General features: G+C 53.2%; 50 protein-coding genes and 1 other RNA gene (2 of these 51 running past the window's edge). 28 read left to right on the top strand and 23 right to left on the bottom strand.

Annotated elements, in window-relative coordinates:
* From U740_RS08280 to U740_RS08290, 3 genes are all read left to right on the top strand, one after another.
* Positions 1–247 carry the 3' end of a DNA polymerase III subunit delta' gene (locus U740_RS08280; protein ID WP_036860153.1) on the top strand. It extends 704 nt beyond the left edge of the window, so 247 of the gene's 951 nt are visible here — the last part of the coding sequence; the start codon falls outside the window, past its left edge; it ends in the stop codon at positions 245–247.
* Between the two features lie 102 nt (positions 248–349).
* Positions 350–703 (top strand): PilZ domain-containing protein, encoded by a 354-nt coding sequence (locus tag U740_RS08285; RefSeq protein ID WP_152556866.1) that lies wholly within the window; start codon positions 350–352, stop codon positions 701–703.
* A 31-nt stretch (positions 704–734) separates the two neighbouring features.
* The gene (locus U740_RS08290) at positions 735–1544 is read left to right on the top strand and encodes a TatD family hydrolase (RefSeq protein ID WP_327078591.1); all 810 of its coding nucleotides are present in this window, start codon (positions 735–737) and stop codon (positions 1542–1544) included.
* Positions 1545–1670: 126 nt separating this feature from the next.
* Here the strand turns inward: U740_RS08290 and U740_RS08295 are convergent, their stop codons facing one another.
* From U740_RS08295 to U740_RS08315, 4 genes are all read right to left on the bottom strand, one after another.
* A complete protein-coding gene (locus tag U740_RS08295) occupies positions 1671–2630 on the bottom strand; it encodes a DUF4340 domain-containing protein (RefSeq protein WP_036860155.1) in 960 nt (319 codons plus the stop codon).
* 14 nt (positions 2631–2644) lie between these two features.
* The gene (locus U740_RS08300; RefSeq protein WP_036860156.1) at positions 2645–5527 is read right to left on the bottom strand and encodes a Gldg family protein; all 2883 of its coding nucleotides are present in this window, start codon (positions 5525–5527) and stop codon (positions 2645–2647) included.
* On the bottom strand, positions 5517–6497 hold the full coding sequence (locus U740_RS08305; protein WP_036860157.1) for an ABC transporter ATP-binding protein: 981 nt from the start codon (positions 6495–6497) through the stop codon (positions 5517–5519). Before U740_RS08305 ends, U740_RS08300 begins: the two co-directional genes overlap by 11 nt.
* 288 nt (positions 6498–6785) lie before the next feature.
* On the bottom strand, positions 6786–7763 hold the full coding sequence (locus tag U740_RS08315) for an ATP adenylyltransferase family protein (protein WP_051921320.1): 978 nt from the start codon (positions 7761–7763) through the stop codon (positions 6786–6788).
* 75 nt (positions 7764–7838) lie between these two features.
* Between U740_RS08315 and trmH the strand changes: the two genes are divergently transcribed.
* Together trmH and U740_RS08325 are read left to right on the top strand one after the other, a co-directional pair.
* Positions 7839–8519, top strand: a complete 681-nt coding sequence (gene trmH / locus U740_RS08320) for a tRNA (guanosine(18)-2'-O)-methyltransferase TrmH (protein ID WP_036860159.1) — start codon at positions 7839–7841, stop codon at positions 8517–8519.
* A gap of 134 nt (positions 8520–8653) precedes the next feature.
* On the top strand, positions 8654–10432 hold the full coding sequence (locus tag U740_RS08325) for an acyl-CoA dehydrogenase (RefSeq protein WP_036860160.1): 1779 nt from the start codon (positions 8654–8656) through the stop codon (positions 10430–10432).
* Between the two features lie 31 nt (positions 10433–10463).
* Here U740_RS08325 and U740_RS08330 read toward each other — a convergent pair whose 3' ends face one another.
* Positions 10464–11333, bottom strand: coding sequence for a LysR family transcriptional regulator (locus U740_RS08330; protein ID WP_036860161.1), 870 nt, complete (start codon positions 11331–11333; stop codon positions 10464–10466).
* 114 nt (positions 11334–11447) lie between these two features.
* Here U740_RS08330 and leuC point away from each other — a divergent pair, with 114 nt between their 5' ends.
* The 18 genes from leuC (at position 11448) to U740_RS08420 (ending at position 32279) form a co-directional block, all read left to right on the top strand.
* Positions 11448–12884, top strand: a complete 1437-nt coding sequence (gene leuC / locus U740_RS08335) for a 3-isopropylmalate dehydratase large subunit (protein WP_036860162.1) — start codon at positions 11448–11450, stop codon at positions 12882–12884.
* On the top strand, positions 12881–13528 hold the full coding sequence (gene leuD / locus U740_RS08340) for a 3-isopropylmalate dehydratase small subunit (RefSeq protein ID WP_036860163.1): 648 nt from the start codon (positions 12881–12883) through the stop codon (positions 13526–13528). Before leuC ends, leuD begins: the two co-directional genes overlap by 4 nt.
* 12 nt (positions 13529–13540) lie before the next feature.
* The gene (gene leuB, locus U740_RS08345) at positions 13541–14614 is read left to right on the top strand and encodes a 3-isopropylmalate dehydrogenase (RefSeq protein WP_036860164.1); all 1074 of its coding nucleotides are present in this window, start codon (positions 13541–13543) and stop codon (positions 14612–14614) included.
* A gap of 55 nt (positions 14615–14669) precedes the next feature.
* Positions 14670–15788 (top strand): aspartate-semialdehyde dehydrogenase, encoded by a 1119-nt coding sequence (gene asd / locus U740_RS08350; RefSeq protein ID WP_036860165.1) that lies wholly within the window; start codon positions 14670–14672, stop codon positions 15786–15788.
* Between the two features lie 254 nt (positions 15789–16042).
* Positions 16043–18571, top strand: a complete 2529-nt coding sequence (locus U740_RS08355; protein ID WP_036860166.1) for a FimV/HubP family polar landmark protein — start codon at positions 16043–16045, stop codon at positions 18569–18571.
* Between the two features lie 5 nt (positions 18572–18576).
* The gene (truA, locus tag U740_RS08360) at positions 18577–19440 is read left to right on the top strand and encodes a tRNA pseudouridine(38-40) synthase TruA (RefSeq protein WP_081890892.1); all 864 of its coding nucleotides are present in this window, start codon (positions 18577–18579) and stop codon (positions 19438–19440) included.
* Positions 19441–19517: 77 nt separating this feature from the next.
* A complete protein-coding gene (locus U740_RS08365) occupies positions 19518–20138 on the top strand; it encodes a phosphoribosylanthranilate isomerase (RefSeq protein ID WP_235189844.1) in 621 nt (206 codons plus the stop codon).
* Positions 20139–20187: 49 nt separating this feature from the next.
* On the top strand, positions 20188–21372 hold the full coding sequence (trpB, locus tag U740_RS08370) for a tryptophan synthase subunit beta (protein ID WP_051921653.1): 1185 nt from the start codon (positions 20188–20190) through the stop codon (positions 21370–21372).
* Positions 21373–21409: 37 nt separating this feature from the next.
* The gene (trpA, locus tag U740_RS08375) at positions 21410–22225 is read left to right on the top strand and encodes a tryptophan synthase subunit alpha (RefSeq protein WP_036861694.1); all 816 of its coding nucleotides are present in this window, start codon (positions 21410–21412) and stop codon (positions 22223–22225) included.
* Positions 22226–22236: 11 nt separating this feature from the next.
* Positions 22237–23130, top strand: coding sequence for an acetyl-CoA carboxylase, carboxyltransferase subunit beta (gene accD / locus U740_RS08380; protein ID WP_036860168.1), 894 nt, complete (start codon positions 22237–22239; stop codon positions 23128–23130).
* Positions 23108–24367, top strand: a complete 1260-nt coding sequence (locus U740_RS08385; protein WP_036860169.1) for a bifunctional folylpolyglutamate synthase/dihydrofolate synthase — start codon at positions 23108–23110, stop codon at positions 24365–24367. Before accD ends, U740_RS08385 begins: the two co-directional genes overlap by 23 nt.
* A complete protein-coding gene (locus U740_RS08390) occupies positions 24357–24893 on the top strand; it encodes an SPOR domain-containing protein (protein WP_036860171.1) in 537 nt (178 codons plus the stop codon). Before U740_RS08385 ends, U740_RS08390 begins: the two co-directional genes overlap by 11 nt.
* A gap of 53 nt (positions 24894–24946) precedes the next feature.
* A complete protein-coding gene (locus U740_RS08395) occupies positions 24947–25441 on the top strand; it encodes a CvpA family protein (protein WP_036860172.1) in 495 nt (164 codons plus the stop codon).
* Positions 25442–25497: 56 nt separating this feature from the next.
* Positions 25498–27039 (top strand): amidophosphoribosyltransferase, encoded by a 1542-nt coding sequence (purF, locus tag U740_RS08400; protein WP_036860174.1) that lies wholly within the window; start codon positions 25498–25500, stop codon positions 27037–27039.
* Positions 27039–28241: an O-succinylhomoserine sulfhydrylase gene (locus U740_RS08405; protein ID WP_036860175.1), complete on the top strand. Its 1203-nt coding sequence runs from the start codon at positions 27039–27041 to the stop codon at positions 28239–28241. Before purF ends, U740_RS08405 begins: the two co-directional genes overlap by 1 nt.
* A gap of 39 nt (positions 28242–28280) precedes the next feature.
* Entirely contained in the window at positions 28281–29198 is a 918-nt protein-coding gene (locus U740_RS08410; protein WP_036860176.1) for an AAA family ATPase, read from the top strand.
* 76 nt (positions 29199–29274) lie between these two features.
* Positions 29275–30264, top strand: coding sequence for a DUF58 domain-containing protein (locus tag U740_RS08415; protein WP_036860177.1), 990 nt, complete (start codon positions 29275–29277; stop codon positions 30262–30264).
* Complete coding sequence (locus U740_RS08420) at positions 30261–32279, top strand: transglutaminase TgpA family protein (protein ID WP_036860178.1); 2019 nt, start codon at positions 30261–30263, stop codon at positions 32277–32279. The genes U740_RS08415 and U740_RS08420 overlap by 4 nt, the downstream gene beginning before the upstream one ends.
* Before the next feature lie 5 nt (positions 32280–32284).
* On the opposite strand, the gene U740_RS08425 is transcribed toward U740_RS08420, so the two are convergent.
* Positions 32285–32959, bottom strand: coding sequence for a glutathione S-transferase family protein (locus U740_RS08425; RefSeq protein WP_036860179.1), 675 nt, complete (start codon positions 32957–32959; stop codon positions 32285–32287).
* Positions 32960–33039: 80 nt separating this feature from the next.
* On the opposite strand from U740_RS08425, the gene msrA reads away from it, so the two are divergent.
* Positions 33040–33687, top strand: a complete 648-nt coding sequence (gene msrA / locus U740_RS08430) for a peptide-methionine (S)-S-oxide reductase MsrA (RefSeq protein WP_036860180.1) — start codon at positions 33040–33042, stop codon at positions 33685–33687.
* Between the two features lie 12 nt (positions 33688–33699).
* Here the strand turns inward: msrA and U740_RS08435 are convergent, their stop codons facing one another.
* From U740_RS08435 to U740_RS08445, 3 genes are all read right to left on the bottom strand, one after another.
* Entirely contained in the window at positions 33700–34149 is a 450-nt protein-coding gene (locus U740_RS08435; protein ID WP_036860181.1) for a ferritin-like domain-containing protein, read from the bottom strand.
* Between the two features lie 106 nt (positions 34150–34255).
* Entirely contained in the window at positions 34256–34984 is a 729-nt protein-coding gene (locus U740_RS08440; RefSeq protein ID WP_036860182.1) for a sulfite exporter TauE/SafE family protein, read from the bottom strand.
* Positions 34981–35823 carry a sulfurtransferase gene (locus U740_RS08445; RefSeq protein ID WP_051921322.1) on the bottom strand — a complete coding sequence of 281 codons (843 nt, stop codon included), beginning with the start codon at positions 35821–35823 and terminating at the stop codon, positions 34981–34983. The genes U740_RS08440 and U740_RS08445 overlap by 4 nt, the downstream gene beginning before the upstream one ends.
* Before the next feature lie 134 nt (positions 35824–35957).
* Between U740_RS08445 and U740_RS08450 the strand changes: the two genes are divergently transcribed.
* The 3 genes from U740_RS08450 (at position 35958) to U740_RS08460 (ending at position 38944) form a co-directional block, all read left to right on the top strand.
* Positions 35958–37217, top strand: a complete 1260-nt coding sequence (locus U740_RS08450) for an MFS transporter (RefSeq protein WP_036860185.1) — start codon at positions 35958–35960, stop codon at positions 37215–37217.
* Between the two features lie 80 nt (positions 37218–37297).
* Complete coding sequence (locus U740_RS08455; protein WP_235189845.1) at positions 37298–38176, top strand: DMT family transporter; 879 nt, start codon at positions 37298–37300, stop codon at positions 38174–38176.
* 39 nt (positions 38177–38215) lie between these two features.
* On the top strand, positions 38216–38944 hold the full coding sequence (locus U740_RS08460) for an SIMPL domain-containing protein (protein ID WP_235189846.1): 729 nt from the start codon (positions 38216–38218) through the stop codon (positions 38942–38944).
* Positions 38945–38990: 46 nt separating this feature from the next.
* On the opposite strand, the gene U740_RS08465 is transcribed toward U740_RS08460, so the two are convergent.
* From U740_RS08465 to U740_RS08480, 4 genes are all read right to left on the bottom strand, one after another.
* Positions 38991–40634, bottom strand: coding sequence for an ABC transporter ATP-binding protein (locus U740_RS08465; protein WP_036860187.1), 1644 nt, complete (start codon positions 40632–40634; stop codon positions 38991–38993).
* Positions 40635–40700: 66 nt separating this feature from the next.
* Complete coding sequence (locus U740_RS08470) at positions 40701–41585, bottom strand: ABC transporter permease (RefSeq protein WP_036860188.1); 885 nt, start codon at positions 41583–41585, stop codon at positions 40701–40703.
* Positions 41585–42520: an ABC transporter permease gene (locus U740_RS08475; protein WP_036860189.1), complete on the bottom strand. Its 936-nt coding sequence runs from the start codon at positions 42518–42520 to the stop codon at positions 41585–41587. The genes U740_RS08470 and U740_RS08475 overlap by 1 nt, the downstream gene beginning before the upstream one ends.
* Positions 42520–44160, bottom strand: coding sequence for a peptide ABC transporter substrate-binding protein (locus tag U740_RS08480; RefSeq protein ID WP_051921324.1), 1641 nt, complete (start codon positions 44158–44160; stop codon positions 42520–42522). Before U740_RS08480 ends, U740_RS08475 begins: the two co-directional genes overlap by 1 nt.
* 155 nt (positions 44161–44315) lie before the next feature.
* On the opposite strand from U740_RS08480, the gene ffs reads away from it, so the two are divergent.
* An RNA gene (gene ffs, locus U740_RS12040) (signal recognition particle sRNA small type) lies at positions 44316–44412 on the top strand.
* Positions 44413–44590: 178 nt separating this feature from the next.
* Here the strand turns inward: ffs and U740_RS08490 are convergent.
* The 10 genes from U740_RS08490 to U740_RS08535 form a co-directional block, all read right to left on the bottom strand.
* Positions 44591–47245 carry a nitrate reductase gene (locus tag U740_RS08490; protein ID WP_036860192.1) on the bottom strand — a complete coding sequence of 885 codons (2655 nt, stop codon included), beginning with the start codon at positions 47243–47245 and terminating at the stop codon, positions 44591–44593.
* A gap of 26 nt (positions 47246–47271) precedes the next feature.
* The gene (gene nirD, locus U740_RS08495) at positions 47272–47625 is read right to left on the bottom strand and encodes a nitrite reductase small subunit NirD (RefSeq protein WP_051921326.1); all 354 of its coding nucleotides are present in this window, start codon (positions 47623–47625) and stop codon (positions 47272–47274) included.
* A gap of 13 nt (positions 47626–47638) precedes the next feature.
* Entirely contained in the window at positions 47639–50164 is a 2526-nt protein-coding gene (gene nirB, locus U740_RS08500; RefSeq protein WP_036860193.1) for a nitrite reductase large subunit NirB, read from the bottom strand.
* 20 nt (positions 50165–50184) lie between these two features.
* The gene (locus U740_RS08505) at positions 50185–51405 is read right to left on the bottom strand and encodes an NAD(P)/FAD-dependent oxidoreductase (protein WP_051921328.1); all 1221 of its coding nucleotides are present in this window, start codon (positions 51403–51405) and stop codon (positions 50185–50187) included.
* Positions 51406–51408: 3 nt separating this feature from the next.
* The gene (locus U740_RS08510) at positions 51409–52329 is read right to left on the bottom strand and encodes an ABC transporter ATP-binding protein (RefSeq protein ID WP_051921330.1); all 921 of its coding nucleotides are present in this window, start codon (positions 52327–52329) and stop codon (positions 51409–51411) included.
* 30 nt (positions 52330–52359) lie between these two features.
* Positions 52360–53361, bottom strand: a complete 1002-nt coding sequence (locus tag U740_RS08515) for an ABC transporter permease (protein ID WP_036860196.1) — start codon at positions 53359–53361, stop codon at positions 52360–52362.
* Positions 53362–53432: 71 nt separating this feature from the next.
* Positions 53433–54740, bottom strand: a complete 1308-nt coding sequence (locus tag U740_RS08520) for a CmpA/NrtA family ABC transporter substrate-binding protein (protein ID WP_235189954.1) — start codon at positions 54738–54740, stop codon at positions 53433–53435.
* A gap of 374 nt (positions 54741–55114) precedes the next feature.
* Positions 55115–56338: a CmpA/NrtA family ABC transporter substrate-binding protein gene (locus tag U740_RS08525; protein ID WP_051921331.1), complete on the bottom strand. Its 1224-nt coding sequence runs from the start codon at positions 56336–56338 to the stop codon at positions 55115–55117.
* A gap of 2 nt (positions 56339–56340) precedes the next feature.
* Positions 56341–56952 (bottom strand): ANTAR domain-containing response regulator, encoded by a 612-nt coding sequence (locus U740_RS08530; RefSeq protein ID WP_036860198.1) that lies wholly within the window; start codon positions 56950–56952, stop codon positions 56341–56343.
* 113 nt (positions 56953–57065) lie between these two features.
* Positions 57066–57671: the 3' portion of an alginate export family protein gene (locus U740_RS08535; protein WP_036860199.1), read on the bottom strand. Its footprint extends 603 nt past the window's final position; only the last 606 of its 1209 coding nucleotides appear in the window; its start codon lies off the right edge, out of view; its stop codon occupies positions 57066–57068.

The raw sequence follows: 57671 nt of genomic DNA on the forward strand, positions 1-57671 counted from the left end.
TGTCTCAGCCCAGAAATGTCAGTCTATAGACACAATGATGGCGATCGACTGGTTATACAGTCGGCTGGCCCTGGAATTGAAGACGAAAGAAATGCACCCTGGTGCCTACCGCTATCTGGATCGACTTATACAGATAAAAAGACGGCTTCAGGCGGGGGGGAACCCCAATAAATCATTATTGTGGGAGGAGCTGATGCTGGATTGGCAACATCTAGTATCACTGGCTCCCTCCAGACGCGCAGGGTAAGCTTGAAGCGAAAAGTATTCTTGTTTAAAGAGGCAGCCAAGTTGGCTGTCCCCAACGTTTGTATAGTAGACTTCTGTTAAATTTTTCGGGTTGATTATGGATATGGAAGCGTTTAGTGGTAGCGTTCGAAATGGTATTTTGAACCTTTCGATCAAAGATGAGCAGGCGTTATATGCTGCTTACATGCCGTTTGTTATCAATGGCGGTTTATTTATTGCTACACGAAAAAACTACAATCTTGGTGATGAGGTATTCATTTTGCTGGATCTCATGGAAGAACCGGACCGTTTGCCTCTGACCGGAAAAGTTATCTGGATTACCCCGAAAGGCATGGGCGGCAACCGTCGCGAGGGTGTCGGCATCCAGTTGAATGAAAAACACGGTGACATTCAGGGTAAATTTGAAACTTATCTGGCAGGTTTGATGGAAGCGGGCAAGCCCACCAATACCATGTAATTTCACAATCAACAGGCTTTAGACGGTGCTGGTGGATTCACACTGTCATCTGGATCATCTCAATCTGGACGACAATCACAGTTCTCTTTCCTCAATACTTGACGATGCTCGTCAGCGGGGTGTTGGTGCTTTTCTGGGCGTCGGTGTAGACTTGGACAGTTCGGCAAGACTGATCGAGCTGGCGGAATCCAACCGGGATGTTCTGGTTTCTGTGGGCGTTCATCCGCTCCAGGAAACATTGCCTGCATTACCTGAACCCGATGACTTGATCCAAATTGCCAGCCATCCGGCCGTCGTGGCAGTGGGAGAAACAGGCCTTGATAACTATTACAGCCCGGACTCAGCGGCTTGGCAGGAAGAAAGTTTCATCCGCCATTTAAAGGTGGCAGATAAACTGAACAAACCCGTGGTCGTTCATACACGACAGGCCCAGCAGCAAACGCTGGCCATTCTGCGAGCGCATGTAAATCAGGACGTCGGCGGGGTTTTGCACTGCTTTACCGAGACCTGGGCGATGGCTGAAGCCGCCATAGCGATGAATTTTTATATTTCCTTTTCCGGAATTATTACCTTTCGCAATGCCGCAGCCTTAAGAGAAGTGGTCAAAAAAGTACCGCTCGATAAGTTGTTGGTGGAAACGGATGCGCCCTGGTTGGCGCCGGTACCCTATCGTGGCAAACAAAACCTGCCCGGCCATGTGGTAGAAGTTGCGCAGATGGTCGCCGATATAAAAGGTATTTCTTATCAGCAGGTTGCCGAAACGACGACTGCTAACTTCGCCGCGCTTTTTCTTGGTGGGCAATCGTTTTCCGCTCGTAGTAGTCCAGTAGTTCCCCTATAGCAAAACTGCCTGACTGGTTGGTTTGCTGTGGTAATCACCTTAATGCACAGCTGACCCACCTTCCTCCCCGAGCATCCATGCTTGGGAGTCTGGCAGGGGGAGTAGGGCTATTCTCGGGATTGCCCGTCATCCTTCTTTGTCTTCAACCTTTTGTTCTTCCTGTGAATTAACCATTAACTGGCTGGATTGGACGATCTCTTCGTAGTCACTTTTTGAAAAAGTAAACAAGATGTCTTTATCACTGCGCTGCACGAAGTGTTGTCCATTATTTTCGTGGAATGTATAGCGCCAGCTGTTATCACCAGATGTGACATCCAGTTTTATATCATGGCCCTCGGCAAGATCAGGCTTGTCCTTTACCAAACCGGTCACACGGAGTTTGTTCAGGCTGCTGAGCAGATTCTCGATTTCCTGTTGATTTTTGGCCACTGGATTATCCTGATTGATCAGAATAGCTGGACCTTTACGGGATAACTGCCAGTTATCGCCGGTTTTCACCAAGACAAAGTTAGCTCCCTCAATACGGTCAAGGTTTTTAGCCGCCAACAGAGACCTGTCCAACCAGTCAGTGGTTTTGGGGGGAATATCGGCCAGTTCCAGTTCTACTGCATAAACCTGGTCATTCCCGCCCTTTCTTATGTGTAGTTGTTTGAGTCCCGGCGATGAGCCGATCAGAATTTCACCGAGCAGGTTTTCTCCGCTGTAGATAGCTATTCGACGTTGAGCATTTTTTTGATCCACCTCGAAACGGGAGTGGCTGGTCTGGTTTGTGGCAATCGGCCACTTCACCTGAAGTTGTTCAAGCTTCTCCAGTAAAGCATTCACTTTGTCGCTCTGGGCGAGCAGCCCATCTCCCAGTAATTGCCACTCGCCATCGTCCTTGCTCTTGCTCTTGCTCTTGCTCTGGCCCAGGGAAACTGTGCCGGTCTCAGAGGTAATCGTGACCTTGTCGACATTCTCCCAGTGGATATCCAGCAGAGCCTGGGGCAGGTCGCTGTTTGATTGATGCTGGGCATACCACCACAGACCTGCGATTATGATCAGCTGGATGGCCAAAAGGCCGCTCAACGCGGTTTTTGTATTCATCTTCTGAAGCTCCTTTATTTGGCTAACACATTGAGATAATGCTGTTGACGGGAGCGCTGCTGTTTCCGCTGAAACAATGCAATAATCGCCAACGCCAAAATGGCCAGCGCATAGTTCAAATACTCCCAGAAAATCTGGGTGTCATGATCCATCGGTGGCAGTGTCCTGTTGAACTGCCCTCTTGCACGAATACTGAGCATGCTGGCATCTTCCAGCGCCCAGTCCACGGTATTTGCCATCAACTGCATCGGATTCAGATATTCGCTGCCCGCTGCAGAATTTGCCATGGTCATAGTCTGATCGCGCAGAAAATCATTTGAGCTGTATAGAATGATTCTTGCCGAGGATGGTGAGTGTTCGGTTACACTGGAAAAGCCCGCAAGGGATGTCCCGGTTTCTGTGTCGCTTGCCACATCATCCTTTGACATTAGCGGTGATTCTTTTCCCGCAAAGTAAGAGGTGAAGCGACCTTCACTGATCACACCGAGTAAATAGGATTTCTCCTCCTTAGGTAGGGGGAACGCTGCGAAACCGTTTTCGTCAATTTCGGGCATGATATCCATGTTGTCGGATATCCAGGAGCGCTCCGAGCTGCGAATCAATTCCGTTATATCCCGATCGGCCTGCTTTTCAGCGTCGATAGTGATCGGTGAGGCCCAGGCTACCGTGACCTGTGGGATGTTGGCTGAAATTGGATTTTCCTCGTTTAGTCCTTCCCCTCGAGCGTCGATAAAATAGGGGTAGTCAATGACCCGGATTTCCTGAACCCTGTGGCCGCGCACATTACGGATCATGGGCATGGGGAAGGAAGCATTTTGAGCATCCAGAACCAGCTTGTTTTCAATGCCGAAACCGTGATGGGTCAGCCAGTCCTGAAATGCACCCTGAAGCTTTGCCACGCCAAGTCCCTGTTGTGTCAGGGTCGTAGTAAACGGCGAGGCTGAAGCGACGACGGTGCCACCTTTCATCAGAAACTGATCGATGGCAAAGAGTTCTTTGTCTTTCAAATTGTTTGGTGCTGCGATCACCAGAATATCTGCATCTGCAGATACGCTGCCGTCGCTCAGGTCTTCCTGGGTGACATTGAGTTCGGCGCCGAGGGTTTCCTCCAACTGGACAAAGCGGGGAGTAGATATCCCGTATTGTTCCGTTTTTTCATCCACCTTTGGTGTTACCAGAGCTACATTTTTAGTAATGCCTGAGGCGAAGCGCTTTATGCTGGCTTTCAGGTTGCGCTCGAAACTTGCCTTGGTTGGCTCATCAAAAGGAATTTGCCTTATCTGGTCGCCCTGTTCCAGAGTCAGATAAAAATAAAAACGCTCATCACTGAAAAGGCTTCTGGACATCGGTTTGAAGCCATATTTTCTGGCCAGTGCCTGTACCTCCTGAGTATTCTCTGCATTGGGGGCCACATGGTTGACGACCATTTGATCGCCAGCCTGCTGCTGTAGCGTATCGATGACATCAGTGACGGCTTTTTTATACTCGACAAGCTCCCCCGGCAGTTGTTGGTCTTCTGAAATATAAGTGTTCAGCACGAGTGTGCCATCCACCATATCGAACAGATTGCCGCCGCTGCGATAACTGTTGAGTACTTTCTTCAAGCTGCGGGTGAGGTCATATTCAGGATTGCGAAGCTGCACCTCTAGGCTGTTATCCCCCTGTGATTTCACTTCAATCAAATCCTGAAAACCCAGTACTTCAAATTCGTCGCCGTACTGCACCAGAATATTAAAATAGGAGTTTACGATGGCAGACTGATAACGGTCGGCCACCTGCAATGGTGTCGCTCGAATGCTGTATTTGGTGTTTGCTTCTTCCTCCAGTTCCGGATTGGTAACCGGATCGAGGAACTCCACTCGGACCTTGCCTTTGCCAGCGATTTCGTATTCCCGAATCAGGTCTTTCATGCGGGGTACCAGAGGTGCCAGTAACGGGTGGGTTTTACTGCTGAAATACCCGCGAATTAACAGCGGTTCCTCAACTTGATTCAGGTACTGCCGGGTGGCATCAGAGATGGAATAAATATCACCCTCGGTAGTATCAATGCGCAGCAGGTTTACTTGCCCAAGCCAGAGGTTGGCAAGTACCGCATTGGCCAACAGTAATCCGGTGATAGCCCGCCAGCTCTGATGTCGTGGTGTGCGTTTGAGGTTTGCCCAGCGCTCTTTTTCGAGAAAAAATGTGTTTAATGTCAGAAATACAATGATGATGCTGAAGTAGTAGTAGAGGTCCCTGATATCGATGACCCCTCGAGTAATCGAGTCAAATCGAGAGCCTGTCCCGAGCATTCTCAGCCACTCGCCAGTCGTATTGCCAAATAAATCCGTAATGGTGGCCGTGCCTACCAGATAAAACGAACCACAGACCCCGACAGAACAGATCAGACTGATAATCTGGTTGTCACTTCGGGCTGATACAAACAAACCAATGGACAGGTAGGCTGCGCCCAGTAACAGGGCGGCGATATAGCCTGCCCAGACTGGCCCCCAGTCAAGCTCGCCCAGCTGTGCAACGGTGAAAGGAAGTGGAAGTGTCATCAGCAGTGCTATGGCCAATAACAGCATGCAACCGAGGAATTTACCCAGTACAAAATGCCACAGGGGGAGTGGTTGGGTCAGCACATGTTCCAGCGTGCCTGTGCGCCGCTCCTCACTCCATAGTCTCATTGTCAGGGTGCTTGTCAGAAAGATCAGTAAAACGGGCATCCATTCAAAAAGTGGACGGACATCCGTAATATTTCTGGAGAAGAACGATTCGCCCCAGAAAAAAATAAACAGACTGATACCCGCGAAAGCGGCTAGGAACAGGTATGCAGTTGGTGAGGCAAAGAAAATGGCTATTTCTTTGGCGGCAATGCGGCGAATCAGGGGCAGATGTCTTTTTTCAGGCTGCATCTTTTGTCTCCTCTGCTGGTGTCTTCACCGGGACGGTATTGACCTCCCTGAAAAGGGTTTCAAGATCGCGTTTTTCCTGGCTGATGCCATAGATATCGATGTCCGCTTGCACCAGCAGCCGGGTTATTTCAGGGATCAGTTTTTGTGGGTTGGTGTCTCCCTCAACACGCAGGCGGTAGTTGAAAGGCGATTGGTTGGCTTGAGCCGTATGGTCGGGCAGTGGCTCAATAGCAAGCTCATCTTCTAATGAAGACAATGCTGAATTCACGGCTGTTATGCCGGAGGATGCTACCAGGAGCAATGTGTTGCTCCTGCGCAATTCCTCTAGCCCTGCATCGACGGCCAGTCGGCCATGTCGAATAATCAATGCCCGATCACAAATGGCGTCCACTTCCTGCATTATGTGCGTAGAGAGAATGACGGTTGCTTTGCTGGCAAGTGTTTTAATGAGTATTCTCATCTGCTCGGTCTGAGTTGGATCAAGCCCGTTCGTCGGCTCGTCCAGAATCAGTATTCTTGGCTTGCCGAGGATTGCCTGCGCGACGCCAACGCGCTGCTTATAACCCCTTGAGAGCGTGGCTATGGGGGAAAGCAGCTTATCTACCAGTGCGGTTTCCCGAATAACGCGTCTTATTTCCTGAACTTTATCTTCCTCTGCAAGGCCTTTCATATCACCCACATAATCCAGGTAATCGGCCACGGTCATTTCGGGATAGATGGGGAGGTTTTCCGGAAGGTAACCGATCTCAAGCTGTGCTTTTTTGGGATCGACCTGCAAATTAATATTATCTATCGTGATGCTACCGTTATTGGGTTCCAGATAACCACTGAGCATTTTCATGATGGTGGTTTTTCCGGCACCGTTGTGGCCGAGCAGGCCGACGATTTCGCCGTGATCGATTTTGAAATTCACCTCATCCACAGCTTTAAAATCGCCATAGAAGCGGGTTAACCGGGTAACTTCCAGCATGTGTCCTCCTACGCTGACGTAATTTTATTGTTTTATAACGGGGGCGATCAGGTGGTTTTCCTCAGGGGAGGGGGGCGAGCCAATATTGAGTGGTGGGATGGTGTTTCATCGCAGAATATAAACATCACTTCCGGATTTCCTGTTCTTTCGGTTGGGCTCTTTTGGCTCCAGTTGGACTGTTCAGGCTTTCAGCTGCTCATGATTGGGGCTTGGATAAAAAATTCAAGCACTCGAAATTTACAGATGGGATAAAGCAGAAAAAGTTCCCGGAAACGATGGTGAAATTGCTCAATCCGGTGTCACATTTTTCAATAATTCGAGACAGCCAATCTGATTCAGCTGTGTGAGTTGCTGGTCATCTTTGACCAGGATGGTGCCGGCAAACCCCAGCGCATTTATCGCCAGGTTGTTAAAGCTGCTTTGGCTTCGTGGAACAACCCAGATGTGTTCTCTGGTCATCAGCAGATTGTGTGCCGGTGCCAGGCTGTCAGCCAGATTGTGCGGCTCAAACTCACTGAGAATCCTATGATAATTGTGGCAGTTGAGCTCGGCGCAGCGTCTGATTTCATCGGACTCGTTGCCAACGGGATATGCTGTTCTTGCAACTCTGTGGGGAAATGGCAGTGTTGACTGCTTGCTGTCTTCTGCAGCCAAGGGCAGGTGTTTGAACAACGGCTCGAAGGGGTAGTTGTTGTCGGTCTCATTTTTGATCTTGGTAAAGGGAATCATCTGCAGGTGTTTGTGGGTAATGCTTGAACCGGCCTCGGGGCCGCCATTAAAAAAAACCAATCCCTGTTGGGCCTGCAGGCAAATCAACGCTGCATGAAAGTCTTCGCTATTGAGTGGTTCACGCTGATGGGCGAATTCCGTTGTTACCATCAGTATGTGATGGTCCATCACGTTAAACTTATTTAACAGGCAGCGGTAATGCTCTGTCAGTTCACCCACATAAAGCGCCGGTTCGTAGGGTAAAAAAGGGTCAAAGTCCTCGGGTTTTTTAATCTGGGAGGCCGCATCTTTGGTCGCCTTCGACTTGCGGGCAAGATTGGCCACAACTCTGATTTGCAGGTGGAGCGTGTGTTGGTCAAGCATGACCTGTTGCTCGATACAGCGGGTGGGAATCGATTTAAGTGCACCGGATGATAGGGCCGACTTTGTAACCGTCTGTACCTGTTGCCAGAGTGCTGTCCCGGAAAGATTGGTCAATGGGTACTCCTGAATTAAACCGTTGTTGATAAATGGCCGTGTGGAAATTATTTTGCGCATGACTCAACCTGCCTGCAAGCATCAGGTTACAATTTGTTGGATTATCAATCCGTCCCCAACCAGGCATGCTAAATAATGACGCCGCAACGCTTTGAGAAAATTCAGCACGTGCTGAACCGTCGCCAACCGGATCTGACGGTTATTACTGATCAGGTTCACAAGGGACAAAACCTTTCTGCCATCCTTCGTACCTGTGATGCCGTTGGTATCCTCCGGGTGCACGCTGTTTATGATACCGGCTATTTTCGTCCACACACGGGGACTGCAATGGGTTCTCAGAAATGGGTTAAAACCGAGGTTCACCGTAAAATTACCGAGCCCATCGAGCGGCTCCAACAGCAGGATTTTCAAGTCCTTGCTGCCCATTGCGATGGGGATGCCATGGATTATCGTGACGTCGATTACACCAGGCCAACCGCGTTGGTTTTAGGCGCAGAAAAGCGCGGTGTCAGTGGGCCGGCACTGGATAAAGTGGACGGTTGTGTGGTGGTACCGATGATGGGCATGTCTGAATCATATAATGTCTCGGTGGCCTGTGCGATCATCCTTGCTGAGGCGCAGCGCCAGAGGGCTATTGCCGGACTTTACCGTCAGTGTCGTCTGCCCGATGAAGAATACCACCGATTATTGTTTGAGTGGTGTCAGCCGGTGATTGCCAGGTTTTGCCAGGCGCGGGATCTTGCCTATCCTGAACTGGACGACACGGGATACCTGGTGAATCCTCAACAATTTTCAGATTTGGCAAGCCGCTCTTAGTGTAATGTATGTTCGCTCTCCGGTTTTTTTACAGTACTAATAAGTCACAAACTTGCCATGGAATATCATTAAAAAGCGATAGAATCGGTCCACTGTATTTATTTTTCGGAAGCATTTTTTAAAAGGTTCAGACCATGACAATTTACAGAGCACCCACAGCCGACATGACCTTTTTGCTCAATCACGTTTTGGCGATGGATGAGATCGCGGCATTGCCGGGTTTTGAAGATGCCACCCCGGATATGGTGGACGCTATTCTGACTGAAGCCGCGCGCTTTTTTGGCGAAGTGGTCGCTCCGACCAATCAGCTGGCTGACAGGCAGGGGACGCAGCTCGATGGCACTACGGTCATCACTGCCCCGGTACTGGACGGCATCTATCAACAGATGCTGGAAGCTGGCTGGATGGGGTTGGCGGCCGATGTGGATTTTGGTGGTCAGGGTATGCCGGGTGTGCTGTCCATCGCCGTTGATGAGATGAGCCAGTCTGCCAATATGGCATTCGGTTTGTGCCCCATGTTGACCAAAGGTGTGGTCACAGCCCTGAGTATTTATGGCAGTGACCAGCAAAAAGCTTTTTACCTGCCGCGACTTATCTCCGGTGAATGGAGTGGCACCATGAACCTGACGGAGTCTCAGGCTGGCTCGGATCTGGCCGCAGTGCGCACCAAAGCCACGCCAAATGGCGACCATTACCTGCTCAGTGGCCAAAAGATTTTCATTACCTGGGGCGATCATGAGTACACGGATAACATTATTCATCTGGTGTTGGCCAGAACTCCGGATGCTCCCGCCGGGGTCAAGGGCATCTCCCTGTTTCTGGTGCCCAAGTATCAGTTCAAGGACGATGGCACGCGCGGTGAACGCAATGATGTCTATTGCGTCGGACTTGAACACAAGATGGGTATTCATGCGAGCCCCACCTGCACGCTTGCGTTCGGTGATAACGGTGGCGCAGTGGGCTATCTGATCGGTGAGGAAAACCAGGGCCTGGTCTACATGTTTGCCATGATGAATGAGGCACGCCTCGCCGTTGGCTTGCAGGGTGTCGCTGTCAGTGAGCGTGCCTACCAGCAAGCGGTCGCTTTTGCCAAAGATCGGATTCAGGGCGCGATTCCAGGTAAAAACGGGGTTGCCATCATTCATCACCCGGATGTCCGCCGTATGCTGATGCAAATGCGTGCTCTGACTGAAGGTGCCCGCGCCATGGCCTACTCTTCGTTAGCGCACGAAGATCGTGCACATAAAATGGAGGATGAGGAGCAGAGTCGCTATCACCAGAGGCGGGTTGACCTTTTGACGCCATTGGTAAAGGGCTGGTGCACGGAAATCAGTCTGGAGGTTACATCCCTTGGCATACAGGTGCACGGCGGTATGGGCTACGTAGAGGAAACCGGCGCTGCCCAACATCTGAGAGATGCTCGCATCCTGCCAATTTACGAGGGTACCAACGGTATCCAGGCCATGGACCTGGTGGGGCGTAAAATTGCCAGGGATCAGGGTTTGGGCGCAATGGAGTTGATCAAGGATCTCCATCCTGTCCTGCGCGAGGCCGGTGACGCAGGTCTGCCGGTAATCGCCGAGTCTTTATCGGCGTCGCTGGCTGATTTAAAAGAGGCGGTCGAGGTGCTTCTTGCCAGTGCGGCTGATGAAAACTGGGCAACCCCGGGTGCCATGGCGCATAACCTGCTCATGTTAATGGGCACATGTGTGGCCGGAGCCATGCTGGCAAAAAGCGCCGTGGCAGCCTCTAAATTACAAAAAGCGGATAGTGGCAACCCGCTATTCAACAGCAGCAAGCTGACCACAGCCAATTTTTTTGCAGAGCATGTTTTGCCGAGAACGGCCTCTTACCTGGCGGCGGTCAAGGCGGGTTCCGATTCGGTCCTGGCGCTGGATATTGATGCATTCTGATCGCTCGTCGACAAGAGCTGACAGCGAAGTTTCAATGATTGGCGTCCAGCAACCTCAAAAAAGCCCTGCCGGCATTGGACAGGCTCTTTTCGCGGTGGTGGATGTAACCGAGCTGTCGTTCTATGGTGATGCCGGGCAGTTCGATGATTCGGATGCCGGGCTCTACCATGCTGATGGGTAGCAGGCTCCAGCCGAGACTGATGCTGACCATCATCTTGATGGTCTCCAGGTAGTTGGTGGTCATGGTGGTTGGCAGAGGTATGCCATGCTGCTCAAACACGTTGCGAAGCATCCGGCCTGTGTAGGTTCCCGGTCCCGGAAGGATTGCCGGGTAACGTCGCAGGGTCTCGAGTGTCACCTGGGGTTCTTTCAGCAGGCTGTGATCATCCGATACCATGAAAGCCAGAATATCAGGCCAGATGATGCGTGATTCAATTTTGGGGTTAGCCTGTGGCGCCAGGGTGATGACAGCCACTTCAAACCTGCCCTGTAAAACCCCCTCATAGGCTTTTTCTGAATCCATAAAATCCACCTCCATGGTTACGGAGGGGTAGTGTTGGGCGAATTGTTTTAGCACCGGTGGCAAGCGGTGCAGTCCGATATGATGGCTGATTGCCAGCCGCAATCGGCCGGCAATGTCCCCGGTGAGGTCGCTGATGGCCTGTTGTGTGTCTGCAACTTCCCGCAGGATACGGGCAGCTCTGGGCAGCAGTGCTTCCCCGGCCTCGGTCAGGGTGACCGATCGGGCAATCCGGTCAAATAGTCGACATTTCAGCTTTTCCTCAAGCAGCGCAATCCGTTTGCTGACGGCGGGCTGCGTCATGTGAATGCGCTCTGCCGCGATAGAAAATGATCCTGTCTCGGCCACAGCTATAAACGATTCCAGTAATTGGGTATCCATGATATTGATTATAACTATTCTATATAGGAATCAAAATTATAAAAAAGATGAATTTGTGTTATTTGATGGCGATCCTTAAAATACTCGCAATGATTAATTTTAGTGGTGCTTAAGATGGCTGGTAAAACCCTTTACGATAAACTTTGGGACGCACACCTGGTGCAACAGCGCGAAAACGGTTCTGCGCTACTGTATATCGACCGTCATATTCTGCATGAAGTAACCTCGCCGCAGGCATTTGAGGGTTTGCGGTTGGCCGGTCGCAAACCCTGGCGGCTGGATACAAATATTGCCACGCCTGACCACAATATATCGACAGACCGCGAAGAGCGGGCAGCGGGTGTGGATGCGATCCCGGATGAAACGTCCCGGATTCAGGTGAAAACGCTGGATGAGAACTGTGAATCTTTCGGTATTCGTGAATTTAAAATGAATGAAATGGGGCAGGGCATTGTGCATGTGATGGGCCCCGAACTCGGTGCTTCGCTGCCCGGTATGAGCGTTGTCTGCGGTGATTCCCACACGGCGACCCATGGCGCATTTGCCTGTCTGGCCCATGGTATTGGAACTTCAGAAGTGGAGCATGTGCTCGCTACTCAGTGCCTTGTGACCCAGAAAATGAAAAACCTGTTGATTAAGGTGGACGGTGAGCTGGGAGTAGGTGTCACTGCGAAGGACGTGATCCTTGCCATCATCGGTGAGATAGGTACTGCCGGTGGAAATGGCTACGCCATTGAATTTGCCGGCCAGGTTTTTCGTGATATGTCCATTGAGGGTCGCATGACCGTCTGTAATATGGCTATCGAGGCGGGTGCCAGGGTGGGCATGGTAGCTGTGGACGATAAAACCATTGCCTATTTCAAAGGCCGACGTTTTGCCCCGACCGGTGAAATGTGGGACAGGGCCGTCAGCTACTGGCGCACGCTACAAAGTGATTCAGATGCTGTTTTTGATAAAACGGTCGTCATCAGTGGCAGTGACATCGTGCCACAGGTCAGTTGGGGTACTTCGCCTGAGATGGTTGTCCCGGTCACAGGCAGCATCCCTCGCATTGAAGATGAGACGGATCCAGTCAAGCGTCAGGCTATCGAACGCGCCTTGAAATATATGGGCCTGCAGGGTGGCAGCTCGGTGACCAGTATTCCCGTAGACCGGGTATTTATCGGCTCTTGTACCAACTCCCGTATTGAGGACTTGCGGGCCGCAGCAGCGATTGCCGAGGGTCGCAAGGTGGCGTCAACAGTGAAACAGGTGCTGGTTGTCCCGGGCTCGCAAATGGTCAAGGCGCAGGCTGAATCGGAAGGGCTTGATCAAATATTTATCGAAGCAGGGATGGAGTGGCGAGAGCCCGGATGTTCCATGTGTCTGGCCATGAATGCCGACAAGCTCGGTGCGGGCGAACACTGTGCTTCAACGTCCAATCGGAATTTTGAAGGACGTCAGGGTAATGGTGGCCGTACCCATCTGCTCAGCCCTGCCATGGCTGCAGCCGCCGCTATTGCTGGGCATATTACAGATGTTCGTTCGTTGAACCAGAGGAGCATGGCATGAAAGTGTTTACCGTACATAAAGGGCTGGTGGCCCCTATGGACAGGGCCAACGTCGATACCGACATGATCATTCCAAAACAGTTTTTGAAGTCGATCAAGCGCACCGGGTTTGGTCCCAATCTATTTGATGAGTTGCGTTACCTTGATGAAGGTCAACCCGGGCAGGAGGGCCGCGAAAGACCTCTCAATCCGGATTTTCCGCTCAATTGGCCCCGCTATCAGGGGGCTTCCATCCTGTTGGCTCGAGAAAACTTTGGTTGTGGTTCCAGTCGTGAACATGCGCCGTGGGCTCTGGAAGACTATGGATTCAGGGTGATTATTGCTCCCAGTTATGCCGATATATTCTTTAATAATTGCTTTAAAAATGGATTGCTACCTATTGTTTTAAATGAAAATATTGTTGCTGATTTGTTCTGTGAGGCTGAGCAGAATCCTGGCTATCAGTTGACTGTGGACCTGCCTCGCCAACGGTTGATCAAGCCGGATGGCGAAGTGCTCTCCTTTGAGATTGACCCGTTTTACAAGCAGTGTTTGCTGGAAGGGCTCGATGAAATTGGTTTGACCCTGAAAGAAGCCGATACCATTCGTGCCTATGAAGCACAGCAAGAGATACGTTGTCCGTGGCTGTTCCATGCCATCAAATAAAGGATTCCGGCAGTGAGTAGAAAAGTACTGATATTGAAGGGGGATCATATTGGTCCCGAAATCGTCAATGAAGCCACTAAGGTGCTGCATCGAATTGATGAAAGGTTCCATCTCGGCCTGCAATTTGAAGAGGGCCTGTTGGGCGGTGCCGCCTACGACGCGGTAGGGGATCCCTGCCCTGAAGCGACCCTGGAAAAAGCCCGGCAGAGTGACGCTGTTTTGATGGGGTCAGTCGGGGGGCCCGAGTGGGATAAGGTTGACAGGCAGCTACGTCCCGAGAAAGGTTTGCTCAAATTGCGCTCGGGCCTGGGGTTGTTCGGTAATTTGCGCCCTGCGATTCTCTACCCTCAGCTGGCAGGGGCCTCGTCCCTGAAACCGGAAATTGTGTCTGGCCTGGACATCCTGATTGTTCGTGAGTTAACGGGTGGGATCTATTTCGGTGAGCCCAGAGGTATCCGGGTGCTGGAAAATGGTGAGCGAGAGGGGTTCAACACCTATAAATATTCGGAATCCGAAATTGTTCGTATCGGCAAGCTGGCATTTGAGGCGGCCAGAGTGCGCAACCGCCGGGTCTGTTCCGTGGATAAGGCCAACGTGCTGGAGGCCACTATTCTCTGGCGAGAAGTGATGCAAGTGTTGGCAAGTGACTATCCGGACGTAGAGCTGAGTCACATGTATGTAGATAATGCTGCCATGCAGCTGATCAAGGCGCCCAAGCAGTTTGATGTGATTGTCACTGGCAACATGTTTGGTGACATTCTGTCAGATGCGGCTGCGATGTTAACCGGTTCGATAGGCATGTTACCCTCTGCTTCGCTCGACAGGAACGGCAAAGGCCTCTACGAACCCTGTCATGGCTCGGCGCCGGATATTACCGGCCGGGGCATTGCCAATCCGCTCGCAACCATACTCTCCGCCGCAATGATGCTGCGTTACTCCCTGCAGGCCCCGGATGCCGCTGTTGCTATCGAACAGGCTGTGAGCGCCGTGCTGGATAATGGACTGCGTACGTCAGACATCTATACTGAAGGGACCCGAAAGGTGAGCACTGCTGAAATGGGCGATGCGGTAGTGGCGGCACTCTGAGGTGTGCTTAAAATTAAAGTATTTTCTCTGATAAATTTATAATAGGTTGAATTAAATGAATAAAGTTGGTTTTGTAGGTTGGCGAGGAATGGTGGGTTCGGTCCTGATGGAGCGCATGCAGCAGGAGAATGACTTCGCTCTGATCGAGCCCATATTCTTTACGACTTCCCAATTGGGTCAGCCTGGCCCGCAGGTGGTCGGCGTCGATGTTCCGCCGCTACAGGATGCCAATGATGTCGAATCACTGGCAAAAATGGATATTATCATCACTTGTCAGGGAGGCGATTACACCAAAGCGGTGTATCCACAGTTGCGAAATGCTGGTTGGCGGGGCTACTGGATTGATGCCGCCTCTGCCTTGCGGATGGCCGATGATGCGCTGATTGTTCTGGACCCGGTTAATCTGTCTGTGATTAAAGATGGCATCGGTCGTGGAGTCAAAAACTTTATCGGTGGCAATTGTACTGTCAGTCTGATGCTGATGGCGATGGGCGGCTTGTTCAATAAAGGACTGGTGGAATGGACCTCTGCCATGACGTATCAAGCGGCATCCGGTGCGGGCGCACAGAATATGCGTGAACTGATTGCCCAAATGGGCGTTATCGAACACTCGGTGGCATCAGAACTTGCCAATCCTGCCTCTGCAATTCTTGAGATTGACCAAAAAGTTGCCGCTGCCATGCGCAGTAGCTCACTGCCGACGGATCACTTCGGCGCACCGTTAGCGGGTAGCCTGTTGCCCTGGATTGATGTGCAGTTGGAGAGTGGGCAAAGCAAGGAGGAGTGGAAAGGCCAGGCTGAAACCAATAAGGTTCTCGGCCGCTCTGGCAATACGGTGATTCCGGTTGACGGCATCTGTGTCCGTATCGGTGCGATGCGTTGTCACAGTCAGGCGTTGACCGTAAAGCTGACTCAGGATGTGCCCCTGGATGAAATAGAGTCCATCATTGCCGAGTCCAATGACTGGGTTAAGGTTGTGCCCAATGAGCGTGAGGCATCGCTGCGAGAATTGACACCAGCGGCGGTTAACGGTCATCTGCATGTGCCGGTAGGACGATTGCGTAAAATGAATATGGGTAGTCAATATCTCTCTGCGTTTACGGTTGGCGACCAGCTTTTATGGGGCGCAGCGGAACCACTGCGTCGGATGTTGCGCATATTACTGGAAGCCTGACGGTTGAAAATGGACCGGTGTATCGTGTTCAGGACAGCATTAACCGCACTGAACAGAGGCCGGTTTTGTGCAATCGGTCATAGTTCAGGTTGATCAGTCCGGTTATTTGTCGATATTTGGTTGCCATGGCAGTTGAACAATTCTTATTAGTCATAAATACTTGCAGACGGAACCTAATAAGGTGTGAACAGTTTTCTGAAAAGTTTCAGATCCGGGCAGGAAACTGTCTCACAAAGTAAAACAGGGAATATCCTATGACGCTGCGTACCTTGATATTGACCACCGGCTTGCTTGGCCTGTTGCTGACTAATACCGTTTTGGCTTTGGGGCTGGGGGAGATCAAGTTGAACTCATCCCTCAACGAACCACTTGATGCCGAAGTTCAATTGACCAGCATTGGTGAGTTGACTGATATCGAAATACTGGTTGGATTGGGCTCCCCGAGGGATTTCAAAAACGCAGGTGTCGAAAGACTGTTTTTGTTGACAGATCTGAATTTTTCAGTAGATCTCGCAAACCGCGCTCAACCTGTGCTTCGGATTACTTCAAAGAAACCTATCCGCGAGCCCTATTTGAATTTTCTGGTAGAGGTTCAGTGGCCAACTGGTCGTCTGGTGCGTGAATATACCCTGTTGCTCGATTTGCCGATTTATGCCTCGGAGAGAACCGCTGCAAAAAAGATTGAGGCTGCGAGTTCCGGCCCGCAGCTCCGCAGTACTCCAGCGTCGCCCAAGCCTGCATCAAATACGCCCTCCAGTCAGACACCTGTAGCAGGTGATGGTCAATACAGTGTCAACGCCGGTGATACAGTCTGGGCCATTGCCCAGCGGATTCGTCCCCGGCAGGCCACCATGAATCAGACTATGGCGGCTATCAAACAGCTTAATCCCGATGCTTTCATCAATGACAATATTAATCTGCTGAAAAAAGGGGCTGTTCTTCGGTTGCCGGAGGGCAGTGATATCCGGGCATTGACCCAAACAGAGGTCAGGACTGAACTCAGTCAGCCTGAATCGATACCGGCTAAAGAGAGCGGGGCATTGGCGCCTGTGCTTGATGCCACTGACCAGGATGTAGTGGCAACGGATTCCGGGTCGGCAGGAGAGGGCCGACTCAAACTCGCTGCGCTGGGCGCCGATGATACCAGCGAGCAATCCACCGGAAACGTGAATGGTGGCGGTGAGGCTGGCAGCTCCTCTGGTTCCGGAGATGAGTTAATAGCCGCACAGGAGGAACTGGACAAGACCCTTCGTGAAAATGATGATCTGAAAACCCGTATCGCCAACCTGGAAGAACAGTTGTCTACCATGAATCGTCTGGTGGAAATTCAGGATGATTCCCTGCGCGGTACCCAGTTGGCAGTTCAGGCAGAAGAGCCCTCAGCCACAGAAGAGCCCTCAGCCACAGAAGAGCCCTCAGCGTCAGATGTTGAAGACAATGCCGAACCTGCACCAGCTCATGAAGGTGGTCAAGGTGATAGGTCATCGGGGCTGGCTGGATGGATGGACTACTTGCTTTATCCCTTGATTGCGCTACTTGCGCTTTTACTGGCGGTGGTCATGTTTTTCCGCAATCGGAAAAACGATGATGACGACCAGGACGAAGTCTCTCTTCAAACTCTGACTACCTCTAAAGAACCTGAATTACCTGAAGAAAATCCTGCCGAAACCTTTACTGAGACAGAAAAGCAGTATGTCCATGAGGTCGCCGCAGAGCTGGATGAGTCAGATTTAAAAGACCTGGAGGAACTCGAGCTCGGTGATGGTGAAGGCGTTGACCCCAAGGGTGAAGCAGATATTTATCTCTCGCTGGGAAATTATCGTCAGGCTGAGAATATTCTTCGCAAGGCCATAGAGGCCGACCCGCAAGACAGCTCGTTGCGTCTAAAATTGCTGGAAGTACATGTCAACGCCAATAACCCGGATGCCTTTGAGGCAGAAAAGGCCTCACTGGCTGAACTCAATGACAGTCAGGCCGACGCCCGGGCGCTTGCTCTTGAAGCAGAATTGTTGCCTGGGAAATATACTTCTCCGGATACCTCGGCCGACTCTGATGCGCATGCTGATATTTCAACCGGGATACCGGATTCTTCAGTGGACTCGGCGGACTTTGAGGCCCCGACACTCGATTACGATCTGGGTGATGTGTCCCCCAATGCCTCCCTTGAGGATGACACTTACCCGCAAGATGAAGAGGGTGTAACGCCTTCGGCAGATCGTGATTTAAATGACATTGACCTTTTCACTACAAGTGAATTTTCTGCCGAAGAGAGCTCTGCCGATAAGGTTTCCGCTGATGAAGGTTTGACCTCAACATCTCCGGATACGCAATCATCCGCCGGGGAGTCCGAGCCGGACTTTGATCTGGATCTTGACCTCGAGGACATGGACCTGGGTGCACTGTCGACTGAGATCGATGAGGGTATGCAGGATATTGATTTCGATGAAGAAGATCCCGCCAAAGCACAAAATAAACAGGCAGGAGCTGACAAAACGGAAGACACAGCCCTGTCTGACGACCAGGATTTTTCAATGGCAGAGTCTGAGAGCTCGACCATTGAACAGGCTGAACCCCGGACAGAAAATGATGGCTTTGATGATCTAGCCAGTGTGGAGGATTCACTGGGTGACGATGACGAGTCCGATACCAAGTTGGTTCTGGCAGAAGCCTATGCGGATATGGGCGACCCTGACAATGCGCGCGATTTGCTCGAGGAGGTACTTCAGAGTGGTACCGAAGAGCAGCGCAAAAAAGCTAACGATCTTCTCGAGACACTTTCCTGACAACAATGATTCCGGGACTAACCCGAGAGACGAGGTCTCTCGGGCACCCGGCTGAGGACTTTGTTCTTCCTGCCGGGGTAAAACGCATCGCTGCTGCCGTCGAATATGACGGCAGCGCTTTTTGTGGTTGGCAACGGCAGCGACATAGCCCCAGTGTGCAGGCCTCAGTGGAAGCAGCCCTGTCCAGGGTCGCCAATGAGTCCATATCGGTCGTCTGTGCCGGGCGCACGGATACCGGCGTACACGGCACCAACCAGATTGTTCATTTTGATACTGCTGCGAAGAGGCATAATCGCAACTGGCTACTGGGCGGTAATGCCAATTTACCTTACGGGATAAGATTGCACTGGGTGGCCGAACAAACAGCAGGCTTTCATGCGCGTTTCAGTGCCACAGCCAGGACCTACCGATACCTGATTAGCAATCAGGCTCAGCGTTCTGCGCTTTTCTACCATGGATTGAGTTGGGAGAAGCGGCCGCTGAATGCGCTTGACATGCATCGGGCCATTCAGCACTTGATCGGAGAACATGATTTCAGTTCCTTTCGAGCTGCAGGCTGTCAGTCCAACTCGCCAAATCGAAATATCCATCGAGCCAGGGTTTGGCGACAGGCAGACCTTGTCATTGTCGAAATAACCGCAAATGCGTTTCTTCACCATATGGTCCGCAATATTGTTGGAGCATTGCTCTGTATCGGCCGTGGCGACAGATCAAAAGACTGGTTGAAAGAGCTGCTATTACTGCGGGATCGTACTAAAGCGCCGCCAACAGCCCCACCTAACGGTTTGTATCTGGTGAGGGTGAACTACCCCGACTGTTTTGACGTACCTCTGTTTGTACCAGGCCCTCAATTTATTGCAGAAGTCTGATCGAAGAAGGGCGGTGTCCAATAGCCGCAATCAGTGCTTTTTTTGCTACAATCCTTCCAGAATCAATGGGGCGCATAGTGAAACGAACTCGTGTCAAAGTCTGCGGTATAACCCGACCGGAAGATGCACGTGTTGCTGCTGCTGCCGGAGTTGATGCAATAGGTCTGGTGTTTTATGCAAAAAGCCCCAGATTTGTGGGCCTATCAGATGCCGCAGTCATCTCAGCCGAAGTGGGTCCCTTTGTCACAACGGTCGGTTTGTTTGTCAATGCTCCGCAGCAACAGGTGGCAGGGACACTTGAGAGAGTGGGGCTGCAACTTCTGCAGTTCCATGGCGATGAGGACGATGAGTATTGCCGGCAGTTTGGCAGGCCGTTTATCAAAGCGATAAGAATGGCGCCGGACCTGAATCTGTCAAAGGAGCTGGCGCGCTTCCCCAGCGCGAGCGGATTTCTGTTTGATGCCTGGCATAAAGACAAGTATGGCGGTACCGGAGAAACGTTTGCCTGGCGGCGTCTGCCATCGGGTTCAGATTTCCCGCTGATTCTGGCGGGCGGTTTGAACCCGGGGAATGTGGCCGATGCCATTTCCCAGACCCGACCCTACGCCGTAGATGTGAGTGGCGGTGTGGAGACGGCTCCGGGTATTAAGTCCGCTCGACTCATTGAACAGTTTATTGCCCGTGCTTCAGCCGGGTAACACGACGGAGAACACAGTGAATAAGAAAGCCTCGATTGACTTTAACCAGATGCCGGATGCGCATGGCCATTTCGGCCCCTACGGTGGACGCTTTGTTTCTGAAACCCTGATTTATGCACTGGATGAGTTGGAGAGTATTTATCGCAGCTTAAAGGATGATCCCGAATTTCAGGCCCAGTTTGATTACGATCTCGCCCATTATGTCGGGCGGCCATCGCCGCTGTATTTTGCCGAACGCTGGACCAGAGAGACCGGTGGTGCGAAGTTGTTTCTCAAGCGTGAGGACTTGAACCATACCGGTGCACACAAAATCAACAATACGATCGGGCAGGCGCTGCTGGCCAAGCATACTGGCAAGCAACGGGTAATTGCTGAAACCGGCGCTGGTCAACACGGTGTGGCTACGGCCACTGTTGCTGCCCGTCTTGGTCTGGAATGCCATGTGTTCATGGGTGAGGAAGACATCCAGCGCCAGTCCCTTAATGTCTACCGTATGAAGCTGCTCGGCGCGACGGTCGTGCCCGTGACCTCCGGTTCCAGAACACTCAAGGATGCCATGAATGAAGCACTGCGCGACTGGGTGACCAATGTGGATGACACGTTTTATATTATTGGTACCTGTGCAGGACCTCACCCCTATCCGGAGTTGGTGAGGAACTTTCAATCTGTGATCGGCCGCGAGGCCCGTCAGCAGTCATTGGCCCAAACCGGTAAATTACCGGATGCGTTGGTCGCCTGTGTTGGTGGAGGATCAAACGCCATCGGTCTGTTTCACCCATTTCTGGCAGACGAATCGGTTGCTATGTACGGTGTTGAAGCTGGAGGGTTTGGCCTCGGTACAGGCAAACATGCCGCGCCACTTAACGACGGCATCCCCGGTGTTCTCCACGGTAACCGTACTTATCTGATGGAAGACGAAAACGGGCAGATTATTGAAACCCACTCTATCTCAGCTGGACTGGATTACCCCGGAGTTGGCCCGGAGCATTCCTGGTTGAAAGATATCGGTCGTGTCAAATACGTGGCCATTGACGACGATGAGGCAATGGATGCATTTCGTCATCTCACCAGAATCGAAGGTATCATGCCGGCTCTGGAGTCCAGTCATGCGATTGCCTATGCTGAAAAACTGGCTCGCCAGATGGATCCAGATCAGACCATCGTAGTGAATCTTTCCGGACGGGGTGACAAAGATATTCTGACAGTTGCAGAAATCGATGGCATCACTTTGTAATCATGCATCAGTAAAAAAAGAAGTTGGAAAATTGTCTGTGAACAGGATTAAACAACGTTTTGAAGTTCTTAAACAACAGGGCCGCAAGGCCTTGATTCCTTATGTAGTATTGGGTGATCCCGCCGCCGATGTGACGCTGCCGGTGATGCATGCCCTGGTTGAACAGGGTGCTGATATTCTCGAGCTCGGTGTCCCTTTTTCAGATCCGACTGCCGAGGGGCCGGTGATTCAGAAGGCCCATGAGCGGGCTCTGGCCCACGGGAGTAGTCTGCGTGACGCATTGACACTGGTAAAACAATTCAGGGAGACCGATTTCACCACTCCGGTCATTCTGATGGGGTATGCCAACCCCATAGAGCGGTTGGGGTATCAGCATTTTATTGAGCTGGCTCTTGATGCCGGGATTGATGGGGTTCTGACAGTCGATCTTCCCCCTGAGGAAGCGGGAGAATTCAATCAACAGCTTGGCGACGCAGGTATTGAAAATATTTTTCTGTTGGCACCCACCAGCAGTGATAAGCGACAGAAAATGGTTGCAGAAATGGCCGGTGGCTTTATTTATTATGTCTCGCTGAAAGGAGTGACCGGTGCTGGTAATCTCGATGTGGTGTCAGTGAAACAGCATGTGGACCATATCCGCACATTGACTGACCTGCCAGTCTGTGTAGGATTCGGGATTAAAGATGGTACCTCAGCGCGCGCTGTTGCCGACCTCTCCGATGGCGTGGTGGTTGGTAGTGTGCTGGTGAGTAAAATGGCTGAGCTGGCTGCGCGCGGTGAAACGTCACCACAAACTTTTTCAAAGGCAGTTTCAAGCCTGGTCGCAGAAATGCGGGATGCACTGGATAACTGACGGAATAAACTATGAGCTGGTTGGAAAAAATCCGCCCCAAGGGTCCGGCGACCCAGAAAAAAGACCGCACCCAGAGTGTTCCCGAAGGGCTGTGGAAAAAATGCCCTAAATGCAGTGCACCACTTTATCGTCCAGAGCTTGAAAAGAATCTCGAAGTCTGCCCGAAGTGCGATCATCACCTCCGTATAGGTGCCCGCCGTCGACTGGACTTCTTTCTTGATCGTGAGGGTCGTGAGGAACTTGCCACAGAGGTCAAGCCTGTTGATCGTCTCAAATTCAAGGATGTGCGGCGATATAAAGACCGGTTGAATGACGCCCAGAAATTGACCGGTGAAGACGATGCACTGGTGGCGATGAAAGGTACATTAAAGGGCATGCCTGTTGTTGCAGTGGCATTTGAGTTTGCCTTTCACGGTGGTTCCATGGGCTATGTGGTCGGTGAACGCTTTACCCGTGCAGCCCAGGTTTCACTGCAGGAAAATATCCCCTTGATCTGCTTCTCCGCCACGGGTGGTGCCCGTATGCAGGAGGCACTGATATCCCTCATGCAGATGGCCAAAACCAGCGCAATTATCGAAAGGCTTAAAAGTCAGGGCACGCCCTATATCTCGGTAATGACAGACCCTGTTTATGGCGGTGTTTCTGCCAGTCTTGCGCTGTTGGGCGATATTAACGCCGCCGAGCCTGCGGCAAGAGCAGGTTTTGCCGGGCCCAATATCATTGAACAAACCATCCGTCAGCGCTTGCCCAAGGGTTTTCAGCGGGCAGAATTTCTGCTGGAGCACGGAGCAATCGATTTAATCATTCCTCGCCCTGAGCTTCGGGATACGCTGGCGTCACTCATATCAAAGTTTACCCATTGTCCAGAACCTGATCATATCGATGCCCCAGCGCTCACTGAGTGAATGGCTGACCCTGTTACAAAACAGGCATCCCAAAGAGATTGAGCTTGGTCTGGGGCGGATTCGCCTGGTTGCGAGGGAGTTGGGGCTGGTGGATGTGCCGGACAGGCGTTCACCCGCTAAAACCGTCGTCACCATTGCCGGCACCAACGGCAAAGGCTCTTGCGTCGCTGCACTTCAAGCACTGTTGTCAGCTGCGGGTTACCGCGTGGCCTGCTATACATCGCCTCATCTGATCAACTACCGCGAACGGATAGTAATTGATGGCCATTGCGTCAGTGACGAGGCAATCTGTGAAGCATTTGAACAAATAGAGCAGTCCAGAGGGCAGACGAGCCTGACGTACTTCGAATTTGGTACGTTGGCTGCCTTGATACTGATGGCCAGGGAGGAGCCGGATGTTGCGCTTCTCGAAGTCGGTTTGGGAGGGCGGCTCGACGCAGTCAATATTCTTGATGCCGATATAGCGATTGTCACAGGTGTAGCGCTGGATCATCAGGAATGGCTCGGTGATGATCTCAACCAAATAGGGGCTGAAAAAGCGGCCATTGCACGTGCGGGTAAACCGCTGATTTGTGGTGACCCGAATCCAGTTGCAGGGTTAATCGGCACCGCAGAGAAAGTTGGTGCAAAGCTGATGGTCAATGGCAGGGATTTTTCGGCCAAGCAATTTGTACCGTTGCCTGAGACTTCACTGCCGTCTGCCAGTATTGCCTGTGCCCTGCAAGCCACCAGTCTGATCACAGGTCTGTCACCTTCTGAAGTAGATACCAGTGCAATCGGTGCTGTTGCGGTACCGGGCCGGTTTCAAAAAGTGACTATCAATGGTGTATCCGTGGTGTTGGATGTGGCCCATAACCCCCAGGCAGCGACGCTGTTGGCAGATCGGCTCAATAGTTTCTCGGGCCACTTGATTGCGGTTGTCGGTCTGATGGCGGATAAAGATATTCCAAATATTCTTGCACCGTTGGGACCGATGGTTAAAAGCTGGTACTTTTGCAATATACCAAACCAGCCTAGAGCCGCAGATGCAGGTATGCTCCCATCGATGTTGTACAATACCAATGGGTCGGTATCCGTCAGAACGAGGGTCTGTTCTTCTCCGCTGAACGCTCTTGAATCGGCCTTGCGTGAAGCTACTTCCGACGATCAAGTGGTCGTTTTCGGCTCTTTCTTCACGGTTGGTCCGATACTGGATTGGTGGCAAAACCTGCCAAAAGGAAAAAAGGATGTTGAGTGAAAATATGAAACAGCGCATTGTTGGTGGCTTTGTATTGCTGGCGCTGGCTCTGATTCTGTTCGCTTTACTGTTTGATTTTTCTGATGTAGCCAAGGTCGATACTCGCTCGCAAATTCCCGACTCACCGGACATTGCTCCGGTGGTCGTTGATGAACCGGATCGCCCGGACAATATTGAAACTGCAATAGACGATGAAAATATCTTCCAGCCCGAGGTTTCCCAAGAGATAGAAGCAGAGGTTGAGACTTCCTCACCGCCGCCGCCGGGGTTGACTGAAGAGGGTGTTGCGGAAGCCTGGGTTTTGCAGGTGGGCAGTTTTCGTGATGCGGAAAAGGCGCAGTCGTTGCTGAAGCAGCTTCTGGCGGATGGTTATAGCGCCTATGTCCGTGATCAGAAAGGCGAGGTCGGAGAGCTGAACCGGGTTTTTGTGGGTCCCAAGGTGCTAAAGAGTAAGCTGATGGAAGACAAAGCGGCCATCGACAAAAAATATGGTGTCAATGCATTGATGTTGCACTTTGATCCCTGACCGTAGAACCTCGCTCTGATACACTCTCGGTCATTCTAAAAAATGATGAAAGCATGAACTGGGCAGACTGGGCGATTATTGCAGTTTTAGGGTTTTCCGTGCTGATTAGCGCGGTGAGAGGCTTCATCAAAGAAGCTCTGTCGTTGGTGATCTGGCTCGCAGCGGCAATCATTGCATCCATTTTCCACGATGAGCTCGCATTATGGCTGGTTGATCTCATTTCAACGCCTTCCCTGCGTATGCTGACTGCCTGGATCACTCTGTTTATTGTTGTTTTGATCATTGGCGGTATCTGCAGTTATCTATTGGGAAAACTGGTGGAAGCGACGGGTCTGACGGGCACCGATCGGCTCCTGGGTGTGTTGTTTGGTCTGACCCGGGGCCTGATCATTATTATGGTGGTACTGCTTGTCCTGACGGAAATACTGCCAGTGGCAGAGGATGTATGGTGGCAGGAATCACGTTTGATTTCTTTTTTTATGCAGTTTGAACATTTCGCCAGGGAGGCAGGAGCTGCGGTGTTAGGTTTTCTAAAAAATCTGCTCTAGTGAACAGGCGTCACAGCGCAGCCAGCAAGTCTTTAAAAAACGAGGTTGTTTAGTCCATGTGTGGCGTTGTCGGAATTGTCGGTAAAAGCGATGTCAAATTGCAGCTCTATGATGCATTGACGATGCTTCAACATCGGGGTCAGGATGCTGCAGGCATCATGACCTGTGTAGGTGGCCGCCTTAACCAGAGGAAAGGGGTCGGTCTGGTTCGGGATGTGTTTCATACCCGCCACATGGCCGAGCTGGAAGGCAACATGGGTATCGGTCACGTGCGTTATCCGACTGCCGGCAGTTCTGGTGCTGCCCTGGCCCAGCCGTTTTATGTGAACTCTCCCTACGGGATCTGCATGGCACATAATGGCAATCTGACCAATACCGATGAGCTGATGGAGCATCTTTTCAAATCGGACCTCCGGCATATCAACACAGATTCAGATTCCGAAGCATTGCTCAACGTTTTTGCCCATGAACTGCACTTGCAGGGTAAGTTGCAACCATTGCCCGCCGATATTTTTGAAGCAGTGAGACGTGTGCATCGCCGATGCCGAGGGGCTTACGCGGTAGTGGGTATGATTGCCAATTATGGCATGGTCGCTTTCCGGGACCCGCTTGGTATTCGTCCTCTGGTATTTGGCCAGCGCGAAACGGCGCAGGGCATGGAATATATTGTGGCATCGGAGAGTGTCGCACTGGATGTGCTCGGCTTTCAGCTGGTCCGGGATATTGAACCGGGCGAGGCACTTTATGTGGATGAGCAGGGGGAACTCCATTTGCAGCAGTGTGCCGATAACCCGCAGTTGATGCCCTGTATATTCGAACACGTATATTTTGCCCGCCCCGACTCCATTATTGACAGTATTTCTGTTTACAAGTGTCGTCTGCGTATGGGTGAGCATCTGGCCGAGAAAATTCTCCGGCAATATCCGGAGCACGATATTGACGTGGTGATTCCTGTGCCTGATACCAGTCGGGTGGCTGCCCAGGCGATTGCTGAACATTTGCAGGTTAAATTCCGCGAAGGATTCATGAAGAACCGCTATATCGGGCGGACATTTATTATGCCGGGACAGAAGGAGCGCAAGAAGTCTGTGCGACAGAAACTGAATCCGGTAAGGCTGGAATTCAAAGGAAAAAATGTTTTGCTGGTGGATGATTCTATTGTTCGGGGCACTACGTCCAGGGAAATCATTCAGATGGCCCGTGAGGCGGGAGCCAGTAAAGTCTATGTGGCTTCGGCTGCGCCGCCGGTTCGCTATCCCAATGTTTATGGTATCGACATGCCATCTGCACGGGAGCTGATTGCCCATGACAGAACCGAGCAGGAGGTCGCCACACTGATCGGTGCAGACTGGTTGATTTATCAGGAGCTGGAAGACCTTATCGCCAGTGCCAAAGAGGGTAATTCCGATATTGTGTTCTTTGATTGTGCTGTCTTTGACGGTATTTATGTAACGGGCGATGTCAATCAGGCTTATCTGGACAGACTCGAATCAGTCCGCAACGATAAAGCCAAGAGTAATTCAAAAAAGGGGAAATCGGCATCCTCGGGAAATGGTGAGGTCATTGGCCTGCATAACTCGGAAATGGAACTCAGGTAATGAAAGCAGCTGACGACATTGATAATTCTCTTGCTGAAGCCGGACTGGACACACTGGCTATCCGTGCTGGCCAGCGTCGCTCTGCAGAAGGTGAGCACAGTGAAGCATTGTTTCTGACATCGAGTTACGTCTTTGCCAATGCCGCCGAGGCTGCGGCGCGATTCTCTGGCGATCAACCAGGTAATGTCTATTCCCGCTATACCAACCCGACAGTGCGGACTTTTGAAGAGCGCATTGCGGCTCTGGAAGGGGCTGAACAAGCCGTCGCGACCTCATCGGGAATGGCCGCTATCCTGAGCACCTGTATGGCCTTTTTAAAAAGCGGCGATCATCTGGTCTGTTCACGAGACGTGTTTGGAACGACCACGGTATTGCTCAATAAATACCTGAGCAAGATGGGTGTGGAAACCACCTTTGTGCCGGTCACCGACCTCGCTTTGTGGAAACAGTCGATACGCCCTGAAACGAAACTGCTATTTCTGGAGACGCCTTCCAATCCACTCTGTGAAGTGGCGGATATTACTGCACTCGCTGAATTGGCCCGCGCTGAGGATGTACTTTTTGTTGTCGACAACTGTCTTTGCACCCCGGCCCTGCAAAAACCGCTCGCATTGGGTGCTGATCTGGTGATTCACTCGGCAACCAAATACCTCGATGGCCAGGGACGCTGCCTCGGTGGGGTGGTTTGTGGCCGCAGCGAGCTGGTCGATGAAGTATTGTCTTTTATTCGCAGTGCCGGGCCCACCATGAGCCCCTTCAATGCCTGGGTATTTCTCAAGGGTCTTGAGACGCTGAGATTGAGAATGGATGCACACTCCGTCAATGCACAGCTATTGGCAGAGTGGTTGCAGCGGCAACCGGCCGTTGAACAGGTGTTTTATGCCGGACTGCCCGATCATCCCGGTCACCAGCTAGCTGCACGGCAACAGCGCGGATTTGGTGGTGTGCTTTCATTTCGGGTACGAGGTGGCCGGGAGCAGGCCTGGAAGGTTATCGACAGTACCCGAATACTCTCGTTGACAGCCAACCTTGGTGATGCAAAAACGACCATTGTTCATCCCGCAACGACGACCCATGGCCGCTTGAACGATCAACAGAAAAAGGCCTCGGGTATCACTGAAAATCTGATCCGTGTTGCCGTTGGCCTCGAAGACATTGAGGATATCAAGAACGATCTGTTGCATGGTTTGACTGCTATTTGATTCCATCCTCATAGTCACACTGAAATGGAAGTGAACAATATGCGTCAGGTGATAGACAAATTGGTCACCTCTATCGGCAGGGTGTTGATAGGCAAGAATGAGCAGATCCGGCTGGCGATTACCTGTCTGTTTGCCGGTGGGCACCTGCTCATCGAAGATATGCCGGGTATGGGAAAAACCACGTTGGCACAGGGGCTCGCAGCTGTTCTGGGCCTCTCCTACAATCGAGTTCAATTTACCAGTGACCTGTTACCTGCCGATATATTGGGCATTTCTGTTTATGACCGAAATCGGGGACAGTTTGAATTTCACCCCGGTCCGGTATTCAGCCAATTGCTGCTCGCCGATGAAATAAACCGCACGACACCAAAAACCCAGAGTGCATTACTGGAAGCAATGGCCGAGGGCCAGGTGACGGTGGAAGGTGCAACCCGCCCGCTACCGCATCCATTTTTTGTGATAGCCACCCAGAATCCGCTGACGCAATCGGGGACCTACCCATTGCCGGAGTCACAACTGGATCGCTTTCTGATGCGTATTGAGCTGGGTTATCCGGATCCGCGCTCCGAACGGGCATTGTTGTCAGGGGTCAATCCCCGCAGTCGATTGGCAGAGATCAAAACATTATTGCCAGCAAAGCAGCTGTTGCAGATTCAGCAACACGTAGCTGATGTGAAAGTGGCTGAAAATCTGGTGGACTACCTGCAACGGCTGGTGCAATTTACCCGCGATGATCCCGTTTTTTACTACGGGTTATCTCCACGCGGTGCATTGGCCGCACTGCAATGTGCCCGTGCCTGGGCTCTGATCCATGGCCGGCAATATGTGATCCCTGAAGATATTCAGGCAGTTTTTCCCTCCGTTGCAGGTCATCGGTTACGTGGTGCTGGAGAATGCGCCAATCACGATGGCGATGTGCTTGCCAACTTGGTGCTGAACGCAGTGGATATTTTTTAGACAAACAGCGGACGATGAAGTCGGAGCAGGACGTGGAAGTATTTTTGCCTCGTGCTGCAGGACAAAAAAGGCCGTCATGATCAGTCGATTCAGGCAATTTTTTCAGCAACTCTACGCACGTTGGTTGGGACACCGATTGCCACCAGCCCGGCAGGTACAGCTGAATACCCGCAGTTTGTTTATTTTTCCCTCCAAAGCGGGATTTTCATTTCTGTTGCTGGTCGTACTTTGCTGGCTGGTAGCCACCAATTATGAAAATAATCTGGTATTTGGTATTACCTGCCTGCTGACATCAATTTTTGTGGTGGCCATACTGCACAGTTTTGCGAATCTGTCTGGTCTCAATATCAGCTGTTCTCGAGTAAGCCCTGGCCATGCCGGACACCCACTAACGATTGAACTGGTACTTCATCAATCGGGTAAACGTCGGCGCGAAAATCTTATCCTGGCATTTGCCGGACACGAACCGGTTGCCATTGACATAGAGGCGACAGAAGAAGCTCGGGTAAAACTGGGCTTTGTCCCTTCCAGCAGGGGGCTGATTGATCCCGGTCGGTTGTTTGTGGAGAGTCTCTATCCGCTAGGACTGTTCAGGGTATGGACACAGATAGATCTGAATATCCGTTGCCTTGTCTATCCATCGCCACAGACAGCGCTGAATCGGCGAACCACTGCCAGCTCCATGGATGGAGACGAGGAATTAATAGTGCAGATTCTTGAGGGCGGTGAGGATTTTACCGGGCTGAGTGGCTATCGTCCTGGTGACTCGCCGAAGCGCATTGCCTGGAAGCAGTTTGCCCGAGAGCAGGGGTTATATACGAAACATTATGGCTCGGTTCAGGACGAGCGGCTCTGGCTGGATTGGGATGCATTTCCCGGGCTTGATACCGAAGCCAGATTGTCGAGGCTCTGTGGTCTTCTGCTCAGTATTGTGCCATTGGATATCCCCTATGGACTGAAGCTGCCGGGCCTAACCATTGCGCCAAATACCACGGATCCACATCGACTTCAGGTGCTTCGAGAGTTGGCCCTGTTTGGCCTGCCAGACCGGGGAGGGGAGCGGTGACATCGCCTGTCTGGAAAATTCACCGAAATGGCCTGTTCTGGCTGCTGGTAGCCTTTGCTGCTGTGATTGTTCTCCATGCAGATCATTTGCCCAGCTGGATACTGCTGGCAGCGTCGGTGGCTACAATATGGCGAATCCAGCTTTATCGAAGCGCCTGGCGCCCTCCCTCCCGGCTGATAAAAACGGGTCTGTTGGGGCTCTGTCTGGCGGGGCTGGTGGTCGAATACGGTAGTCCGATTGGACTTGAACCTATGGTGGCACTGCTGGTTTCGGCTTACCTATTAAAGCTGCTCGAAATGCACCACCGTCGCGATGCCTATCTGGTGGTTTTCCTGGCCTTTTTTATCACTGCACTGGATGCATTGTTTGATCAATCTATTGGTAACACCCTCTATATCATCGGTTGTCTGTCACTGGTTCTGGCAGCATTGCTCGGCTTGCACGGCAGTGACGCTGGCAATAGGCATCTGCGTCCGTTAGGTCAGGCGATGGCCATCATGGTGCAGGCGCTGCCGCTCATGTTGCTGTTGTTTATCTTTATGCCGAGACTCGGCGCACTATGGTCGGTGCCAATGCAACAGCAAAGCGCCAAAACAGGTATCACTGATACGATGTCTCCCGGTGACTTCAGCCGGTTGGGCCGTTCCGGTGAGCTGGCTTTCCGGGTGAGCTTTGAAGAGGCGATCCCCGCCCAGCAAAATCTTTACTGGCGGGGTTTGGTGCTCGCCGAATTTGACGGACGCACCTGGTCCAGGTCTCCGCTTTCCCGTTTTCAGGACAGCGGCCTTGTCCAATGGTATGGCGAACCCCCTAAAAGCTGGGATCAGCTCATTGAACGGAAGGGTGAGCCCCTGGCATTCAGTGTGGTAATCGAACCCACTCAGCAGCGTTGGCTCTATGCCCTCGATACACCGAAACCTGACAGTGAGGGTGTTGGCCTGACCAGGGATTATCGCCTGATTTCTGCCTATCCCCTGAGGAGTAAAAAGCAGTATCGGGTCAACAGTTGGCCTGAGCACCGTCTCGAACCTCAAGGGCTGCCCCCTCAACACCGGACAGTCTATCTACAGCTTCCTGAAGAATTTAACCCCCGAACCCGGGAGCTGGCCAGTCGCTGGCGCAAGATGGTCAGCGATGATCTTGAACTGGTATCGAGGGTGTTGACGCTATACAACAGTGAGTTCGTCTACACGTTGCAACCGCCACTACTGGGCAAACATTCTGTGGACGAGTTTCTGTTCGATAGCCAGCGGGGCTTCTGTGAGCATTTTGCCGGCAGCTTCGTGTTTTTTATGCGTGCTGCCGGTATTCCGGCAAGGGTTGTTGCCGGCTACCAGGGCGGCGAGCGGCACCCCGACGACTACCTAGTCGTGCGTCAATATGATGCCCATGCCTGGGCGGAAATCTGGCTGGAGGATAGGGGCTGGGTGAGAGTTGACCCGACAGCCGCCGTAGCACCTCAGCGTATCGAGCAGGATTTGCAGTCGGTGTTGGGCGACGAAACAGATTTTTTAGCGGATTCACCGGTTTCACTGGTGCGCTTTCGCCATATTGGCTGGCTGAATCAACTGCGTTTGCAGATTGAGTCACTCAATTACAACTGGGCCCTTTGGGTACTGGGTTACGATCAGATACAGACTGCTTTTCTGCGCAACCTGCTGGGAGACAACTCGCCCTGGCGAATCGCGCTGGCCCTGACTGGGGTGGGCGGCGGTTTGCTGCTTTTGCTGGGGTTATGGATGCTGCTGCCACGTCGCCGTGAACGGCCCCGGGACCTGTTGGACCGGGAGTTTCTCCGGCTATGCCAAAAACTCGAAAAAGCCGGTTTTCCCAGGCAGGTGGGTGAAGGGCCGAGGGATTATGCGCAGCGCGTTGCTGAATCCAGACCCGAATTGGGCAGGGAACTGGTTGAAGTGACCCGAATGTATGAAACCATGCGCTATGCGGGTGAAACACCTGACGCACGTACCCTCGCCAGGATAATTCTTAGTCTGCGCATTAATCGTTCAGGATAGCGCTGTTATTTGGTCAGCATATTGCGGGCCCCCTTAACGAAGGAGGTCGCCTTGTCTTCCTGTTCGTATTCAGCGGCGGGCTGGTTGATCCCCCGATGGAAAGCGGGCCGTTCGTTCAGCCGTTCAACCCATCGTTGCAAGTGAGGGAAGGGTTTGATGTCAATCCCGGACCAGTCGTAAATTCGTACCCAGGCCCAATTGGCGATATCGGCAATACTCAGCTCATTGGTGAGAAACTGTCTGCCTTTCAGATGGCTGTCCAAAACGCCAAAGAGACGTTTCACCTCGTTTTGATAGCGATCGATTGCCGGTTGATAGGTTTCATTCCAGTAACGGTACCAGACGTTGGCTTGACCCATCATCGGGCCGATACCACCCATCTGGAACATCAGCCACTGCAAAGTACGAGACCGCTCCTTTGGATCACTCGATAGCAATTGTCCGGTTTTCTCCGCCAGATAGATCAATATGGCGCCCGACTCAAAAACCGTAAAATTGTCATTGGCGCGATCTACAATAGTGGGGATTCTGCCATTGGGATTGAGTGCAAGGTACCAAGGCTGCTTTTGTTCATTATCGCTCAGGCTGAGCACGTGCATGTCATAGGGGAGATCCAGTTCTTCAAGTGCGATGCTGACTTTGTGGCCATTGGGTGTGGCAGCAGTGTAGAGTTCAATCATGGGTAATGTGCTCCTGATCCAAGTCAGCAGAGATTAGGACAGTAGATCCATGGTGGCAAGCGGAACACAGGAGCCGAGATATGTTTGATTATTCCCATAAAGCACAGATGGTCAGTCCCGAGCAGGCACTGCCTGGCCGCGCTGAGCCGCTGGTGGTTAACAACCGGCATCTGGCTACAGGCCACCCGCTCAAGGCTCCTTTTCCCGGTGGTATGCAAAAGATCATTTTCGGTATGGGCTGTTTCTGGGGGGCTGAGCGTCTCTTCTGGATGCAACCCGGTGTGTACAGCACGGCAGTGGGCTATGCCGGTGGTTACACCGAAAATCCTACCTATGAAGAAGTCTGCTCGGGATTAACAGGCCATACCGAAGTGGTTCTGGTGGTTTTTGATCCGGACGTGATCAGCCTGACAACACTGCTTGAGCTGTTCTGGGTATCCCATGATCCCACACAGGGGATGCGTCAGGGCAATGACAGGGGAACCCAGTACCGTTCAGCCATCTATTGCTTCGATGAAACACAATACCAGTTGGTAGATAAATCACGTGAAGCGTTTCAACGTGAATTGCAACAGCGTGATTTCCTTCCGATCACCACAGAAATCAGTTTGTCCTGCCCGTTCTATTATGCCGAAGACTATCATCAGCAATACCTGATCAAAAATCCCGGCGGTTATTGCAGTCTCAAGGGAACGGGCGTTTCATTCCGGCTCGATCGGCCGGAATGATCGGAGAGAAACTCAGTTGCTGAACGACTTGATATCGCCCGGCTTGCGCAGCATCTTGTCAACTTCTGCCGCGTGCATTTCTTCTTCTGCTATTTTTTGCCGGGCATACTCTTCTAGCATGACGGAATTGTCTTTGACGAGCGCCAGTAGTTCGTAATAGAGGGCTTTCGCCAGGGCTTCCTGCTCCATTGATTCCCGAAGAATGTCGCCGATGTCATGTCGATGGGTTTCAAGCAGTGGCCCGATGGCCAGTGACGGATGGCCACCCAGCGCAGTGATCATTTCTCCCGCTGCCTGAGCGTGGACAAGACTGTTATCGGCTTCCTCCCTCAGCCAGCTCACGATGGGAATGCGGTTGTAGCCATAAACCATCAGTGCATAGTGGTTGTAACGAACCACACCGGCGAGCTCAAATTCCATAATTTTATTGAGTAGCTCAATAATCTGATCCTGATTTTTCATTTGCAATCCTCGTTTTCATGAACTTCGGTAGTCACAATTTTCATAAAGCATAGGTGATGGGCTGCTGTGCAGCCAGTTTTCCCTTGCCCGCCAGAGGCTTTCACAGCTAGAAAAAGGCATCCAGTAGCATCGCCACACCACAGATCGGCATGAGAGTGAGCGTATAGACCCGAAAACGATGCTCATCTACCTTTTTCAGGTGGTGTCGGGCATACCATACACCCAGGGCACCACCCAACCCAATTATCAGGCCATAACCGGCAATTTCCGGGGTCATGGCGCCGAAGCCGGTATAGGCCAGCAGTTTGGTCAGTTGCAGAACCAGCGAGTTGATTGCTTTTGTGGCAATAAGCTGCTCTTTCTGCAGGCCATAGTTCAGTAGAAAGGGATTTTGAACCGGCCCGGTTCCACCCACCAGTGCGGACAAGAAGGCAACGCCGAGTCCCAGCGGAAAGAACCACTGGCGCCGCATCTCAAAAGAGCGGCTGGATTTGCCAAAACGGTACTGAAATACCGTTGAGATCAGAAACAGCGCCAACGCCAGCTGTATCCAGAAAACCGGAATCTGGCTAAAGGTCCAGGCGCCGAGTATCGCTCCACACAGGCTGCCTGGAATCATCCAGCGGCATACCTGCCAATCGACACTATGCCTGAACAGCCAGGCGCGGGAAGGGTTTGCCAGAAAGGCGCCCAGGCTGATTGCCGGTGCCACGGTTTGCGGGCCAAGCAGCAGTGCAACCAGGGGAATCATCAACATGGCTGCGCCGCCAGCGGCGATGGTGCTGATAAACCATGCTGCAAGTCCTGCAATAAACAGAATCGACGCAATGATCATGAATGGGGTGATGTCTCAATAATTGAATCGGGGTAACTACACCAGTCGCTCCAGCTACCCGGATAGAGTTTTGCAGACTCGACCCCGATCATTGCCAGTGATAGCAAATCGACACAGGCGGTTACTCCCGAGCCACAATAAACCACAGGCGATGGCGACAATGTCAGTTTTTGCCAGACAAGACGCTGCTGTTCGATCGGCAGCATGTTGCCATCCACATCGACAAACTGCTGCCAGGGCACATTGATTGCGCCGGGTATATGGCCGGCGATCGGATCGATCGGTTCCTCTTCACCGCGATAGCGCGGGGCTTCCCTAGCGTCGATCAGTGCAGATGCGTTATCCCTGACGGATTGTTTGATATCAGGGCAGGTCGCGGTCATGGCGGCATTTTCAATGGCGAGAAAATCACCCGGCACTGCATTTTTCGGGATGGTTGTATTCGCCGGTAATCCGGCGGCCAGCCATGCCTTGATGCCCCCGTCGAGAATGCGCACCTGAGGGTGTCCAAAATAGCGCAAAAGCCACCACAGGCGGGCGGCACCTGCCAGTCGGTTGTCATCATAGGCGATCACCAGCGAGTCCCTGGTTACACCGGATGCGCGCATGCGGTTCGTGAACGCCACCGGATCGGGTAACGGGTGTCGGCCGCCGTGTAGCCCCCTGGGTCCGGATAAATCTTTTTCCATATCCAGGTGAACAGCGCCGGGAATGTGGCCCCGTTGATAGGCGCTCAGCCCCTCGCCGGGGTCCGTCAATGAAAACCGGCAATCAAAAATGACCACCTTGCCTGCAAGGTGCTGTTGAAGTTGTTCCACACCGATTAGCCAACGTTTCATCCACTGTTCCTGCATAGGTGGTATTTCACATTATCATAGTGCCAAATATCCGATGGATTTACGGGTATTTATTTGCATCATCCACGGTCTGCCCCTAACCTTGCCGAGCCCCTTTCAGGAACAACGGACCTGCCATGCTGAGATTGATTTTCCCGATCTGCGCGTTGCTGGCCAGTATTGCACTATTGCTGGTTGGTAGCGGCCTGCTCAATACTTTACTGGCCCTGCGTGGCACGGTTGAAGGCTATTCGGATAGTATGCTGGGTTTCATTATGTCCGGCTATTTTTTCGGTTTTTTTGTCGGCACTCACCTGGCATTGCCTTTGATCAATCGTGTCGGTCATATTCGTACGTTTGCCTTTTGTGCGGCATTTACCGCCTGTTTTTCGCTACTGCATGTGCTGTTTCTTGATCCCTACATCTGGCTGCTGTTGAGGGTCATGACAGGTGCCAGCCTGGTTATTCTCTACACCGTGATTGAGAGCTGGTTGAACGGTCAGACATCCCCCGAGAACAGGGGCCGGGTCTTTGCCATTTATATGATGGTGACACTGATTGCCCTGGCACTGGCGCAACAATTTCTCCACCTGGCTGCGCCAACCGCTTTCACCCTTTTTGCCGTGTCTGCGATTCTGATCTGCCTCAGTGTGACGGCAATTACCTGGACGCGGATGGCGCAGCCAGTATTCTCTGATGCTCCGAAAATGAAGCTGAAAAGGTTGTGGGGGCTGGCACCGGTAGCCCTGATGGCCGCCGTGTTCTCTGGCCTTTCCATGGGAGCTTTCTGGGGCATGGGTGCGCTTTATGCCGGTCGTGTGGGCCTTGATAATAGTGGCATTGCCACCTTTATCAGTTGCGTGATTATCGGCGGTGCCATTTTTCAATACCCACTGGGTCGTTATTCTGACCGCCATGACCGTCGCCGGGTGCTGGCATTTGCCAGCGCCCTGGCTGCCAGTGCTGCACTGTTGATGTCCTTTTTTTCCAATATGATGGGGCTGTTTCTGGCTGCTTCAGTCCTTTATGGCGGGATGGCATTTTTCATCTATCCGGTGGCGGTAGCCCACCTGGTGGATCATCTGGACCACGACGATATTTTGCCCGGTGGCAGCACTCTGTTGTTGATCCACGGGATTGGTGCTGCGTTTGGACCGGCGTTGGCCGGTCAGCTTATGGACTCCCTCGGTCCCCACGCGCTGCCGGTATTTTTTGCGCTGATGCAGATGCTGTTGGCGCTATATACAGTCATCAAACTTCGCGAGGTGCAAGTGGAGGTACTGGAAAATGCCGGACAGTTTGTTGCCATGGTTCGCACAACGCCCTCGGCATTGGAAATGATGCCCGACGAGCCGATTGAAGCTGAACTCAATACAGAGACTGATCATTCGAGGTGATTCACGGTTGCTGTGTGATGACATAAACAGCCCGTCAGGCGGGTGGTCGATTACTCTGGAAAAGCAGATCAGGTGAGCTAATGGTTGTTCTATGGATGATGGGCGCGTTGCTGTCACTGTCGCTGATGGCGGTGGGGGCACGGGAGTTATCCGGTAGTGTCGATACATTCCAGACCCTGTTTATCCGCAGTGTGATTGGTCTGGTCATCATTTCTGTCATTATTTACCGGGTTGGCGGCAAGAAACACTTCATCACACAGCGACCAAAGCTCCATATTGTAAGAAACCTGTTTCACTTTGGGGGCCAGTATGGCTGGTTTCTGGGTATTGGTCTGTTGCCGCTGGCCCAGGTGTTTGCACTGGAATTCACAGTACCCTTCTGGGTAGCCATCATTGCAGCGGTGTTCCTGGGCGAACAGCTGACACCGAGGCGCATGCTGGCAGTGGCATTGGGTATTGCCGGCGTGGTGGTTATTCTCAAGCCGGGTATTGAAATACTTGAGCTGGCCTCGTTGGTCGTACTGGCCTCGGCGCTAAGTTTTTCATGTGCGTATGTGGCCACCAAATCATTGTCCCGCAGTGAACATCCACTGACGGTTCTGTTCTATATGTGCCTGGTTCAGATGCCGGTCAGCCTTGTGCTGGCTTTGCCCAATTGGAGCCTGCCGCGTGCTCCAGAGCAATGGTGGTGGCTTTTTATTGTCGGGGTGACGGCGCTGACGGCCCACTTCTGTATAACCACAGCCATGAAAACATCGGATGCGGGTATCGTCGTGACGCTGGATTTTCTGCGTTTGCCGTTAATCGGATTAGTGGGCATTCTGTTTTATCGCGAGGCTTTTGATATGGTCCTGTTGTTGGGGGCGGGCTTGATGCTTGCGGGCAATCTGATCAATATTTACCGGCCCAGAAAGCAGCGGGCGCTGTTGGTTGATACCGTGGCTGCCGATAAAGAATAATGATACTTCAACGGCGATTGATAACCAGTGAGATAGCGTATGACTAAAATGTTGAGTGGTACCCGCTTCAGTGCCTTGATTCTGGGCGTGGCAATGATCGCAGGGTTGACCTCACTGGGTTACCTACTGGGCAATGCGCTTATTCAATTCAAGGAATACGAGCGAAGCGTCAATGTTAAGGGGCTTTCCGAGCGGGAATATCCTGCAGATGTGGTTATCTGGCCGATAGTGTTTGCTGAAGCGAGCAATGATCTGGAGCAGCTTTACAACTCAATTGAGGACAGTAGCGGCAAAATCCGCCAGTTTCTGCTGGATAGCGGGTTGGAGGCCAGCGAGGTCAGTGTCTCTTTGCCGGCAATTACCGATAAGTCAGCCCGGGAATACGACAGTGGTACCCGCGCTGAATTCCGGTTCACTGCCAACCAGACGGTGACTATTTATTCTTCCCGGGTGGATCAGGTCAGGTCTTTGATGGCCTCCCTTTCTGAGTTGGGAAAGCAGGGTATCGTATTTACCGGGGGGAACTATCAGAGCCGCCCCGAGTTTCTTTTTACCCGGTTAAACGAGGTGAAACCGGCGATGATCGAGGAGGCCACCCGTGAGGCACGTCAGGTGGCGGAAAAATTTGCAGAAGATTCACAGAGCGAGCTGGGCAAAATCAAGCGCGCGTCACAGGGACAGTTCAGTATCTCGCCAAGAGATACCAACAATCCTCACATCATGAAAGTCAGGGTGGTGTCTACTATCGAGTACTACTTGTCGGACTGATTGCTGACGCCTTTGGCGTGCATTAGAGAGTGCATTGGCGTGCTGTTTAAGCCAGTTCCCTAGGGGGCCTTGTCGATCGTGCAGGGTTTGTCGAAAGTGCAGGTATTGCCGATAGCAGTTTGCGGCTGTAGTCGTGCCCGGGATTGGCAAACAGGGTCTCGGTCTCGGCAATTTCCACCAGTTCGCCGTGATGCATCACGGCGATACGGTCGGCGATATAGCGCACTACGGACAGATCGTGGGAAATAAACAGCATGGTCAGGTTGTGCTTCTCCACCAGCGCCAGAATCAAGGCCAGTATTTGCGCCTGAATCGTCACGTCCAGCGCCGAAACAGGTTCATCGGCGATAATCAGTTCCGGTTTGGTGGCAATGGCCCGGCCAATCGCGATGCGCTGTCGTTGGCCCCCTGAAAACTCGTGGGGGTATTTGCGAATTGCCGCTCTGGCCAGTCCCACATCGTCCATCAGTGCCAATACCTGTGCCGTTACCGTTTTTCGGGTTGCCAGGCCGTGGTAGAGCAGCGGTTCTGCGAGGCAGTCAAAGACGGTCATGCGAGGGTTAAGGGATGCGTAGGGGTCCTGAAAAATCATCTGCATCCGGCGGCGCAGTGGAGTCATTCGTTTCTGCCGGAGGCCCACCAGATCCGTGCCATCAAATATCACAGTGCCGCTGGTCACCGGCACCAGCTGCAATATGGATCTGCCCAGTGTCGATTTGCCGGAACCGGACTCACCCACCAGCCCGAGAATCTCGCCGCGCTGAATAGTCAGGGATACCTCGTTTACAGCTTTTTTGTCCGCTTTCTGTCGGCTGAGCCATCCTCCGCTGTTATCCGCGAAACAGGTGGTCAAGCGGTCAATCAGCAGCAATGGTTGATCGCTGGGCTGAGACGGATGGGGTTTGCTGCCCGACGGAATCGATGCCAGTAATGTCCTGGTATAGCCTGAACGGGGTTTCTGGAAAATATCGTTGACCGGCCCTGTCTCAACGATTCTGCCTTCCTTCATCACGGCCACCCGGTCCGCCAGACCGGCCACGACAGCCAGGTCGTGGCTGATAAAAATGACGGCGATATTGCGCCGCTTTTGCAGTGCCTTGATCAGGGAGAGGATCTGGGCCTGTATGGTCACATCGAGCGCGGTGGTCGGTTCATCACAGATCAGCAGTTTCGGTTCGGCAATCATCGCCATCGCGATCATTACCCGTTGGCGCATCCCTCCCGAGAATTCGTGCGGGTAGCTGTGAATACGCGTTTCTGGGTCGGCAATACCCACTTCATCGAGCATCGTTACAGCGCGTTTCAGGGCCTGCTGACGGTTCAGGTTTCGATGGTATAAGAGTGGTTCAATCAGCTGTTCGCCCACAGTCAGGTAGGGGTTTAGCGATGTCATGGGATCCTGAAAAATGATTCCGATTTCGTTGCCTCTGATCCGGCGCAGAGTGTCCGGTTGCATGCTCAGCAAGTCACGGCCTTCAAACAGTGCAATCCCCGACTCAATTTTTCCCGGTGGTTGGGGTATCAAGTTCAGCAGGCTGTAACAGGTCACTGATTTGCCTGAGCCGGATTCACCCACGATGGCCAGTATTTCCCCTTGATCCACGGAAAAACTGACACCGTCCACAGCCTTCATTACCCCCGCACGGGTGTGGAAATGGACGTTCAGGTTATCAACATTTAAAAGTGTCATATTATTTTATAAATCATAAAGTTGCAGGTTTATATTGATAAATCAATTTAACTGTTTTCTGCTCTGCTAATCCTTTGATGCTTTGGGGTCCAGGGCATCCCGCAGGCCATCACCGAGGAAGTTGAGTGCGAAGAGGGTGATGGATAATGCCAGCCCCGGGAATATCAACAGCCAGGGGTATTCCTCCATGCTCTCGACACCGTGGGAAATCAGTAATCCCCAGGAGCTCTGGGGTGGTTGGATGCCCAGCCCGAGAAAACTGAGGAAGGCTTCCAGCAGCATCACATTGGGAATGGTCAGGGTGGTGTAGACAATGACCGGGCCCAGTGTATTCGGGATCAGGTGTCGGCGAATGATGATCCAGCGGGACAGGCCCATCGAAAAAGCCGCCTCAATAAATTCCTGATGGCGAAGATTCTGTACCTGCCCCCGGACTATGCGCGCCATGGTGAGCCATTCCACCGCACCAATCGCCAGGAACAGCAACAGAATATTGCGGCCGAATACCACCATAAGCAGCACAATGAAAATCATAAAGGGCAGGGCATAGAGAATATCTACCAACCGCATCATCACAGCATCGACGCGGCCTCCGGCATAGCCGGCCACGGTACCCCAGAGCACGCCGATGACCAGCGCCACGCCAGTGGCAACAAAGCCCACCAGTAGAGAGACGCGACTGCCGTACATAATGCGGGTCAGCATATCCCGGCCAAAGATATCCGTGCCCAGCCAGTGTGCTGCCGACGGCGGTGAGGCCCCCAGTTGCAGGTTCTGCTGCTCGTAGCCGTAGGGGGCTATCCAGGGTGTCAGCAGTGCGATGACACAGAAGAAGGCTATGACAGCGAGGCCAAACAGGGCCAGATGATTTTTGCGCAGCCGCACCCAGCCATCGCGCCAGAGCGACGTCCCTTTTTCCGAAGCCGATGCTGCTGGTATGGGATTTACCATCAGCGGGACCTGCTCAGTTGGTGGCGCAATTTTGGATTGATCCACACGGCAACAATATCGGATAACAGATTAAACAGGACGATAAGCGCCGCGAAAAAGACCGTTGTGCCGAGAATCATGGTGTAGTCACGGTTGAAGGCCGCCTGCACATAAAACCGACCGAGCCCGGGGATCTGGAAGATGGTTTCGACCACAAAGGAACCGCTCAGCAGTCCCGCAAACGCCGGGCCGAGAAAGGCCACCACGGGTATCAGTCCGCCGCGCAGGGCATGTTTCAGTACCACCACCCGTTCTGGCAGACCTTTGGCCCGGGCGGTGCGAATATAGTCCTGGGACATGACCTCCAGCATGCCGCCGCGACTCAGTCTGGCAATATAGGCGGCGTAACCGGTACCGAGGGTAATCGCCGGCAATAGCTTGTCACCGGCGAGCTCCCCCCAACCGGATACCGGCAGCCATTCCAGCCAGATGCCAAAGATCAGCACCAGCAACGGCCCCATCAGAAAAGAGGGCATGCAGATACCCAGCATGGCCGCCGACATGGGCAGGTAATCCTGGGGGGTATTGGGTCGCAGTGCCGCTATCACCCCGGCACAGACGCCGATCAGGATAGCCACCAACATGGCATAAAATGCCAGTTCGGCAGTGATGGGCAACCCCCCGGCAATCAACTCGTTGACAGTTCGCCCCGGATAGCGGAAGGAGGGCCCAAATTCCCCCTGGGCGAGATCGCCCAGGTAGCTCAAGTATTGTTGCCAGACGGGTTGGTCGAGCCGGTACTGAGCCTCCAGCGCCCTGACCACTTCCGGCGGCACTGCCTTTTCCGCGCTGAACGGGCCGCCCGGTGCACATCTCACCAACAGGAAAGTGGCAGTGATAACCACCAGTAATACCGGAATGGCCTGTAATAACCGACTCAGAATAAAGCGCAACATCAGTGTGGCAACTCTGCAGCCGGCTTCTTATCGAGAGACAGGTTTTTGTACAGGGTGTAGTCGAGGATATTCGGCTCAAGCCCTTTAAGTGCAGGATGCACCAGACTTTTGCTGGTATAGATGTGAATCGGAATAATCGGCATATCCTCCAGTAACAGCGCTTCCGCCTCACGCATCAGTCGATAGCGTTCCTCGCGCGTCTCTGTCCTCGGCGCCTCCTCCAGTATCAGCTGGTCGAAGCGGGCACTGGACCAGCCGGTGCGGTTATTGCCACCGTCGGTTATCCACATATCGAGAAAGGTGTTGGGGTCCACGTAATCGCCAATCCAGCCGGCGCGGGCAATACCATAGTTTCCACTGTCCACCGAGTTCAGAAACACTTTCCAGTCCTGATTGTGGAGACTCACCTTGATACCCAGCTCCTTGTACCACATCTGTTGGATAGCCACGGCAATTTTATGGTGTCCCTCTGAAGTGTTGAACAGTAACTCGGTAACCGGAAAACCTTCGCCACCGGGGTAACCCGCTTCCGCCAGCAGTACCCGCGCCCGTGCCGGGTCATAGGCAAAGCCATCGGGGGCGGTGTAGCCCAGCGTATCCGGCGGCGTAAAGGTGTAGGCCGGCAGCTCATCGCCCTTCGTCACCTGCCGGACAATCGCTTCCCTGTCGATACTCATGGCCAGCGCCCGGCGAACCCGTTTGTCGCTGAGGTGTGGCACCTGGGTATTGATGCGATAGAAATAATTGCCCAGATACGGATGGGTGTGCAGCAGCCCTGGATGATCCCGCCGATAGACCGCCAGTTTATCGATCGGCACGGTGGCGGTGCGGTGCAGTTGCCCGGAGCGAAACATCCGCTCCTCGGTGGTGATGTTTTCCGTGGGGTAGAAGTGGATGGCATTGAGCGACACGTTTTCAGCATCCCAATAGTGGGGATTCTTTTCCACCACCACACGCTTGAACAGTTGCCATCCGGTCAGGGAGAAGGGGCCATTGCCGACAAAGTTGCCGGGCCTGGTCCAGAGGCTGCCGCGTTGGTCGGGCGGGCCAAATTTTTCAATGGTGGCGCGGTGCAGTGGGAAGTAACTGTAGTGATCGAGCAATTGCAGGAAGTAGGGCGTTGGGTTGGCAAGCTCAACCTCCAGTGTATGATCGTCGACAACATTGATGCCTACGGCAGAAAAATCACTCAGCTCCTGTCTAAAATACGCCTCCGCATTTTTGATGGCAAACAGCATATAAGCGTATTGATTGCCGAGCGAGGGCTGTAATGCCCGCCACCAGGACCAGGCGAAATCCCCGGCTGTGACAGGGTCCCCGTTTGACCAGCGCGCGTCATCGCGCAGCTGAAATGTATAACGCTTGCCATCGGCGCTTATGTCCCAATGGGTCGCCACACCGGGAACAGGTTCCAGTGTTGAGGGATCTTTCAGTACAAGTCCTTCAAGGAGGGCCGTGAGGATATTGTGTTCGGGAACCCCCGTGACAATATGCGGGTCCAGCTCCTGGGGATCAGTGCCATTGCCGAGGTGGAGTATTCCCTGTCGGTTGCCACTGGTGGTGTTGCTCTCCCCCTGACTGCAGGCCACTACCAACAGGCTGAGCAGGAGGCTGGCAGAGACCATTTTCAGGAACGGCATAGATTGCTCAATAGCGTGATAGGAGACAGGCTATGTTAGGCAAGGACGGCATTGAGTGCCAGCCCCCGATCGTGGTTGAAATAGCGGTTCCGAAGGACCATAATGCCCACCCTTCGGGAGTTCTGTACAAGACTCCGATTCTTTATGGTGACCTCTGCCGGTCCCCTCGCAATGATCAGCTGTGAACCCCGCCAGGCCCGGAAGGGAGCAACGGTAGCAGTGACATCGTGTGCCGGGGTGTGGCTGGCAGGGGAAGCCACCAGTTTATTTTCAAACATGACTATCCATAAAATCCGGCGCAGATTCGCGAGCCGGGCGTGTTTTTTTGACGAAAAATAAATCCCCAACTACCACCCGAGCATCTGGAGAAGCGACCATGCTCAGATTGTAGCCGGGGACCAGTCGTGTCATAAGTGCTTTGCCCTGTTATCTATGCGGCATCGACGTTCAGGGTCTCGTTAATCAGTTTGTTAAGCTCCGGTATGCAGGAGCCACAGTTGGTACCGCAGTTAAGTTGTTCTCCCAGTGCCTTTGTGGAATTTGCCCCATCGACAATGGCTGCCAGGATCTGTTTTTCGCCGACCTCAAAGCAGGCGCATATCAATTTGCCCCGGTCGGGCTGGTTCATGTCGATCCCCGCCAGCAATTGCCACGGGGAGGACGTTATCTCCCGACTGAGTAATCCCTGTAACCAGCTTGTTGCCGGCATCAGTGTCAGACTGTGATGACTGAAGATGGCCATTTGTACCAATGCGCCCTCGTAGCAGATAAAACGCTCGTCCCTATGTTCGGTATCGGCGTACTGGGCGCAGTTGCCGGTGAAGCCCTGCTGGCTGATAAAGGCTTGCCAGTCGAAACCCTCGGTGGCAGCAAATCGGTAGCAATAGCCCTTGTTATCTGTCAGTGGCGTCATTGACCAATCGATGAATTCGTCGCATTCCAGGGGCTCCCTGCTGACCACCATTGCCCAAACCGGTGTCGCCACTTTTTTCAGTGCGGCGGGGGTAAATTTGAATTCGGGTTGCCCGGACACCGGGTCGGTCAATGGCGCAATCACTGAGCAAACGCGAGCCTGGCGGGCGAATTGGTCATTCCAGTGAATCGGCATAAACAGCTGATTTTTCCCCATGCCTTCATCCAGCATCACGCCGACCCGGACGGCTCCATGTGCGGTGCGCACCTCTGCCAGATCTCCATCGTGAAGTTCATTTGTATGGGCTGTTTCGGGGTGCACCAGGACAAAGGGCGCATCGATATGATTGAGCAATCGTTGGGCGCGGGCGGTGCGCGTCATGGTGTGCCACTGGTCACGGATTCTTCCGGTATTGAGCGCGTACGGGTAGGCAGCATTGAGGGACTGAACCGGCAGGCGGGGCGCAATGGCAATAAACCGGGCTTTACCGGATGCCGTCACGAACCCGCCCTCAGTGAACAGGCGCGCTGTTCCCGCGGGAGATTCAGCCGTGACGGGCCATTGGATGGGTGAGAGATCATTGTATTGTTGTTCAGACAGTTCGCTGAGGCCGCTGATATTGAAAATGCGCTTGCCGTTGTTTTTGAAGCCACTTAGTGCCGCATGTTCAACAAACACATCCCGGGCAGATTGATAGGGAAACGCTTCCGAGAACCCCAGCCTTTGTGCGACCTGGGTCATGATCCACCAGTCGTCCTTTGCTTCACCCACGGGTTTTATCAGTGCTCGCTGTCTTGAGATGCGGCGCTCGGAGTTTGTGACGGTGCCGTTTTTCTCCCCCCAACCGGTAGCTGGCAGCAAAATATCAGCGGTGGCGGTCGTGTCTGTGGCTGCCACGCAGTCGGAGACAATCACGGTTTCACAGCGCTGCAGAGCCTCTCTGACACGATTGGCATCCGGCATGCTGACCACCGGATTGGTCGCCATAATCCAGATTGCCTTGATCCTGCCGTCGGCGACGGCATCAAACAGGTCCACTGCTTTCATGCCCGGCTGCTGGCAGAGTTGGTCGGTAGCCCAAAAGTCGGCCACGGTTCGCAAGTCCCCGGGGTTGTAGTCCATATGGGCAGCCAGCTGGTTGGCCAGACCGCCCACTTCCCGTCCACCCATGGCATTGGGCTGACCGGTAATCGAGAACGGGCCTGCGCCGACCTTGCCGATTCTTCCGGTGGCAAGGTGGCAATTGATAATGGCATTGCCCTTGTCAGTGCCGGAAGAGGATTGGTTGATCCCCTGTGAGTAGAAGGTGATGGTTTTATCCGTTTCGGCGAACCATTGGTAAAAGGTTTCCAGTACGTCCGTCTCAAGCCCGACCAGACGGGCCGTTTCTGCAAAAGAGATGGCATTGGCGGCTTCCAGTGCCTCCCTATAGCCTTCGGTGTGCTGCGCTATATACTCAGAACGGCTGGCCCCCGTTTGCTGTAACCACGCCAGTAAACCGGCAAATAAATAGCCATCGGCACCGGGGTTGATCGGCAAATGGAGGTCGGCGAGATCACAGCTGGCTGTGCGGCGTGGGTCGATAACCACCACCCGCATGGTGGGATTTCGTTTTTTGGCAGCGGCCATCCGGCGATAGAGTACCGGGTGGGTCCAGGCAGCGTTGGAGCCAACCAGAATCAGCAGATCGCAGTGATCCAGGTCTTCGTAACTGCAGGGCACTGCATCGGCACCAAAAGCCCGCTTATAGCTGGCGACGGCAGATGACATACAGAGCCGGGAATTGGTATCCACATTGCCAGTGCCCAGAAAGCCCTTGGCCAGCTTGTTGGCCACGTAGTAGTCCTCGGTGAGCAATTGTCCGGACAGGTAAAAGGCGATGGCGTCGGGGCCGTGTTCCTCGCGAACCTCGTTCAGTCGCTCTGCCACTGTATCGAGGGCGGTGTCCCAGTCGACCCGCTGACCGTTGACAGACGGGTAGAGCAGCCGGCCGTGGTCGCCCATGGTTTCGTGGAGCGCTGAACCTTTTACACAGAGGGCGCCGTAATTGGCGGGGTGGGTTTTGTCGCCGGATACGGCGATGATACTGTCGTCCTGTAACTTTGCAGAAACACCACAACCAACCCCGCAGTAGGGGCAGGTGGTTTCCAGGTTGGAGGTGGATGCACTCATGAAAATCTGCCGGTTCCGAGCATCACCTAGGGGGTGAACACCACTTGACTGTCCACCAGTTCAACGGTGTAGGTGGGCACCGTCACGGCTTCGTTTTCCAGGCACTGGCCAGTGGTCAGATCATAGTGCTGTTTGTAGAGCGGTGAAGCGACCACCAGTCTGCCCTGTACATCGCCAACCACGCCCCTGGACAGCACGTTGGCCTTGCCGATGGGATCCCAGTTGCCAATGGCATAGACCTGAGGCGCTTCATCGGGCAGGTAAAAAACGGCCACCTGCTGGCCGTCGATCAGTGCACAGATGCCGGAATTTGGTATCAGGTCTTCGTGTTGGCAGATCACCAGCGGGTGTTCAGAAACTCTGTTTTCTGCGGTATTCATCAATAAAGCCTCATTACGCCGATTTGGCCAACAGTTGGTCGGTTTCCTCTTCGGTGGCCGGCCGCGGTTGGCCACGCTCCTGCACGAACACAACCCGTTCATCCGCCGCATCAGCGTTGACGAACTGGCGGAAGCGTTTGAGTTTTTCCGGGTCTTCAATGGTGGTTTTCCACTCGCACTGGTAAGTGCCGACAATGCTGATCATCTGTTCCTCCAGTTCGGCACAGATACCCAGCCGGTCGTCGATGACCACCTCCTTCAGATAGTCGAGACCACCCTCCAGATTGTCCAGCCACACCGAGGTACGCTGCAGACGGTCGGCGGTGCGTACATAGAACATCAGGAAGCGGTCGATGTACTTGATCAGAGTTTCGTCATCCAGGTCGGTGGCGAACAGATCGGCGTGGCGAGGTTTCATGCCGCCATTGCCGCACAGGTAGAGGTTCCAGCCGTGCTCGGTGGCAATTACCCCGAAGTCCTTGGATTGCGCCTCGGCACATTCCCGGGTACAGCCGGAAACTGCCGACTTGATCTTGTGGGGGGAACGCAGACCCTTGTAGCGGTCCTCGATGTAGATCGCCATGCTGACGCTGTCCTGTACCCCGTAGCGGCACCAGGTGCTGCCGACACAGGATTTGACGGTGCGCAGGGCCTTGCCGTAGGCGTGACCGGTTTCAAAGCCGGCGTCGATCAGTTCTTTCCAGATGTCCGGCAACTGATCTACTCTGGCGCCAAACAGGTCGATCCGCTGCCCGCCGGTAATCTTGGTGTAGAGGTTGTATTTTTTGCCCACCTTGCCGAGCACAATCAGTTTCTCCGGGGTAATTTCGCCGCCCGGCACCCGCGGCACCACGGAATAGGTGCCGTTTTTCTGCATATTGGCCAGAAAGGTGTCGTTGGTGTCCTGCAGGCCCACATGCTTCTCTTCGAGAATATAGTCATTCCAGAGGGAAGCGAGGATGGAGGCGACCGTCGGTTTGCAGATCTCGCAGCCGCGACCGCTGCCGTGGTGCTTGATGAGATCCTCGAAGGATTTGATGGATTCCACTTTAATAATGTGGAACAGCTCCTGGCGGGTGAACTGGAAGTGCTCGCAGATGGACTTGTTCACCTCCATGCCCCGGGCCGCCATTTCGTCATCCACAATATTTTTCAGCAGCGCGGCACAGCCGCCACAGCCGGTGCTGGCTGCGGTGCAGGACTTCACATCCGCCAGCGAGCAGCAACCGCCGTCGATGGCGCTGATGATGTCGCCCTTGCTGACATTGTGGCAGGAGCAGATCGTCGCCGTGGCGGGCAGGGCCGCCGCGCCGAGCAGTGGTGCGCCACCCTCGCTGGCGGGCAGAATCATGGTTTCTGGGTTGGCGGGCAGTTCGATGCCGTTGAGGTAATACTGCAACAGGGTGTCGTAGTCTGAGCAGTCGCCCACCAGTACTGCGCCCAGAGCGCTCTTGCCGTCTGCGCTGACAATCAGGCGTTTGTAGACTTCCTCGCGTTCGTCACTGAAGGTATAGGCGATGGCACCCGGAGTTTTACCGTGGGAATCGCCGATGGAACCCACGTCGACACCCAGCAGTTTCAGCTTGGTGCTCATGTCGGCGCCCTGAAAAGCACTGTGTTCGCCGGTCAACTGACTGACAGCCACTTCTGCCATGCGGTAGCCGGGGGCCACCAGACCGAAAATCATGCCGCCATACAGGGCACATTCACCGATCGCAAAAATGTCGGAATCACTGGTGCGACAGTGGTAGTCGATGGTGATACCGCCGCGCGGTCCCACCTCCAGGCCGCAATCTCTGGCCAGCTGGTCCGAGGGGCGAATTCCGGCGGAGAACACGATCACATCGGTGGCCAGGGTTTCGCCATCGGCAAAGTTCATCACCAGGCGGGTGTCCTTGCCACCGGTTGCTGAAATGGTCTGGGTCGCTTTATTGGTGTGTACCTGAACGTCCAGTGCTTCGATTTTGCGGCGCAGCATGGCACTCCCGCCATTGTCGAGCTGCACACCCATCAGGCCGGGGGCAAATTCCACTACGTGGGTTTTCAGGCCGAGATTCTGGAGGGCATTGGCCGCCTCCAGACCCAGCAGGCCACCGCCGACCACGACGCCGACTTTGGCCTTCTTGCTTCTGGCCTGAATCATGCCGAGATCGTCGATGGTGCGATACACCAGACAGTCGGGCAGGTCGGCCCCGGGAATCGGCGGTACAAAGGGGTAGGAGCCGGTGGCCAGTACCAGTTTGTCGTAACGGAAGCTGCGGCCACCCTCGGTGGTGACTGTTTTGGCTTCCCGGTCAATGGTTGCCACGGCATCGCCGAAGTAGGCATCCACGCCGATGGATTTGTAATGCTCGCGGGTAGTCAGTGCCAGCTCTTCCGGTTTCCGGCCTGCGAAGTATTCCGACAGGTGAACCCGGTCGTAAGCGGGGCGGGGTTCAGCCCCGAGCACGGTGATTTTGGCGGTAACGCCGGATCCGGCCAGTTGTTCCACGTAGTGGTGGCCCACCATTCCATTTCCTATAACGACAATTTTCAACATGTCCTGTTACCTGCTATTGCTTATTTCATTTCGCGTACGATGTCCTGACCGGCCAGGTCACTGAACATCAATTGATTTGCATTGGTGCCCAGTGGCTGCCCGCCGCTGATCAGGGTCTCGTAATGGCTGCACAGACTTTTGTCACCAAACAGCAGGGCAGCCTGCAAGCGGTCATTCTCAATCACCAGACGTCGATAAATACCGGCAGACGGGTCGCTGATCACAATATTGCGTTCACGGCTTCCCGTGTTTAGACGTCCCGCCGAAAACACATCAATCCCCGATACCTTGAGCTGGGTAGAGTGTTCTCTGGGGCGATAACAGGCGGCGTTGCCCAGCAGGGTTTCGGCGAGGACTTTTGCCTGTTCCCAGATCGGCGCAACAATACCCACGGTGGTGTTGTTGTGTTCCGAACACTCACCGAGGGCATAGATATGTTTGATAGACGTATGCATCTGGTCGTCGACGACGATGCCACGGTTGATTTTCAGATCGCTGTCCCTGAATGCCTGCACATTGGGTGAGATACCGGTAGCAAAGATCACCAGCTCGCCCGGTAACCAGTCTCCGTTATCCAGCATCAGGCCGTCTGCCCGTTCGCTGCCGGTAACGGCTTTGGTTCTTACCCCCGTGAGGACAGAGATACCGCGATCTTCAAGGCTTTTTTTCAGCATGGCAGCGGCGGTTGCATCGAGTTGCCGGTTCATCAGGTTGTCGCTGTTGTGCACCACGGTGACATCCAGGCCGAGATGATTCAGGCCATAGGCAGCTTCGAGTCCCAGCAGCCCACCGCCAACTACTACGGCATGCTGACCCTGCCGGGCGAATTCCTGCATGAGAGCGACATCATCAAGGGTGCGAAAGGACATGACACCGGGCAGGTTGTTTCCCTGAATTGATGGCACAACGGGTCTCGAGCCGGTGGCAATCACAATACGGGAAAATTGTGTCTGCCACCCTGAAGCGGTGGTTATGGTCAGATTGCCGGTATCCAGCTGAATCAGCGGGTCGCCGCAACGCAAACGAATATTGTTGACGCGATACCAGTCATCGCTGAGCAATGGCAGACAATTCAGGGTCTTGTCGCCGGTGAGTAACGAGGATAACTGGACGCGGTTATAGGCCTTGACCGGTTCTTCACCAATCATGGTGATTGACCCGGAAAAACCGCTATTTACCAGCGCCTCGGCGAGGCGTGCGCCTGCCATACCGGTTCCGACAATCGCAATAGAATCTGACATTGCTCAGGCTGCTCTGGTTTTGTCGGTACCAGTCGTTGTCTTACCGGTATCGACAGCGGCATCGTCATGTGACGAGGCCGGTTTACATGCCACTTCCTGTAACTTTCTGGCAGCGTCGGTGGGCTTTTTTTCAATTTGCGGGTTTTTCTGCTTGTCGTAGAGAAATTCCAGAACCTGCTGACGGTAGTGAATGAAATCGGCGTCTTCAGCCAGGGCCAGCCTGTTGCGTGGGCGGGGCAACTTGACGTCGAGTATTTCGCCAATGGTGGCGGCGGGGCCGTTGGTCATCATGACGATTCGATCCGACAACAAAACGGCCTCATCCACATCGTGGGTAATCATGATCACGGTGTTGCCCAGACTGGTCTGGATTTCCATCAGTGAATCCTGCAGGTGGGCACGGGTGAGGGCGTCCAGGGCGCCGAAGGGCTCGTCCATCAGCAACACTTTGGGTTGCATGGCCAGACAGCGGGCGATACCGACGCGCTGTTTCATGCCGCCGGATATTTCTCCGGGTAGTTTGTGCAGGGCGTGGTCCATGTGAACCAGGGAGAGGTTGTGTTCAATCCACTCGTGCATTTCCGCCTTGTTTTTGGTCTTGCGGAAGACCCTTTTTACTGCCAGTTCGACATTCTGGTAGACCGTTAGCCAGGGCAACAGGGCATGGTTCTGGAAGACCACTGCCCGGTCGGGTCCCGGTTTGTCGACTTCGCGTCCCTCGAGAATGACCCCGCCTTCACTGGCCTCATAGAGACCGGCGATGATATTCAATACCGTGGATTTACCGCAGCCGGAATGGCCAATCAGCGAGACAAACTGGCCCTTGTCGATTGATAGGTCGACATCCTGCAGGGCGCGAAACGGTTCACCATCGGTGGTAAATTCGATACCGATATGGCTGATTTCCAGATAGGGGGTTTTCATGGGTTGCTCCTTGACTGATGTCTGCCGCGGTTAGCGTAGAATGGCCTGTTTGTCCCAGCTGATGCGTTTCTGAAGGATCAACATGAGGCGATCCAGCAGAAAACCGATCAGTCCAATGGTCACCACGGCCACCATGATGCGACCCAGTGAATCCGATGAGCCGTTCTGAAACTCATCCCAGATAAATTTGCCCAAACCGGGGTTCTGGGCCAGCATCTCGGCGGCAATCAATACCATCCAGCCAGTGGCCAGTGATAACCGCATACCGGTGAAAATCATGGGTATGGCGGAGGGGATAACAATTTTTCGGACGTGCACCAGCGAAGGCAGTTGCAGAACCCGGCTGACGTTGACCAGATCGCGATCAATACTGGTGACGCCCACCGTGGTGTTGATCACGGTCGGCCAAAGGCAACACAGCGCCACAGTAAATGCGGAGGTCAGAAAGGCCTTTTCAAACATGGGATCGTCGGTGACATAAAGGGCCGATACCACCATCGTCACCAGCGGCAGCCATGCCAGGGGTGAGACCGGCTTGAATGTCTGGATGATCGGGTTCACCGACTGGTAAACTTTTTCGCTCAAGCCACAGATGATGCCCAGAGGCACTGCAATCACTGTGGCGATCAAAAACCCGAAAGACACGGTATAGAGGCTGGTTATCACCTGATCCAGGAAGGTGGCTTTACCGGTATAGCTGCGAATTTTCACTTCCGCATCAGGATTCTGGGCCAGCCGTTTGGCATTTCTCTCTTCCTGCCGCTGATAGAATGCGGCTGCTTTTTTTCGTTCCCGTTGGTGCTCGGCCAGCAAGCCCTTTGATTGCTCCCAGACTTGAACCGGTCCCGGAAACTGCCCCAGTGAGGTATCGATGTTGTTGGCGACACCCTGCCAGAGCATTAAGAAAATCAGGATACCTGCAAGGGGCAGGGCGAGGGTTTTACCCACTGCGCGGGCAATACTGCTCAGTTGTGAGATAGAGAAGTGGGCGATTCCCTGTTCATTCCTGAAAATGGCAGCAAGGTCAGTCATGTAATAGATCCTTCGGTGGCTAATGGGCAGCCTGAACTGCCCATGTTTTACTTAAGATTTAGTGTTGCCCATCAGAGCGTTTCGTCTTTCAGGCCAATGGAAAATGTCTCCAGGTATGCGTTGGGTTGTGTGCCATCGAACGTGATGTTGTCGATAAATTCTGATTGAGGCGGTTTGAAGCCGGATTCACTGTCCAGGTCCGGGAAATCCTCCGCAGACATGAGTCCTTCTGCAATCAATGCTTTGGCAGCAGTGGCATAGATGCCCGGGAGATAGACTTTCCTGGCGGTCTCGAAATACCACTCATCGCTTTTGGGCTCGGCAATCTGGCCCCAGCGGCGCATCTGGGTTAAATACCAGACGGCATCGGAGTAATAGGGGTAGGTGGCAAAATGACGGAAGAACACGTTGAAGTCGGGTACGTCGCGTTTGTCACCCTTTTCGTATTCAAAGGTTCCCGTCATGCTATTGGCAATGACGTCATAATCCGCGCCGACGTATTCCGAGCGGGAGAGAATTTCAACGGCTTCCGGGCGGTTGGCATTGTTGTTCTCATCCAGCCACTTGGCGGCACGCAGCATGGCCTTGACCAGGCGGGCAGTGGTGTTCGGGTACTTCTCGGTAAACTCCTTGGTCATGCCAAAAACTTTTTCCGGGTTGTTTTTCCAGATCTCATAATCCGTGATGACTGGAACCCCGATGCCCATGAATACCGCTTGCTGGTTCCATGGCTCACCGACGCAGTAGCCGTGAATGGTGCCAGCCTCAAGGGTGGCGGGCATCTGGGGAGGAGGTGTGACAGAGAGCAGGGCTTCGGCATTGATATTGCCGCTGGTATCGCCCTTGTGTGGTGCGTAGAAGCCGGGGTGAATACCACCGGCTGCCAGCCAGTAGCGCAACTCGTAGTTGTGCGTCGAGACCGGGAAAACCATGCCCATTTTAAATGGTGTGCCCTGCGCCCGCATCTGATCGACCACCGGCTTGAGATAGTCGGCTTTGATCGGGTGAACCGGTTTACCGGCAGCCATCGGTACGTGGGCTTTCATTTTCTCCCAGACAGCATTGGAAACGGTAATACCATTTCCGTTGAGGTCCATACTGAACGGTGTAACGATGTGGGCTTTGGTGCCAAAGCCGATGGTGGCCGCCAGGGGCTGACCGGCGAGCATGTGGGCGCCATCAAGTTTGCCGTCGATAACCCCATCCAGCAGTACTTTCCAGTTAGCCTGTGCCTCGATGGTGACGTAGAGCCCCTCATCCTCGAAATAGCCATTTTCGTAGGCGATGGCGATAGGTGCCATGTCCGTGAGCTTGATAAAGCCAAACTTGAGCTCGTCCTTTTCAGGTGGCCCCAGTTCAGCGTGTGCCCAGCTGGCCATGACCAAAAAGGATAGGGTCAACAGGATCCATTGTGAAACTTTCAATCTTTTCTGTACCGGAGAGTTTTGAAGATTGCTATTCATTTAACGGGTACCTCAGCTATGAATGTCACTTGCATAAAAAAAGCCCACCTGCAGGTTTTATGTGCAGGGGGCTTCATTGCCCTTAATACCATTGGACAGGTATTAACCGGTGCGTTATTGATGTCTTACCAAATAGATATACAAAATATATGCCAAATAATAAAGTCGGCAAAAACAGGGTGTTGATATGAGCGGTTAGGGGGCCGCCGGACCCGGCGGCACAATTATGGGGCGCTTTTCAATCGAGTTGCACCAAGAGGTGAACTCGGGCCTGGTTGTTGCGGGGAGTGTTAGTCGTTGCGATTTTTTTGCAGCACCTGGGGAGATACCATCAGATCGCTACCCAATTTAATCTGATCATTAAACCAATAGGGTTCAGCGTGAGATCCTTCACTCTTGTGATCCTGATCCGGTGTGGGGTAACCCAGCAACCGGGCAGCTTCGCGGTATAAATCCGTCCGGAAACATTGTTGCGTAATAGACACAATTTTGTCGCGATCAAAAACCTTGCCCAGCAGCGGCTCACAGTGATGGAGAAGAAACTCCGCCTGAGACCGCCATGGAAAGCCGGCATTGTAACTGGCAAAAACGTGGAAATTCGGGTGATGTTCAGCCGCACAGCCGCGGTCATAGACCAGGTTGCCGGTCAGTGAAGGCCGCAAATAGTTGGTGGGCAAGTCCAGGTAGTCCCGGCGAGTCAACATTTGCACAGTGGCTTCACGATTGGCCATGTCGGCCAGCCACTGACAGGCCTCCATCAATGCCAACCGCAACCGGAGGTGAGTGGCGGGATTGCGGGTATGCCATTCCTCCATGACACCCAATACTTTTTCCGGTGCATTGTTCCAGACATGGAACCCCGTGGTAGCCAGTACACCGACACCATATTCCACCGCGATACTGTTCCAGGGTTCACCGGCACAGAAACCGTCGATTACGCCCTGAGCCAGGCTATCCACCATCTGCTCCGGTGGCAGTACGATGACCCTGACATCGCGATCCGGATCAATACCGCCCGCCTCAAGGCACATGCGAAGCAATTGTGTGTGTGTGGAGAAAGAGTGAACAGTGGCGAGGGTAATTGTCTGGTTGCTGGGCAGTTTATCCAATACTTTTTTGAGTGCTCTGGCACTTGCCAGGGGTTGATTGGCCAGCAATGGAGTTTCCGACTGGTTGAGCATTTGTTCCCATAGGGGGCGGGACAGGGTAATCCCGTTACCATTGAGCGACAGCACCAACCCGGTGACAATCGGCGCGCGTATCCCCGCAGCCCCCAGCGTTGTTACCAGCGGCATGGGTGCCAGCATCTGACAGGCGTCAAAATTGCCGGCAATCAGTTTATCGCGGATATTGGCCCATGAGACCTCCCTGCAAAGCGTCACATCCAGGCCGTATTTGGCAAAAAGCCCAAGTTCCTGGGCGATGATCAACGGCGCGCTGTCACTCAGTCGCATATAGCCGATATTAAGATTTTGCCGTTCGCCGGTTGGTAATTTATGGGTAGTTGTCTGCATGATTATCTCGCGCTGCGACTGGGCTTTCCCAGAATATTAATCACTGACCGAGCCGCCTCGGGCAAACTCTGGTTGGTGTCCATCGAGAGTGTCCGCAAGGTTTTATGTGCCTTGTCCTCGCTGATGCCGCGTTGATCCATCAATAGTTGTTTCGCCTCTTCTATAACAGACTGGCTGGCAAGCTTGGTGCGTGCGTCATCCAGGGCTCTGCGCAGTGACTGGTAGGACTTGAACTGGGCAATGGCCAGATCAATAACCGGTTTGACGCGGTCCGGGTTCAGTTCATCCATCAGGTAGGCGGTCACTCCGGCGTCCACGGCCTGTTCGATAAAAGCGGGATCTTCTTCATGGGAAAACATGACCACTGGTCGTGGATTATGGTGGTTGACCACCGAGAGACTCTCCAGCACATCGCGACCGGGTGACTGAATATCGATTAATACCAGGTCTGGTTGATGCTGTTCAATCTGGAACAGTAATCCGGTCGCCGATGGCAACCGCGAAATGACTTCAAAACCGGAATCCCGGAGCTTTTCTTCGACACTAGCGGAACGTTCGACATGATCATCGACCAGCATGATGCGGATGGGGTCCCTGACTGAAGGTGGTGTCATGGTGCTCTATTTGAAGTAATTCGTTGGAAGGATAGATTTAAAAATGCGAAAAAATCAGTGGCAGGAGAATCATAGCCCGCCACTGAGAGAGATGCCACGGTGATGTTCCGGGATCAGAACTTCACATTGACTGAAAACCAGATTTTGTCAGTGTCCTGAGAGAACTCATCGGCATCGTATTTGGCGTACTTCAGCTCGACGCCGACATATTTGTTGATCGGGTAGCTTGCCACGGCATTATATTCCTCGCCATAGTCGGCGCTGCCCTCGTCGGCGGAATAATCGTGGTAGAAAAAGGCCAGATTGGTTTTGCCAATGCTGCCGGTCATTTTGAAGTAAATGTCCTCGATACCATCGGCAGGTGTGACCAGAAACTGATCCGCCCATCCCTGAAACTTGTGCAGGGTGGCGAGGGGCGTGCTGAAGGCTTTCATCCCGTCATCACTGCCGAGTAATTCATAACCGATGCCCAGACCGACGCCTTTGATCTTTGTACCGATTTCGGCCATGTAGTAGTCGGCGTCGTAATCAATTGGCCCATCGGCATAATCGGTCTGGCTGGCGGCACTGGCTGCCAGAGTGACGGGTCCAACGGCACCGCTGTACTCAATACCATAGGTTTGTGATGAATTGGCTGCTGCATTGTCGAAATCCAGCAGATAGGCAAAGGCGGCCAGCTTGTGACCTTCAATTGGCGAAAATGACAGGTAGAGTGCGTG

The organism is Porticoccus hydrocarbonoclasticus MCTG13d, from assembly GCF_000744735.1.
GTDB classification, from domain to species: domain Bacteria; phylum Pseudomonadota; class Gammaproteobacteria; order Pseudomonadales; family Porticoccaceae; genus Porticoccus; species Porticoccus hydrocarbonoclasticus.

Bases quoted from the DNA above. Each gene is read 5' to 3' on its own strand.
- U740_RS08460 (WP_235189846.1), top strand. From the start codon at position 38,216: ATGACTAAAATGTTGAGTGGTACCCGCTTCAGTGCCTTGATTCTGGGC.
- U740_RS08355 (WP_036860166.1), top strand. From the start codon at position 16,043: ATGACGCTGCGTACCTTGATATTGACCACCGGCTTGCTTGGCCTGTTG.
- leuD (WP_036860163.1), top strand. From the start codon at position 12,881: ATGAAAGTGTTTACCGTACATAAAGGGCTGGTGGCCCCTATGGACAGG.
- U740_RS08410 (WP_036860176.1), top strand. From the start codon at position 28,281: ATGCGTCAGGTGATAGACAAATTGGTCACCTCTATCGGCAGGGTGTTG.
- U740_RS08470 (WP_036860188.1), bottom strand. From the start codon at position 41,585: ATGGTAAATCCCATACCAGCAGCATCGGCTTCGGAAAAAGGGACGTCG.
- U740_RS08385 (WP_036860169.1), top strand. From the start codon at position 23,108: ATGCCCCAGCGCTCACTGAGTGAATGGCTGACCCTGTTACAAAACAGG.
- trpB (WP_051921653.1), top strand. From the start codon at position 20,188: ATGCCGGATGCGCATGGCCATTTCGGCCCCTACGGTGGACGCTTTGTT.
- leuC (WP_036860162.1), top strand. From the start codon at position 11,448: ATGGCTGGTAAAACCCTTTACGATAAACTTTGGGACGCACACCTGGTG.
- U740_RS08440 (WP_036860182.1), bottom strand. From the start codon at position 34,984: ATGATCATTGCGTCGATTCTGTTTATTGCAGGACTTGCAGCATGGTTT.
- U740_RS08505 (WP_051921328.1), bottom strand. From the start codon at position 51,405: ATGTCAGATTCTATTGCGATTGTCGGAACCGGTATGGCAGGCGCACGC.
- U740_RS08445 (WP_051921322.1), bottom strand. From the start codon at position 35,823: ATGAAACGTTGGCTAATCGGTGTGGAACAACTTCAACAGCACCTTGCA.
- U740_RS08405 (WP_036860175.1), top strand. From the start codon at position 27,039: ATGAAAGCAGCTGACGACATTGATAATTCTCTTGCTGAAGCCGGACTG.
- U740_RS08455 (WP_235189845.1), top strand. From the start codon at position 37,298: ATGGTTGTTCTATGGATGATGGGCGCGTTGCTGTCACTGTCGCTGATG.
- U740_RS08530 (WP_036860198.1), bottom strand. From the start codon at position 56,952: ATGACACCACCTTCAGTCAGGGACCCCATCCGCATCATGCTGGTCGAT.
- nirB (WP_036860193.1), bottom strand. From the start codon at position 50,164: ATGTTGAAAATTGTCGTTATAGGAAATGGAATGGTGGGCCACCACTAC.
- U740_RS08510 (WP_051921330.1), bottom strand. From the start codon at position 52,329: ATGAAAACCCCCTATCTGGAAATCAGCCATATCGGTATCGAATTTACC.
- U740_RS08520 (WP_235189954.1), bottom strand. From the start codon at position 54,740: ATGGCCAGCTGGGCACACGCTGAACTGGGGCCACCTGAAAAGGACGAG.
- accD (WP_036860168.1), top strand. From the start codon at position 22,237: ATGAGCTGGTTGGAAAAAATCCGCCCCAAGGGTCCGGCGACCCAGAAA.
- U740_RS08525 (WP_051921331.1), bottom strand. From the start codon at position 56,338: ATGCAGACAACTACCCATAAATTACCAACCGGCGAACGGCAAAATCTT.
- U740_RS08390 (WP_036860171.1), top strand. From the start codon at position 24,357: ATGTTGAGTGAAAATATGAAACAGCGCATTGTTGGTGGCTTTGTATTG.
- U740_RS08305 (WP_036860157.1), bottom strand. From the start codon at position 6,497: ATGCTGGAAGTTACCCGGTTAACCCGCTTCTATGGCGATTTTAAAGCT.
- U740_RS08515 (WP_036860196.1), bottom strand. From the start codon at position 53,361: ATGACTGACCTTGCTGCCATTTTCAGGAATGAACAGGGAATCGCCCAC.
- truA (WP_081890892.1), top strand. From the start codon at position 18,577: ATGATTCCGGGACTAACCCGAGAGACGAGGTCTCTCGGGCACCCGGCT.
- U740_RS08300 (WP_036860156.1), bottom strand. From the start codon at position 5,527: ATGCAGCCTGAAAAAAGACATCTGCCCCTGATTCGCCGCATTGCCGCC.
- U740_RS08480 (WP_051921324.1), bottom strand. From the start codon at position 44,160: ATGCCGTTCCTGAAAATGGTCTCTGCCAGCCTCCTGCTCAGCCTGTTG.
- U740_RS08395 (WP_036860172.1), top strand. From the start codon at position 24,947: ATGAACTGGGCAGACTGGGCGATTATTGCAGTTTTAGGGTTTTCCGTG.
- purF (WP_036860174.1), top strand. From the start codon at position 25,498: ATGTGTGGCGTTGTCGGAATTGTCGGTAAAAGCGATGTCAAATTGCAG.
- nirD (WP_051921326.1), bottom strand. From the start codon at position 47,625: ATGAATACCGCAGAAAACAGAGTTTCTGAACACCCGCTGGTGATCTGC.
- U740_RS08490 (WP_036860192.1), bottom strand. From the start codon at position 47,245: ATGAGTGCATCCACCTCCAACCTGGAAACCACCTGCCCCTACTGCGGG.
- U740_RS08285 (WP_152556866.1), top strand. From the start codon at position 350: ATGGAAGCGTTTAGTGGTAGCGTTCGAAATGGTATTTTGAACCTTTCG.
- U740_RS08475 (WP_036860189.1), bottom strand. From the start codon at position 42,520: ATGTTGCGCTTTATTCTGAGTCGGTTATTACAGGCCATTCCGGTATTA.
- msrA (WP_036860180.1), top strand. From the start codon at position 33,040: ATGTTTGATTATTCCCATAAAGCACAGATGGTCAGTCCCGAGCAGGCA.
- U740_RS08295 (WP_036860155.1), bottom strand. From the start codon at position 2,630: ATGAATACAAAAACCGCGTTGAGCGGCCTTTTGGCCATCCAGCTGATC.
- U740_RS08415 (WP_036860177.1), top strand. From the start codon at position 29,275: ATGATCAGTCGATTCAGGCAATTTTTTCAGCAACTCTACGCACGTTGG.
- U740_RS08330 (WP_036860161.1), bottom strand. From the start codon at position 11,333: ATGGATACCCAATTACTGGAATCGTTTATAGCTGTGGCCGAGACAGGA.
- U740_RS08435 (WP_036860181.1), bottom strand. From the start codon at position 34,149: ATGAAAAATCAGGATCAGATTATTGAGCTACTCAATAAAATTATGGAA.
- U740_RS08315 (WP_051921320.1), bottom strand. From the start codon at position 7,763: ATGCGCAAAATAATTTCCACACGGCCATTTATCAACAACGGTTTAATT.
- U740_RS08325 (WP_036860160.1), top strand. From the start codon at position 8,654: ATGACAATTTACAGAGCACCCACAGCCGACATGACCTTTTTGCTCAAT.
- U740_RS08465 (WP_036860187.1), bottom strand. From the start codon at position 40,634: ATGACACTTTTAAATGTTGATAACCTGAACGTCCATTTCCACACCCGT.
- trmH (WP_036860159.1), top strand. From the start codon at position 7,839: ATGACGCCGCAACGCTTTGAGAAAATTCAGCACGTGCTGAACCGTCGC.
- U740_RS08450 (WP_036860185.1), top strand. From the start codon at position 35,958: ATGCTGAGATTGATTTTCCCGATCTGCGCGTTGCTGGCCAGTATTGCA.
- U740_RS08425 (WP_036860179.1), bottom strand. From the start codon at position 32,959: ATGATTGAACTCTACACTGCTGCCACACCCAATGGCCACAAAGTCAGC.
- asd (WP_036860165.1), top strand. From the start codon at position 14,670: ATGAATAAAGTTGGTTTTGTAGGTTGGCGAGGAATGGTGGGTTCGGTC.